The organism is Streptomyces sp. NRRL F-5123 (assembly GCF_000721495.1).
Classification (GTDB): domain Bacteria; phylum Actinomycetota; class Actinomycetes; order Streptomycetales; family Streptomycetaceae; genus Actinacidiphila.
Genome location: NZ_JOHY01000064.1, coordinates 1 through 49,210 on the forward strand (window position 1 = coordinate 1; position 49,210 = coordinate 49,210).

Consider the following 49,210-nt stretch of genomic DNA (forward strand, 5'->3'; position numbering starts at 1 on the left):
CCGCACCGGCCAACTCAGGCACGGACTCGTGCTCGATCGTCATCTCACTCACTTGGCGTCTCCATGATCAACAGATCCGCCGTTTATTAGACACTCCCCGACAAGCAGCGCTACGAGGGTTGACGACGGCGCCATTCCCTCCGGCACGACAGTCGTTCGCCCGTGAGATGGTGACCGTCATGACCGGTGGCGCGCTGGACGGCGAGGTTCGACTCGAGACGAGTCGGTTGCTGCTCAGACCTTGGCGGGTAGAGGAGGCTGTCGTCCAGCGTGAACTGTGGACTGAACGTGATCCACGAGTGCCGCCGCACCGCCGAATCGACGCGGACGGACACCCCACGGTCGCGGAGCTCGAGGATTCGATCCGCACCAGCAAGGTGTGGTCCACCGAGTTGCTGGCGGTCGAACGGAAGGCGTCTCGTGACGTCATCGGCTATTGCGGGCTGGTCGGCAGTGGGCGAGGAGCGGTAGGGGAACCGGAACTGGCCTTCGAGCTGCTACGCCGGGTTTGGCGTCAGGGCTACGCGACCGAGGCCGCGTCGGCGGTTGTGGAGTGGGCGCGATCGTCTGGATACGAACGTCTGTGGGCCACTGTCTGGGACTGGAACACCGCTTCTCGCAGAGTGCTGGCCAAGGTCGGGTTCACCGAGACCGATCGGAAGGAAGTGGACGCGGTGCACGGGACCACCTTGTTCGCCACGAGACGGCTCTGACACCCCCGACCTTCGACCTTGCGGACCGATCCGTGCAATGCCGCCTGGCGACGGGGGTTCCCATTCGCGTCCGGAGGCAGAAGCGAATGCGGCGCCGAGGAAGCCACCTGGTCGGTGCCCTCCGTCGGATGTCCCGCCGGCACCGTCATCGCGGTGCTCGCCAACAAGTGGGTCCTCTACGCGTTGGGAGCGCTGCGGCAGAACGCGGGTCCGATGCGTTTCAACCAGCTCAGCCGCAGCGTGCCGGGCGTCACGCAGAAGATGCTGACCCAGACCCTGCGCACGCTGGAGCGGGACGGGCTGGTCGTCCGGCGGGTCTTCCCCACCGTTCCGCCGCGCGTGGAGTACGACCTGACGCCGCTGGGCTGTCGGGCGGGGCTGCTGAGCGCGTCCATCGGGCAGTGGGCGGAGGCCCACGTCGGCCAGATCCTGGACGCCCGGGTGGCGTTCGACGCGCAGGCCGCCACCGCGCCGCGCCCGGTCGGCTGAACGGCGGGCACGTCGGGGCCTCAACCGGGCGGTCCTTCCCCGGCGTTCTGGGCGCGGGGGGTTTGGTGCAGGGCGGGGACGATGCGCCAGTCCCGCTGGAAGACGAGGTTGTGCAGGTCGGCGGACGCGATGGCGCGCAGGGTCGGGGCGAGTTCGGCGGCCTGCTGCGGAGTGGAGACGTTGAGCGGCCACTCGGCGACGGTCGCGCCGCGCAGGTGGGGGTGGTGGAAACCGGCGCCGTAGTGGGCGTGCAGGGTCAGGGGGGAGATACCGGCCCGCAGCTGTTCGGGCCAGCTCAGCGACCAGGCGGCGAAGCTTCCGCCGAGCGCGTCCTGACGGAGGCCGGTGGCGCTCAGGGTCCCGCTGCCGAGCAGCAGGTGGGTGTCGAACTCGGCGAGGACCTGGCGGGCGGGGGCGTCCATGAGCCGGACGGCGGCGCGGAAGGCGGCGTCCTTGCCGGTCCTGTCCCGGTGCCCGGCGTGGGTGCCCTCGCGCAGGTCGGTGAAGTGGCGCAGGAGTGCGTCCAGCGGAGCGGGGCACGCGGGAGGTTCGGCGGGGGAAACGGTCGAGGTCATCGGATGTCGTTCCCGTCGTCAGGGGTGCGGGGGTCGGGCGGCAGTTCGCGCACGGTGCGGGCGAGGAGCGGAAGCAGTTGCCCCGCGGGGCGCAGGAGGTCGGCGTGCCCGGTGCCGGGCGGGTGGTGGAGGTGGACGGGGACGCGGGAGTCGCGCAGGATCCGCGCGTAGCGGAGGGTGTCGCCGCTGACGGGATCGAGGCCGCCGGTCGCCAGGACGGCTTGGGCGAGCCCGTGGTGGTCTGCGGCGTCCAGGGGCGTGGAGTGCAGGACGGTGCCGTCGGCGGCGAGGGCGGTGGGAGCCGTCCCGCGGTGGGCGCTCCAGGCGCGGCGCAGCGCGGCCGCGGTCGGGAAGGCGCGGGAATCGCACCGGTGGCCCGGTGCACGGAAACCCGGGTCGAGCGGCGGGTAGGCCAGGACCTGGGCGTCGAGCCGGCCGCCGCGGTCGCGGACGGCGAGCGCGGCGCAGGCCGCGAGGGTGGCTCCTGAGCTGTCGCCGCCGACCGCCAGGAGCGAGCCGGAGGCGTCGCTGCGCAGGCGGGTCCACTCCAGGGCCGTCAGGAGGTCTTCGAGGGGGGCGGGGTGCCGGTGGCGGGGTGCGAGCCGGTAGTCGACGCTGACCACGGTCCAGCCGGACAGGGCGGCGATGCGCGCGGTGACGTCGTGCCACTGCGCGACCGATCCGTACTGCCAGCTGCCGCCGTGGGCCCACACCAGGAAGCCGGTGGGCGCCCCCCGCCCGGGGAGCGGGCGGAACACGCGGGCGCTGACGGCAGGGTCGCCGGGGATCACGGCATCGGACCAGGTCGCCCCGGCGGCGGGGACGGGCGGGCGGGCAGTGGCGGACATGGGGGGCTCCTTTCGTACGGGAAGCAGTCGGGGCGGTGGGGACGGAGGAGGACGGGAGAGGGGGCGGCGGTACTCACCGCCGCGGACAGGGCGGACCGCTGGGTGCGGTCCGCCCCGCCGGTCACCTCTCCTCCCCGGGACCGGTGCCTGACCGGAACTCAAGCCGCGGACCGCGGGGCGGGCTTGCGGGCGTGCAGGAAGCCCGCGGCGAGGACGACCCCGAGCAGGACGAGTGCGGCGTTGGCGGCGATGGCGACGGTGACGCCGTGGTGGATCGCCGAGGCAGTAGCGGCGCCACCGCCGGCCGCGGTGACGACGGCGGACATGATCGGCGTGCCCATGGTGATGCCGACCTGCTGGGACATGGAGGCGAGCCCGGTGGCCAGGCCCTGTTCGGCGTCCGGCAGTCCGCTGGTGGCGGTCACCATGAAGCCGACGATGACGAGCATGTTGCCGATGCCGCCGAGGAACGTGGCAGGCAGCAGCAGGGCCAGGGATGTGCCGGTGGAGGTGCCCAGGAAGAGCAGCGCGGCCGTGGAGACTGCCTGGAGCAGCCCTCCGGCGACGAGCGCGGTCGAGGTGGAGGTGCGGGCGATGACCTTCGGGGCGAGGAGCCCGCCGATGACCGTACCGGCGCCCAGCACGCCGAAGGTCACGCCGGCTTCGAGCGGGGAGAAGCCGAGGGTGTCCTGGAGGTAGAGGGTCAGCAGGTACACCAGCGACGTCTCGGTCACGAAGGCCAGCAGGCCGAACACGTTGCCCCAGGCCACGTTGCGGCGGCCGAGCACGGCGGGCGGCACCAGCGGCTGGGAGACCTTCCGTTCGATGAGGAAGAACGCGGCCAGCAGCACCAGGCCCGCGGCCAGTCCGGACAGTGCCGGGGTGCCGGTCCAGCCGTGCGCGCCGGCCTGGGTGAGCCCGTAGACGAGCGCGAGCAGACCGCCCGTCACGGTGAGGGCGCCCGGCAGGTCGAGCCGGGGCCGCTCGGCGGGCCTGGACTCCTTGATCACGGCGGGGGCGACGAGGACGACGGCGAGCGCGACCGGCACGTTGACGAAGAAGGCCCACCGCCACGACAGCAGGTCCGTCAGGGCGCCGCCGAGGATGGCCCCGGCGGTGAAGCCGGCCGACATCAGGGCGCCGCTGGCGCCCAGCGCCTTCTGCCGCAGCGGTCCTTCGGGGAAGGCCGTGGTCAGCAGCGACAGCCCGGCCGGGGTCGCGGCGGCGGTGGCCAGGCCCTGGGCGACGCGGGCGGCCAGGAGGACGCCGGGGCCGGTGGCGAGCCCGCCGGCCAGGGACGACAGCCCCAGCAGGGCGATGCTGCCGATGAACATCTTCTTACGGCCGATCAGGTCGCCGATGCGGCCGAAGAAGAGGGTGAACCCGGCGGCGGACAGGGCGAACGCGGTGGCGATCCACTGCAGGTTCGACAGGGAGAAGCCGAGCCCGTCCCCGATCGCCGGCAGCGCGACGTTCAGGATCGAGAAGTCGACGGCGAGCATGAACTGGGCGACCAGCAGGACACCGAGGACGAGTTTCAGCCGGCCGCTGAGCCGCTCGGGCACGGCACGCGCTGCCGGGTGCGCGGCCGCGGGCCGGACTCTGGTTGTGGACATGGCACATACCCCCTTGGACTCCGCCTCCGGACGGGGCGGAGCGTCGTAGCGGAACGGAACAGCCACCCCTCACTTAACGGGGCTGGCGTTCCGTTATGACAGTGAAGGTAGCACGCAGCCCACCCCTAAGGGAACCCGAGTTCCGATAACTTGGGTCTGCGGCAGCACTCACTGCCCGAGGGAGGCGGGCCGCTCATGTCCGCCGCGCCCGCCACCCCGGTCGCTCCCGGTGCCCCTTGCCGCCGACCTGGCCGAGCAGCCGCTGCCCCGCCCCGCCCCGCCCCGCCCCGCCCCGCCCCTGCGTGGGACTCCCCGATCACCCGTGGGCCAACACCCGCTCGGCCGTGAAGACCCTCACCGACCACCAACAGGGCGGCTGTTCAAGGCGCTCATCACCGCTGAGTCGGCGACCACTACGGATGGGATGGAAATCGTGGTGCCGCTGTGCACGCCTTTGCCGCCTGCGGGGGACCGGACCGGCTCAGTTACCATCGGCAAACCACTCGCCCGAGGGAAGAAAGACCATGGACACCGGCGTGATCGTCAGGGTTTTCGAGCAGGAGGACTGGGCCGAGGTCTGGCCCATCGTCCGTGAGGTGGTCCGTGCCGCCGACACCTTCACCTACGATCCGGCGATGAGTGAAACCGAGGCCCGGCACGGCTGGATCGAGCCTGGCGACGCCAGCGGGTTGACCGTGGTCGCCGTGACGGAACACGGGCGGGTTGTCGGCACTGCCAAGATGGGGCGCAACCGGCCCGGACCCGGCGCCCACGTGGCCACCGCCAGCTTCATGGTCGCAGCCGACACCCGCGGCCGTGGGGTGGGGCGGCACTTGTGCGGCTACGCCCTGGACTGGGCGCGCCGCAACGGCTACGCAGGAGTGCAGTTCAACGCAGTGGCCGCCTCGAACCTCTCCGCGGTCCACCTCTACGAGTCCCTCGGCTTCACCGTCGTCGGAACAGTCCCCGGTGCGTTCGAACATCCGACGCTCGGCCGTGTCGGACTCCACGTGATGTACTGCGACTTCGCCTCGGCCTGACCCCCTCCTGACCCGGGACGGAGGAGGCCGGCGCCCCTCTCGCAGAACCTTCTGGCGCCGCGGGCAGCGGGGTGGAACGCGTCCCGCCGGAGCTGCAGGCTGCTTCACGAGCTGCCGCGTCCGCGGCCGACGGCATCCGCATGAACGTCGTCGCGGGGGGGGGAGCGATCAGCACCGCGGTCAACGACGCCGGGCCCTCCGGCGAGTGGGTCCCGGAGATTCCGGCGGGCCGCTACGGCACCTCCGAGGAGATGGCCGAGGCGGCCGTCTGTCCGGGGCCGAACGCGGCACGCTACATCACCGGCCAGCAGATCGTCCTGGACGGAGGAGTCTCCGTCTGCGGCCCGTTCCCCGAACAGCCTGCCGGACCGGGTACACCCGAATGTGCGCCGGTCGGTACGACTGAACGTGCGCAACGGTCCCGGCTCTTCTCAATGGCGGGCTCTCAACGGGCTTCCAGGGCAGACCGGGTGACGTTCCTGAGGAAGAGCACTGGCGTTGCCGCTGTGGCCACTGCGAACACCGCGAAGGCCAGCCGCATGCCGCCCAGTTCGGCCAGCAGGCCTACCAGGCCCGCGCCCAGCGGCATGGCGCCGAAGCTGAAGAGCCGGGCAGCTGCGCCGTAGCGGCCGAGCATCTCGTCGGGGACCATACGCTGGGCGAGGGTACGGGAGTTGACCGACCAGAGCGTGCCGCCCATACCGCCGAGGAACGCGCCGGCCGCCACTGCCCATATGTTGGTGGTCAGCGCGGGCAGCGCCACCATCGCTGTTGTGCCGATCAGATCGGCGAACATCGCCCAGCGTGCGCTCAGCAGCCGGTTCACCCAGGTCACAGCTACCACGCCGGCCAGTCCGCCGATCCCGAGGGCACTGAGCACGATGCCGTACTGCTGCGGCCCGAGCTCCATGGCTTGCTTGGCGTAGAGCGGCATGAGCGCCAGCCAGGCCCCCCAGACGGCGGCGAGCACGGCGACGACCAGCGACAGCGTGCGCAGCACCTCATCCCGCCACAGGAAGCGCATCCCTTCGGCGATCCGGCTGTTGACGGAGACGGGAGTTGCGTCCGGGTCGGGCCTGTCGGCCCGGAAGCGGCCCACCAGTAGGAGCAGGGCGAGGGCGGCGAGCGCGTAGGAGGCGCTTATCAGCCCCAGCGCCAGGCCCGTCCCGGAGGCCAGTAGCAGCCCGCCGATGAATGGGCCGGCGAATTCCTGTCCTACGGTCTCGGCGCCTACCATCCAGGTGTTGGCGCGCTCTCGTCCCGCCGCCGGTACCGCGGCCGGGACCAGAGCGGAGGCGGAGGTGGAGGCCAGTACGTCGGCGACGCCGAGGATCACCCCGGCGCAGAAGAGCCGGCCGAGCGTGACGGCGCCGGTCACGGCGGAGGCGGTGAGCCAGCCCATCGCAGCCAGCCGCATCCCGTTCGCACCCCAGAGCAGCCGCCGCCGGTCGAAGCGGTCGACGAGCACGCCGATATGCAAGGCGACGAGCAGCCAGGGCAGCGTGAGGGTCAGCGATACCGCGGTGACCTGGGCGGGTGAGCCGGTGAGCTGGGTGGCGAGCACCGGGAGGGCCATCTTCATCACGCCGTCGGCGAGGTTGGTCGTGGCCGTGAAGCCGACAAGGAGAGCGGTGTTGCGGCGACCAGGGTCTGCCGGGGAGCGATCTCTCGGCGTCGGAGCGCCGAAGCTCCTGCCGGTTTGCGTCCGCTCACGTACCGCCGTGGTCATGACCGTCCCCTAACTGTCTAACGCTTTAGCCGGTGGGGTCACTGTGGCAGGTGCCCCGCCCTTCCGCAACCGGCAAAACGCTTAGGCGGTAAGATGGTGGAAACCTGCAGGAGGTGACCGCAATGCTGGAGCCGCCGGCCTCAGCCGTCCTCGTGGAGGCATTCGCCAACACGATCGACGTGGAGGAGGCGAGCGACGAGATCGCCACCCCGGTTGCGCTGGCCGGCTGGCTGAAGAGCCGCGGCCTACTGGACGAGCCCGGCGAGATCCCCGCCGAGGTCCACGAGAGCTATATGGCCCTTCGCGCAGGCATCCGCGAGGAGTTGGGCGCCCACGTCGGGGACACCCCCGACCCGGAGCGTCGGGCCGCGGCAGACCGGATGCTGGCCGAACACCCCGTGCTCATCACGGCACGCGGCTCCCTGACCCCTGCGCCGGGGCTTCCCGCCGAGCGGAGGCCGCTGGCCATGCTGGCGATCGCGTGGAGCGAACTGGTCACGACCGGGGACGCGACTCGGCTCAAGCGCTGTGCGGAGCACACCTGCGGTTGGGTGTTCTGGGACGTGTCGAAGAACCACAGCCGCCGCTGGTGCTCGATGAAAGTGTGCGGGAACCGCAGCAAGGCCCGGTCCTACGCGTCCCGTCAGCGGCAGGCAACCTAGTGCTGTGACCGGGAGGGTTCACCGGCTTGCGACGCCCGGCACGGCACCTCGCTGCGTTGCCGCATCGACCGAGTAGGGCCCACTACGAGGCCGTTCCGCGGTCCGGGGGAAAGATCACCGACCGCATCGTACGGCGCTGCCGGCCCGTGTTTCGGTGCGGCCGGGACCATCCCGCGAGGTCGGCGAGAAGGCGGAGGGCCGCCCTCGGCCGGCTGGCCTCCTGGCCTCGTCGCGCCCAGGAGGCCGGGGCCGTGCCCAGGCGGCCGGTTCCGGCTAGTGCAGGAGGAACGCCTCGGTCCACAGCGCGGTCAGTGGGACGAGGAGTACCAGCAGGTGGGGTCTGAGGAGGGTCTGTGTGCGGGTAGGGGTTTTCGCCGTTGCGGTGGAGGCGTGGTGGGCGTGGTCGAGGATCTGGTGGCGCACGGACCGTGCTCCGCGGTTTCCGGTCGCGGCCCCGGCGACGGAGGCGCGGAAGGTGGGGGGTTTCGCCGTACGTCCGTCGGCGGTCCTGATGACCAGGTCGCCGCGCTCGACGCGGACGTCGACGATGGTGGCGGCGGGGATCCTGCGGACCATGCCCGGGTAGTGGACGGCGACGACGCCCGGCTCCAGGACTATGCGGGGTGCGAGGGCGAGGTTCCACAGCAGCCAGATCGTGGCCGACATGGCACTTCCTGCGACCAGCCGTCCTTTCAGGCTCGCGTCCGCCCCGGGGTGGGCCACCACGACGAGGCCGATCACGGAGAAGGCGGCGATGCCCAGGATGCCGAGGTTCCGCAGGCCGCGGGGGGCGATCACGTGCGTCGTCGTGGGGCTCCTCCCACCGTGCCGTCCGGCTCGCTCCGCGGAGTGGGCCGGACGACGGGGTCCGACACGCTTTCCGGTTCGTCCAACTGCACCACGCGGGAGCGAACCCCGTCGAGCACATGCCCTGGTTGTCGACGGCCTGGACGAACCAGCCGGAGGTGGACGGCACCGGGCCCGATCCGTGGCATGGCGGGCCTGCGGTGTGTCGCGGCAGGTGGTCGCGGAGCGGAAGTACCCGGGTGACGAGCTTGGCGCCGTTCTGGGTGACGAAGCCGTCCTTTCTCGACGGCGTCGGTGAACGCCTTGCCGGCGAACGCCTACGGGCAGTGGATCACCACGCGTGGCGTTCGAGACCGTCGCCGGCTGCCCGGCGACCGCGACGGCGACGGATGCCACTGAACGTCCATGCGACCTGATTCCGCCGGGGCCGTGGGGTGAGCGCGGGCGGTCCCGGGGCTCGCGGAGTGCGGCGGAACGCGGTCGCTCACCCCGCTCCGGCGCATGCCTCCGCCTCTGCCAGATACCGCGCCACCGGGCCCAGGGTCAGCATTCCGCTGGCGCCGCCGGCGTGTTCTGCGCAGGCATCACGCAGGGCAGCCCCAGCTTGCGCGGCGATTCCGCGCTCGCCGAGGCGTACGGCGGCGCGGGCGGTCAGGCACCACATGGCCTCCTGCATGTGGTCGTGCGGTGGTTCGGGCACCGCGGCGAGGGCGGCACGGGCCTGCTCGCCCCGGTCCTGGGCGAGCAGCACGAGGGGCCTCGCCCAGGGCTTGTACGGGCCCCAGTCGAGGTGCGGGTCGGTGGGCGCGGGCCGGTCGTGCAGCAGGCGCAGTCCCAGTAGGGCGAGCGGGAACAGGCCGCGGTGCAGCCCCGGCATTCCGGCCGTCCGGAGGGCGTCCTCGGCGGCGCGGTAGTGCGCTGCTGCCGTGGCGGCGGTCGGTCCGCCGGGTTCGGTGCTGCGGGCGGCCGTGGCCCGGGCCCTGAACCACCCGGTGAGGACGGGGACGAGGGGCGCCTCGGTGGTGGTGGCGAGCTCGTCGGCTGCGTGGGCGTGCGAGGCCGCGGCGTCGAGGTCGCCGAGGGCCGAGGCGGATTGCAGGCGGACGAGCCGGCCGAGTACGGCGAAGTTCGGCAGCCCGTTCCGGGTGGACAGGTCGAGGATCTCGGCGCCGGTCCTGTCCCGTGCCGCCGCGAGCCCGGGGCTGCTGAAGGACTGCAGGAACACCCCGTTGAGGGCGAAGGCCAGCAGGGCGGGATCGGCCAGGTCCCGTGCCAGCTCCTCGGCCTGGCGCGCCGCCTGCTGCGCGTGCTTCAGCTCGGTCCCGGACAGATCGGCGCTGCGGCTCTCGACGGCGACCGTGGCCAGGAGGCGGGCGCGCAGGTCGGCGGGGCCGTCCGGGCCGAGCCCGGTGAGCGTGCGCTCGGCAGCCGCGACGACGGCACGGGACTGCTCGGGGTCGTCGGCCCGGCTCCAGATGGCGGGCACGTCGTAGGCGCCGATGATCCGGGCGGTCAGGAAGAGGTCTCCCGTGCGTTCCGCCGCCTGGATGGCGGCGAGGCGGTCGCTCCGCGAGCGGACGAGGGCGTCGCCACCCGCCAGTGCGAGGGTGCGGGCCAGATCAACGGTGGTGCGCGGGCCGAACCGGACACCGGTGCCGGTCCACGCGGTACGTGCTCCTTCGGGGGGCGCGGAGCCGTTGAGGATGTCCGTCTCCAGGCGCTGAAGGCCGCCACCGGGGTCGAGTCCGAGTTGGTCGACGAGCATCGCGCGGGCTCGGCGGAGGGTGGCGAGCGCGTCGGCCTGGCGGCCCCCGCGGTACAGCGCGCGGGCAAGCAGCTCCCAGGCCGGCTCGCGCCACGGGTGTTCGGCGACATGGGCACCCAGTTCGGCGACGAGGTCGGCCCCTTCCCCGGAGTCGAGGAGGATACGGGCGCGCAGTTCCACCCCCTCCAGCCTCAGTTCCTCCAGCCGGGTCCGCTCGCGCTGCGCCCATGCGGAGCCGGTCACATCGGCGTAGGCGGGTCCGCGCCAGGCCGCGAGTGCCGCGCCGAGGTCGGTCACGGCGGCGGGGTCGCGGCGGGCTCGGGCCAGGGTGTCCTGGAACCGATGGCTGTCCACGTCCTCGCGCGGCAGCCGCAGCGCGTAGCCGGGACCTTCGGTGACGATGACGCGCGGCGGATCGCGGGGCGGTCGGTCGGGTTCGAGGGCGCGGCGCAGCGCGGCGACGAACGTACGCAAAGCGCCGACGGCGCGGGTCGGCGGATCGGTCCACAGGTCGTTGACAAGGGTGTCGGTGGTGACCATCCGTCCCTCGGCGGCGACGAGCCGGGCGAGTACCTCACGATGGCGGGGTCCGCCCAGGTCAACCGGGCTGCCGTCGTCGCGGAGGGCCCGCACCGCACCGAGCACGTCGATTCGCATGCCCCCATCCTCCGTGCCAGGGGCCGGCAGCGCCCCACCGTACTGATCGGCTGCTGATCGCCGTCGCCCAAGCTGATCCGGTCAAGCCCCCGACCCGAAAGGGTGGTCCTCATGACGCTCACCGTTCCCGGCTTCGATCACATCCGCCTGCCCGGTGCGGCCGGTGTGGAGCTGGCTGCAGCTGTCGGCGGCAGCGGCAGTCCGGTCGTGCTGTTGCACGGTTTTCCCCAGACCCACCTGATGTGGCGACACGTCGCCGAGCGGCTCGCCGACGAGCACACGGTGATCTGTCCTGACCTGCGGGGCTACGGCGCCAGCGACAAGCCGGCGGCCGTCGACCCCGATGTGTACGCCAAGCGCACCATGGCTGCCGACGTCGTGGCCCTGGCGGCGGCGCTCGGCCACGAGCGCTTTGCCCTCGTCGGCCACGACCGAGGCGCCCTGGTCGCCTTCCGGGCAGGGTTGGACCACCCTGAGACCGTCACGCACCTGGGCATCCTCGACATCGTGCCGACGCTCGACATGTGGAACGTCCTGCACGGCGTCTCGGGGGCGGTCGGCTACCACCTCTTCCTGATGGCGCAGCCGCCGGGCCTGCCGGAGGCGATGATCGCAGGCAGTTCGGACGCGTTCTTCGGCTCGTTCCTCGACGCCTGGGCCAACGACCCGACCGCTGTGCCCGAGGACGTACGTGCCGAATACCTGCGCGCGAGCGCCGCGGCGGTGACGTCGATCGTCGCGGACTACCGGGCCTCGGCGGGCGTCGACGTCGTGCACGACCAGGCGGACCTGGACGCCGGGTCGCAGCTGGCCATGCCCGTGACGGTCGTCCAGCAGGACTGGGGCGCGCAGCTCGGCTACGACGCTGCCGGGGTGTGGAAGGCGTGGGCGCCGGATCTGGACCACCGCCTGACCCGCGCCGGGCACTTCATGGCCGAAGAGGCACCCGACGAGATCGCAGCCGCGATCCGGGGCCTGCTGGCCCGCTGAGCCTCCTGCTCCCGACTCGTCGGGTGGGTCGTCCCCGGCCGCCGGGTCACGGAAGGGGGCAGGCCCTGGCCCGGGGCCGCCGGCCGACATGGTGAGCGGGTGGCGAACGCAGGCCGCGGGACCGCCGCCGCGTGAGGGGAACACGTCCGCTGTGGCTTCAGCCTGCCGCGGGCGCTGTGGTGGCCGAGGTGTGTTTGTAGTAGCTGAGGAAGATGTCGGCGGCCCAGTTGCCGTAGTCGAGGTCGTTGACCTGGACGACGGCGATGTCGCCCGTGGTGCGGTTGCGCAGGCAGAAGCTGCTGCCGGGCGGGACGGCGGGGAAGCGGACGGTGCGGGTGGGGCGGTGGGCCAGACCGGTGGCGCACTGCTCGACGGTGGGCACGGTGCGGCCGGCGAGGTAGGCGTCGGTCAGGGGCTGGAGTTCGAATGCGCCGTGGCTGTCGCCGTCGGGGTCGGCGTTGGTGCTCAGCGACCAGGCTCCTTCGTCGGTGACGACCTTGCCGGTGAGCAGGTCGAAGTAGTCGTTGTAGTCGTGTGAGGACAGGTTCCGGTGGGTGTACACGGGCGTGTAGGCGGGCGACGGCGCCGGGGTGCGCGGCGAGGCCGCCGAAACCGCCGGGGTACGCGGCGCCTTCTCCCCCGCCCCGGACCCGTGGGCGGTGGCCAGGTAGATGCCGGCGCCGGCCAGGGCGAGCAGGGTGATCGACGCGCCGGTGACCGCCGCGGCCCGTGAGCGCCACCAGGGGGGCTTCTGCTCGGGGGGCGAGGCGACGGGCGGCGGGAGGGATGCCTCGGCCTTCGACGGTGCGGGTCGCACCGCGGCCGGGGCCGGCATGTCCGGAAGCTCCCAGCCCCTCACTGCCGAGCGGGCCCTGCGCCATCTGGTGCGGCAGTCCTCGACAGCGGCCTTGGAACCGGTCATCGCCCACACCATCGCCACCGCGTGATCGAGCGACGGCAGCCGCCTCGCGTCGAGGGCGTCCTGGATGGTGCTGCGGGCCACCCTCGGCCCCACCGCCTGGGTGCGTCGTTCCAGCTCGCGTAACGACAGATCGCCGCCCAGCAGCTTCATCTGGCGAAGCCAGGCAGCGAACTCCTCGACCGCGTTCACCTCACCGCCGCTCATGGACCTCGCCCCCCAGGGTGTCCGGAACTGTCCGGAGGTTACCGCCGCAGGTCCGAGGCCGTCCGAAGGTTCACCGAAAGTGTCCGGTCCGCTCACGGCACAGGCCGGATCCCGGCCCGAATGGAGTCATCTCCGCTTCTTCCCCGCTGCTTCGAGGAGGCACCCGTGACACCGTCTGCATGCGCCTGCCGGACCTGTGAGATCCTCGCCGAGACCGCCGACTGCCCGTGGCTTTCCCACGTCCGCTTCAGCGACGTCATCCGTGTCATCGTCGCCTGGGACCGCCTGACGCAGTGCGTACCGGACGGCCGGCACCCGGTGGACTACCTCGACCGCCACACCCACGGCCTGTCGCGCCGGCTCCTCGACGACCTGCGCCTTACCCGGCACGCCTGCGCGCACCCTCACACCCGCCCCCGCTCCCAGCAGGACCTGGACCGCGCGCTTGTCACCGCCTTCCACGCCATCGCCCAACTCCGCGAGTGACCGGGGCCGGTCGGGGCACTCGCCGGCCGCACCTGAACGTTCAGGTGCGGCCGGGGCGGATGCCGAACGGAGAAGGCGGGAGATCCGTCAGGACTTCAGTCGGTGGCGCGGCGATCGGCGGGTGCTGGTGGACGGCACGTGGGAGGCCGATGGCCGGGCGGGTCGCCGCGGACGTGTCGTCTAGGGTTCGGACATGACCTCGCATAGCTATGTCTCCGAACTGTTCTCGCTGGAAGGCCGGGTGGCCGTGGTGACGGGCGGCAGTTCCGGCATCGGTCGCGCCATCGCCGGGGCACTTGCGCGGGCAGGGGCGAGCGTGGTGGTCGTGGCACGCAAGGAGTCGGAACTGGCCGCCACGGTCGCCGAGTTGGCAGCCGACGGCTGCCGGACGGCCTGGGTGAGCGCCGACCTGAGCACCCGCGACGGGGTGCGTGCGGCTGCGCAGCAGGCAGCCGAGGTGTTCGGCGAGCCCGACATTCTCGTCAACAGCGCCGGAATCAACCTCCGGCCGCCGATGGGTGAGCTGGGCGAGGACGTGTGGGACGCCACGATGGCGGTGAACCTGGAGGCGCCCTACCTGCTGGGCCAGCGGTTCGGGCCCGGCATGGCCGAGCGGGGCTTCGGGCGGATCATCCACATCACCTCCCAGCAGGCGCACCGTGCGTTCGTCCAGAGCGGCGCCTACGGAGTCTCCAAGGGCGCGCTGGAGTCGCTGGCCCGCTCCCAGGCCGAGGCGTGGTCGCCGTACGGCGTCACCTGCAACACACTCGTGCCCGGCTTCGTCATGACCCCGCTCAACGCACGGCTGTCCGCCGACCCCGAGAAGGTGGCGGCGCTGGCCGCGCGCACGATGGTCGGTCGCAACGGCCTGGCCGAGGACTTCGCCGGGGCGGCGGTCTTCCTGGCCGGCCGCGCTTCCGGCTACGTCACCGGGCAGGCGATCTTCGTCGACGGCGGGTTGTCCGTCCACTGAGCTTCTTCGACGCGGCCACCGAAGGGTCGGCGGCATCCGTTCTCCTGCCCGCCGGGATCCGGCGGGTTCGGGCCGTCCGGGCCCGGCGGGCGAGGGGTCCTCGGTCGGCCTGGTGCGGGGCTTCCCGCGGCCGGGTGAGGGGGCGACCGCCGCTGCCGGGGTTACAGGATGTCGGCGATGCGGTCGACCTGGGTCGGGTCGAGGCCGTAGCAGTAGAGCATCACCTCGTCGGCGCCGAGGTTCGCGAAGTCGGCGATCGCCGCGCGGATTTCTGCGGGGGTGGTGAGGAGCCCGGCGGTCATGCGGTCGGGCATGCCGGTGAAGGTGTAGTACGCGTGCATGCGGGCCCGGGCGTCGTCGATCACCGCTCGGGGGCCGAGGGCGACGTTGGCCTGGGCGACGAGGCGGGGGGCGCCGTCACGGCCGTACTGCTTCCAGAACGTGCGGACGGTGTCGAACAGGCCGCCCGCCCAGGAGGGCGCCGCGGCACCGAGGAATCCGTCGCCCCAGCGGGCGACGCGTTCGAGCGCGGCGGGCTTGAAGCCGCCGAAGAGCACCTCGGGGCCGCCGGGCCGGGCGGGGGCGGGGCCGATCGGGCCGACGCCGTCGCCGTACGGCTCGCCGGACCACAGGCGGCGCATGACCGTCATCTGCTCGTCGAGGCGCCGGCCCCGGGTGCGCTTGTCGATGCCGGTGGCCTCGTGGTCGTCGTCCCGGCCGCCGACACCCACGCCGAGGACGAGGCGGCCACCGGTCATCCGGTCGAGGGTGGCGGCCTGCTTGGCCAGGAGGGCGGTGTCCCGCAGCGGGGCGAGCAGCACCTCGGTCTGGACGCGGATGCGGGAGGTGGCTCCCGCGAGGACGGCGAGGGCGACGAGGGGTTCGGGGTTGTCGTAGACGATCCGGTCGAGCAGACCGAGCGTGGTGAAGGGCCCGGCGTCCGCGCGCCGGGCCCAGGTCAGCAGGGTGGCCGGGTCGCCGATGGGCAGGCCGATACCGACGTTCATGAAAAGAGCCTCCGGAAGGAAGGGTCGACAAGGACGACTGCCGCCCCTCCGGCACCTCGGCGAGGTGGGACGCTCCCGCCCTGCGGCGTGCTTCCGGGGAACGTCTCGTCGGAGTGATCCGACTGTAGGTCGAGCCGGGTGCGCGGGACAAGGCGATTTGGCCGCCCCCGCCTCCCTGCCCCCGAGGGGGTGGCGACCGGCGACCGTCCGGGCCGGCGGCAGGCGGTGGCGGGAGCCGCGGACGGTGCACCGCGCACTCGTCGAGGCCCCGCGGTTCCATCCCTCGCGGGCAGCCGCGCCGCTCGGGCCGGATTCCGTGCGCCTCCACGGAAGACGGGGCATTGCCACGGCCCGGGGGCGGAGGAGATCATCGCGGCCATGGCCGATACCGCGTCCCTCCTGCTCCAGCGTCTGCACGCCGCCGGTGTGCGGGACACCGTCCGCGTCGAGCCGGTCACGGGCGGGCTCGCCGCGCTCGCCGGGCTCGCCGGGCGGCGGGACGGGACGCGGGTGTTCGTCAAGGCCTTCGCGGAGGCGGCGGACGAGGACGCCTTCGCGGCGGAGGCGGAAGGGCTGGGGGTGCTGCGCGAGAACGGCGTGGCCACGCCGGACGTGCTGCTCGCGGGGCGGGATCTGCTCGTGCTGTCGGTGCTGCGGCCCCGGCCGGACAGCGCGGCCTTCTGGGAGCGGTTCGCGCACGGGCTCGCCCGTCTGCACACGAGCACGCGGCAGTCGCGGTTCGGGTGGCACCGGGACAACTGGCTGGGACGGCGGCGGCAGGTCAACACGTGGGAGGACGACGGTTTCGCGTTCTTCGCGCGGCACCGGCTGCTGCGGTGGCTGGACGAGCCGCGGGTACGGGAGGTGCTGGACGCCGGGGACCGGGCGGCGCTGGAGCGGCTGTGCGAGCGACTGCCCGACCTGCTGCCGGGCGGGCCCGCGTGCCTGACGCACGGGGACCTGTGGGCGCAGAACGTCATGGCCGCCCCTGACGGCAGCCCCGCGCTGATCGACCCCGCCGTGTCGTACACATGGGCCGAGGTGGACCTCGCCCACCTGTGGACGACCGCGCCGCCGCCCGAGGCGGGAGCGTTCTTCGACCTGTACGCCGAGCTCACCGGGCTGGACCGGGACTGGCGCGAGCGCATGCCCATCCTCCAGCTGCGCCAACACCTCGCCGTCATCGCACAGTTCGAGCCCGACTGGGGCGCCGCCGACCTCGTACGCGCCACGCTCGCGCCCTTCCGGCGGCGGGCCCCCCGGTAGATCCGTCGCGGCTCAGGCCTGGTGGGGTGCGAGCGCGCGCGGCTGCGCGGCGCTCACCGCCTGTCACTCGCGGAACCTCGTCGGCCCCGGGCCGCGGCCTGCCGGACGGGGTCGAGCGGGACGGCCCGCTCCCACCGCGTCCGGGGATGCCCTTCCGGACCACCATCCGCAGCCGTACGGCGTGGGTGACGGTCAGCAGCCCGAGCACCCCGGCGAGGAGGGCCCAGCGCGGTCTGGGTGCCCAGCAGCAGGCGGCGCTTGTCCGCGCGGTCGGCGAGCGGCCCGCCGTACGGGCTGCCCAGGAGGACCGGCAGGAACTGCGCGGCCGCCCCCGGCCCGAGGACCGTACCGGAGCCGGTCAGCTCCACCGCCGGCCAGGACTGGGCCACGGCCTGCATCCACGTCCCGACCGGGCTGACGCACTGCCCCGCCGCGTACAGCCGGAAGTCCGGCTCCTGCAGGGCGGCGAACGGGCCGTTGCCGTCGTGCCCGCGCGCCGGGGCCGTCACGTGGCGGGGCCGTCATCGTGGCGGGACACCTGTCGCGTCGGGGGCGCGGTCGCGGGATACGGTGCGTGACCGACGCTGACGGGGTGCCCCGCCCGGGAGAATTCTCCACGCGGGGCCGCTCAGGAGTGCAGTCCCAGCTCGGTGGAGATCCGGCCGAGCGCGTCCAGGCGGCGCTGGAGGCTCGGGTGGGTGGAGAGGACGGCGGCGAGCGGGGAGTCCTCGCGGAGCGCGGGGGTGAAGAAGAAGGCGTTGAAGGAGCGGGCGGTGCGCAGGTCCTCCGTCGGGATGCGGGCGATGTCGCCGCTGACCTTGACCAGCGCGGACGCCAGCTCCGAGGGGCGGCCGGTGAGCAGCGCGGCGGAGCGGTCGGCGGCCAGCTCACGGTAGCGGGACAGCGCGCGGGTCAGCAGGAAGCCGAGCAGGTACGCGACCGCGGAGACGGCCATGACGAGGGCGAGCAGCGCGGCGGTGTTCTGGTCCTGGCGGCGGCCGCCGAACAGCTCGGAGTAGAAGGCGAACCGCACCAGCAGGCCCGCCAGCACGCCGATGAAGGAGGCGATCGTGATGACGGCGACGTCCTTGTGCGCGACGTGGGACAGCTCGTGGGCCAGCACTCCCTCCAGCTCGCCCGCGTCGAGCCGCCGCAGCAGGCCCCTGGTCACGCACAGCACCGCGTGATCGGCGTTGCGCCCGGTGGCGAAGGCGTTGGGCAGGTCGGTGCCGGACACCGCGACCACCGGTTTGGGCATGTCGGCCAGCGCGCAGAGCCGGTCGACGGCCCCGTGCAGCGCGGGCTCCTCCTCGGGTGTGACCGCGCGGGCGTGCATGGCGAACAGCGCGATCTTGTCGGAGAACCAGTACTGCGCCGCGAGCAGCGCCGCGACGACCAGCACCACGACCACGACGGACTTCAGCAGCGCGACCAGCGCGGCGACGAAGGCCACGTAGACCAGCCCGATCAGGACGAGGACAACCGCCATCCGCACGGACAGTTGCCGGTCGGGTGCGAAGCGGGAACGCATGGCCGCTCACCCCTTCCCGCCGGTCCGCCGCGAGCCTGCGGCGGACCGGTACGCGCTTCTTCCGCTCCTTCCAGCATGCCGCCTCCCGGCCCCGCACGCGCGTCCCGCCGACCGGGGGAACCACGGAATCCGCAGGCGGGGAGCCGCTCGGGCGGTGCAGCACGGTGGAGTCGGCGCGGGTGGCGGCAGGTCGCGCCGCGCACCCGGGGAGTTGCGGACGCGCGCGGGCGGGCGGGCCCGGCGGTTGACTTCGCCGGGCGGATGCCCTTCGATGCTGCTCGGCCCCGCTTCCGGGGCCGGTGAACGGATCACAGGACTTCTGCCCGGTGACGGAGTCGGTGCGGGGCGCGTGTCCCCACTCCGCGCCGCAACTGGACGGTTCCAGGCGGTCGTCCACGGGTCGGTACGCATGGGCACCGGCGACCCGGGGCCCGCCCCGCCGGGCAGCGAGAGGGAATCGCCGTGTCGACGGCGAACTACCGTGCCCTGCTGCGTACCCCCGGGGCCGCGGCGTTCTTCCTGCCCGCGCTGCTGGGACGTACCGGCGGCGCGATGACCGGACTCGGCATCGTCTGGCTCGTGCACGACCGGACCGGGTCCTTCGCCGCCGCCGGGGTGGTGAGCGGCGGCTTCGCGGTGGCCGAGGCGGTCGGGGCGCCCCGACTGGCCCGGCTCGCGGACCGGTTCGGCCAGACGCGGGTGCTGCCGCCCGCGCTGCTCGGGCACGCCGCCGCGGTGGCCGCGCTCGTGGGCCTGACGACCGCGGGCGCCCCGCGCCCGCTGCTCGCACTGGGCGGCGCGGCGGTCGGGGCAAGCGTGCCGCAGCTCCCGGCGATGTCCGCGGCGCGCTGGGCGGCGCTGCTGCGCGACGGCCGGGCGGCGGAGCTGCCCGCGGCCTTCGCGCTGGAGTCGGTCGGCAACGCGGTGTCCTACCTCGTGGGGCCCGCCCTGGTCAGCGCCCTCGCGGCGGCCGGGCACCCGGCGGCGGGCAGCGTGCTGGCCACCGCCTTGACGGTCGGCGGCGGGCTGCTGCTCGCCGCCCGGCGCGGCAGCGCGCCCCCGCACGCGGCGGACGGCGCCGCGCACGCCCGTGCGGGCCGGACGCTGCTGGGCGGCGCCCTGCGCGTCCTGCTCGGCCTCAACCTCGGCATCGGCGTCTACTTCGGTGCGATGCAGGTGTCGCTGACAGCCTTCGCCGTCGAGCACGGCGCGCCTGGAGCGGCGGCCCCGCTCTTCGCGGTGTCCGGCTGCAGCGGCCTGCTGGCCGGGTGGCTGTACGGGCTGCGCCGGTGGCGGGCCGCACCGCCCGTACAACTGCTCGCGGCCACGGCCGTGTTGACGTTCGGCACCTTGCTGCTGCTCGCCGCCGGCTCGCCCGTCGCGCTCGGGCCGGCCGTGGTGGTGACCGGCGCCGCCGTCCCGCCGCTGCTGGCGCTCTTCACGCTGCTGACGGAGTCCGCGGTGGACCCGCTCGTCCTGACCCAGGCCTTCTCCTGGCTCGGCTCCGCGAGCGCCGCGGGCTCGGCGGCCGCGGCGGCGGCCACCGGCTGGGCGGTCGACTCCCTCGGCGCCCGCGGTGGCTTCGCCGTCGCAGCGGCGTCCGCGGCGGCGATGGCAGCGGGGGCGCTGCGCTTGCCGAGGGTCGCGGGAGCGCGCTGAGGAGCGCGGTACGGGACGTCGCAGCGGCGTCCGCGGCGGCGATGGCAGCGGGGGCGCTGCACTTGCCGAGGGGCGCGGGAGCGCGCTGAGGGGCGCGGTACGGGACGCACCGTGGGCGCGGCACCCGTGCGGGCCACGGCCGTCCGCGGGTGGCCGGTCGCGCGCCCCGCGGCCGGGGGGCCTGCGCCCCACCCGCCGCGGGAGCCGAGCGCACGGCCCCCCAGCAACGCCCCGCGCTGTATTCGCACACCGCCCCTGGGGCGCGGGGAGCCGACCCGCGGCTCCCAGGGACGCCCTGTGCCTGCCGTACCCGCACACCGCGCCTGGGGCGCCGAGCTGACCCGCAGCTCCCCGCACCCCAGGGGCTGCCCCTGCCGTACCCGCACGCTGCACGCGCCGCACGCCGCGGCTCCCCCGCGCGCCCGGTCCGGCTCCCCTACCCCGGGGGGTGGCGCCGGCCGCGGAGGCGGAGCCAGACGTCGCGGGCGTGGCGGCCCGCCGCCGTGCGGCTGTGGGCGACGAGGCGGTGGGCCTGGCCGGGCGTCTCGACCATGGCGCGGGAGCCGGCCAGCGGCTTGCCCGCGGTCTCGCGCAGGTAGAGCGTCGACACGCAGCCGACGGCGCCCGCGACCATGAGGTAGTACGCGGGGACCATCGCGTCGCCCGTCACCTCCACGAGCGCCGACGCGACCAGCGGGGTGGTGCCGCCGAAGAGCGAGACGGAGATGTTGAAGGCGATCGACAGGGCCCCGTAGCGGATGCGGGTCGGGAAGAGGGCGGGCAGTGTGGCCGCCGAGGTGCCCGCGAAGGAGGCGAGCAGCAGGCCCAGGATCGCGCAGCCGACCGCCGGGAGCACGATGCCGCCCTGCCGGATCAGGACGAACGCGGGCGCGGAGAGGGCGATGAGCGCGATGCTGCCGGTCATGAACACCGGCCGCCGCCCCCACCGGTCGGAGGTGCGGCCCACCGCGGTGATCGTCAGCACCACGAGCAGCATGGTGCCGAGCACGAGCAGTTGCGCGGTGGTGTCGCCGAAGTCGAGCGTGGACGTCATGTACGTCGGCAGGTAGGACGTCACCATGTAGTTGGTGACGTTGTAGAGCAGCACCAGGCCGATGCAGATCATGATGGCCTGCCAGTGGCCGGTGAAGATGTCCTTCAGCCGCCCGCGCCCGGACTGCCGGGCCTCCTCGACGGGGCTGCCGCCGCCCGGCGCGGCGTGGGACGCCTGCTCGACCTCCGCCTTGAAGGCCGGGGTGTCCTCCAGCTTGAGGCGCATGTAGAGGCCGGTCACGCCGAGCGGCCCGGCCACCAGGAAGGGGATGCGCCAGGCCCAGTCCTGGAGACTCTGCGACCCGAGGGTGACGGTCAGCACGGTGACCAGGCCGGAGCCCAGCGAATAGCCGATGAAGGTGCCGAAGTCGAGCCAGCTGCCGAGGAAGCCGCGCCGCCGGTCGGGTGCGTACTCCGCGATGTACGTGGTCGCGCCCGCGTACTCGCCGCCGGTGGAGAAGCCCTGCACGAGCCGGCACGCCAGCAGCAGCATCGGCGCGAGCAGGCCCACGGACCCGTACGTCGGGAGCAGGCCGACCGCGAGGGTGCTCGCGGCCATCATGATCATGGTGATCGCCAGCACCCGCTGCCGGCCGATCCGGTCGCCGAGCGGCCCGAAGACGAGGCCGCCGAGCGGGCGTACGAGGAATGCGGCGGCGAAGGTCGCGAAGGTCGAGATGACCTGGGTGCCGGGCGAACTGGACGGGAAGAAGACCTTGCCGAGGGTGTCGGCGAGGTAGGCGTAGACGCCGAAGTCGAACCACTCCATGGTGTTGCCGAGCGCGGCGGCGCCCACCGCGAGCCGCACCTTGGGCAGGTCGGCGACGGCGACGTCCTCGGGGCCCAGCGACCGTTTCCGGCGCCGCAGCAGGGTGCGGTAGAGCCGGTCCACCCGCTCGCCCGAGCGCCGCGGTCCGGCTCCCGTCCGGCCGGGTCCTCTGCGCGCGTCCACTGCCTGCCCTCCTCGAGCCGGTACCGCCGGTACACGACCGCGCACGGCGGCCGTACGGGGACGTACGGCCGCCGTGCGCGACGGTCACTCGGTGCCCTCGGACGGGGTCAGCACCAGGGCACGGTGCCGAGGTTGGCGACGTAGCGGGCAGCCAGCCAGCCGGTGCGGTCGTAGAGCTTGTACCAGCGCGGGTTGCCGTCCACGGTCTGGCCGTTGACCTTGCAGGAGAGGTGGACGATGGCGCCGGGCGGGTAGCTGCCCAGCGCCGCCGAGTTCGTGGTCGCCGCCGCGCGGATGGTGAGCGGCAGGCTGGAGACGACCCGCCCGTCGACGTATCCGCTGCGCACGGTGGCGGGCGCGGCCTGGCCCGACGCTCCGGTGGCGGCCGCGCCCGCGGGTGCGACGGCGCCGAACAGGCTCAGGGCGGCGGCCCCGGCGGTGAGGGCGAGCGTGGTCAGGGGCTTGTGCGTGGCGAGCGGCAGCATGACGGCCTTCCTGCTGTGGGACACCGCCGGGCGGACCCGGCGGTTCGCGGAACGGTTCCCCGCCCGCCGAGCCTCCTCCCCCGGCCGCTCCGCCCGCCCGAGCCGTGCCGCGAAACCCCTCCGTCGGCGCACACGCGGCAACCCGATCGGCGGGCGGGGCGTCGGCGCGGCGCCCACGGCCCGAGGGACGTTGACCCGGTGTGCACACTCAGTGTATACACCGAGTGTGAACGTACCGATGACGCTTCTCGGGCTCCTGGAACGGCAGTCGAGCCACGGATACGACCTCAAGCGGGATTACGACACGTACTTCAGCCCCGGCAAGCCGCTGCTGCTGGGACAGGTGTACTCGACGCTCGGGCGGCTGGCCCGGGACGGGAAGGTGGTGGTGGGGCCCGCGGAGCCGGGGGCGGGGCCGGACCGGAAGCGGTACGTGATCACCGACCAGGGGGCCACGGAGGTCGAGACGTGGCTCACCGAGCCGGTCGAGACCGAACAGCACCTGCAGACGGAGCTGTTCACCAAGGTCGTGCTCGCGCTGATGCTGGAGCGCGACGCGTCGGCGTACCTGGATCTCCAGCGGGCCGCGCATGTGCGGAGGATGCGCCGGCTCACGGAGATCAAGCGGACCGGGCCGCTGGTCGACAAGCTGCTCGCCGACCACAGCATGTTCCGGCTGGAGGCCGACCTGCGGTGGATCGACGTCACACAGGCCCGGCTGTCCGCGCTCGCGCAGGAGGTGCTGGGATGAGCGGCAGCAACGGGGACGCGGGGACGCGCAGGCTCGACGAGGCCGCGGGGACGGGCGGGGGTGGCGGGGGCGCGGGCTTCGTCGAGGCTCGCGGCGTCGAGCTGGCCTTCGGGCGGACGCCCGCGCTGCGCGGCGCGGACCTGGCCGTGGGGCGCGGCGAGATCGTGGCCATCATGGGCCCGAGCGGCTCGGGCAAGTCGACGCTGCTGCACTGCCTGGCCGGGATCCTCGTCCCGGACGGCGGCGAGGTGCTCTTCGACGGCCGCCGGGTGGACCGGATGCGCGAGCCCGAGCGCAGCGAACTGCGCCGCGACCGCTTCGGCTTCCTCTTCCAGTTCGGCCAGCTCGTGCCGGAGCTGACAGCGGAGGAGAACGTCGCGATGCCGCTGCTGCTGAGCGGTACGCGGCGCGGGCCCGCGCTCGCCGAGGCGCGCGGCTGGTTCGCCCGGCTCGGTCTGGACGGGCTGGAGCGGCGCCGCTCCGGGGAGCTGTCGGGCGGTCAGGCGCAGCGGGTCGCGCTGGCCCGCGCGATGGCGGGCAGCCCTGACGTGCTGTTCGCCGACGAGCCGACCGGCGCGCTGGACTCGCTCACCGGCGAGCAGGTCATGGAGCTGCTGGTCGGCACCGTCCGGGAGAACGGCACCACGGCGGTCATCGTCACGCACGAGGCCCGCGTCGCCGCGTGCGCCGACCGCGAGGTCATGGTGCGCGACGGCCGTGTCACCTCCCCGGCGCTCGGCGGGAGCCGCACGTGATACGCCTCGGTCTGCGGATGGCGCTCGGTACGGGCCGGGACGCCCTGCTGCGGCTGGCCGTGATCGCGGCCGCGGTCGCACTCGGCGTCGGCATGCTGCTGGCCACGCTCGCCGCGCTCAACGCCACCGGTACGCAGAACGCCCGCAACGGCTGGCTCAACACCGGCCGGGTACCGGCCCAGGCGCAACCGGGCGCCGACCCGCTGTGGTGGCAGATCGCCGCGGACGGCTTCCAGGGCAGGCTGGTGGGCCGGATCGACGTGGCCGCGACCGGCCCGCACTCCCCCGTACCGCCGGGCATGCCGCGGCTGCCGGGCCCGGGCGAGTTCTACGCCTCCCCCGCGATGGCCGAGCTGCTGCGCGACACCCCGGCTGCCCAGCTCGCCGACCGCTACCCGGGCAGGCTCGCCGGGACCATCGGCAAGGCGGCGCTGCCCGGTCCTGACTCACTGGTCATCGTGATCGGCCACCGCCCGGACGAACTGGCCGGGCAGCGCAACGCGACCGAGGTGAAGGCCATCGCCTCGTCCTCGCCCAGCAGTTGCAGCGGGCCGAGCTGCACGGTGGGCACCAACAGCAACGGGATGAAGCTGATCCTCTCGGTCGTCGCCGCGGCAATGATCTTCCCGGTGCTGGTGCTCATCGGCACCGCCACCCGGCTGTCGGCCGCCGCGCGCGAGCAGCGGTTCGCGGCGATGCGGCTGGTCGGGGCGACGCCCCGGCAGATCGCGGTGGTCTCGACGGTCGAGTCGACGGTGGCGGCGGCCGCGGGCGTCGCGGCGGGCTTCGGCCTCTACGAGGCGCTGCGCCCGCTGCTGGTGAAGGTCGACTTCACCCGCACGCCGTTCTTCCTCTCCGACCTGTCGCTGTCCGTGGCCGATGTCGCGGTGGTCGCGCTGGGGGTGCCGCTCGCGGCGGCGCTGTCGGCGCGGCTCGCGCTGCGCCGGGTGCGGATCTCGCCGCTCGGCGTCACCCGCCGGACCACGCCGCGCCCGCCGCGCGCCTACCGGCTGATCCCGCTGGTGGCCGGGCTGGTGGAGCTGGCGTGCTTCATCGGGCACCGCCCACCGACCAGCACCGGGCAGGTGCGGGCCTTCCTGCCCGGCATCCTGGTGGTGCTGGGCGGGCTGGTGGTGGCCGGGCCGTGGCTGACGATGGCGGGCGCGCGGCTGATGGCCGCGCGTGCCCGGCGCGCCGCCGGGCTGGTCGCCGGACGGCGGCTGTCGGACGACCCAAAGGCCGGTTTCCGAGCGGTCAGCGGGCTGGTGCTCGCGCTGTGCGTGACGACCGCCGCGGTCGGAATCATCGACGCGATGGTGCACGAGCGGGGGCTGCCGGGCACGAGCAAGGCGGTACGGGACACGGTGGCGAGCGACCACCGGGACTTCACCTACCACCGCATCGTCGGCACCGGCGTCACCCCGCCGGACAGCCTGCTCGCTGCGCTGCGCGCGGTGCCCGGCGTCGGAGGCGTCCTCGTCGTCCACGCCGATCCCGGCGGTGACCGCAACGCTCCCTACAGCGGCGGGCTGGTGGACTGCGCGCAGCTGGCCACCGTACCGGTGTACGGGGCCTGTGCGCAGGGCGCGCGGACGGCGTCCTTCAACACCGGAGTGGACTCGTACGGCCTGGACCACGACCATTCGTGGCCGACGCGCTGGCCGGCCGCAGCGACGACGCCGGAGGAGCTGCGGGGGCTGCCGGTCGTGCAGGTCGCCGTGACCACGGACGGCTCGCGGTCCGCCGTGGAGACCGTGCGGACGCTGCTGGCGCGGGCGTACCCGGCGGACGACCCGCCGTACACCGTCGCCGAACAACGCGCCGCGGATGCGCAGGAGCTGGACAGCTACCGGCGGCTGGCCGATGTCGTCATAGCCGTGAGCTTCCCCGTGGCCGGGTGCAGCCTCGCGGTCGCGGTGGCGGGCGGCATCGGCGACCGCAAGCGGCCCTTCAGCCTGCTGCGGCTGACCGGGGTGCGGCTGCGGACGCTGCGTCAGGTCGTGCTGCTGGAGAGCGCGGTGCCGATGCTGGCGGTCGCGGTGGTGGCGGTCGGCACCGGGTTCCTGGCCGCCCAGCTCTTCCTGAAGGCGCAGCTGGGCTACTCGCTGCAGCCGCCGGGCCCGGAGTACTACGTCATGGTCGGCGGCGGGATCGTTGCGGCGCTCGCCGTGATCGGGGCGACGCTGCCGCTGCTGACGCGCGTCACAGGACCGGAGAACGCGCGCAACGAGTGACGGGGGCGCCGCGCGGGATCCGGATCGCGCCATCCGCCGGCCGGCGGGTGGCGCGATCGCGTCCCCGGGCCCTCGCCGTCCTTGCGGGGGTCCGCGGGCGGCCTCGCGGGCAGACCAATCCGCCGGGTGGCCGACGTTGTCAGGGTGCCGTCCTGGGGCGTTGCGGAATCTTGTGGTGTAGACCAATTTACCCCAGCGAGGCCGGGGTTGAGTCGTTGAACAGGGCCACAACCAGGCATGACACGTAAAGGTCCAGACCTGATTGGTCCAGACCCTTGCGCGAGCTGACGGTGAGTGCCACCGTACTGGGCAACCCCGCTCGGGTGTCGTGCGGAGGTACGGCCGGCCGCCGCCGGCAGCCTCCGCGCCCGAAACGACGCCCGAGCGCCGTACGCGTCGACGAGGTAACAGCGGCCGGTGCAGCGCACCGCGCCGCCGCGCCCCCACCGGCCCGCGGTGCCCGCCGCGGGCTGCACGCCTGCTCGTTCGCGATCGAAGGGATCGTCACCACCATGCGCGGACTCACCATGCGCGAGAAGTCCACCGGGTTCGGCATCGCCGCCGGCCTCGGCACCGTCGCCCTGCTCGCCGGGCTCGCCACCTTCGCCGGTGGCGGTACGGCCTCGGCCGACCCGAACACCACCACCGCCGTCAGCTCCGGCCCGTCCAGCTGGACGCAGGCCACCGCGACCGGCCAGCCCTCGCAGTACAGCTCCCCCCTGGAGCGCTGCGCCAACGGCGTCGACCACCCGATCAGCGGCGCCAACCCCATCCTCGGCGAGCCGCTGAACACGAAGTTCAGCAGCAACGTCGGGCTGTCGGAGCAGGTCACCTTCTCCGGCAACCAGTGGTACGGCGACTGGAACTTCGTCTTCACCAACACCTCCTCGCAGACGCTCTCCACCGACTGCGCGGTGCTGGTCTTCCGGGCGCCGTCCAGCTCCGACGACCACAGCTACACCTCCACCCAGGCCTACGGGCACCCGCAGCAGGACTACCTGGAGGTGCCGCGCGGCGACGGGACGTCGTTCTACATCGCCCGGCTCGGCTTCCACGACGTGACGCTCGCGGAGCGCCAGGTCGCGCCCGGGCAGTCCTTCACGTACACCTTCGGCGGCGTCCCGTCGGCGGCGATCAGCAACGACCAGATCCGCGACTCGCTGAAGTTCACGGCCGACCTGGACCTCAAGGCCAACGAGTCGCTGATCGAGCACTACGGCACCGACCGCCTCACCAACTGACGGTCGGCTGACGGCTGTTCCGCCCGCCGGCCGGGCGGACCCGGCCGTCTCCCGAACCCGGGGGCGGGCGCCCGGTGCGTGTGGCGCCCGCTCCCGGCCGCGTCCACGGCCGCATCCACGGCCGCTGACGGTCTGACGGTCCGCTGACGAAGGAGGGGTGCGCGGTGGTGCGCGTACCGAAGCGATGGGTGGCCCTCGGTACGGCCGCCGCGGCGGTCACCGCGGCGGCGGCCCTGCGGTCCGGCGGGGCCGCGCACGGCGGGAGCGGCGCGGACGCCGCCGCCGGGCAGCAGGCCCTCGCCGTCGCCCGCCAGGAGTTCGGCCGGCTGTCCGGCGGGGACTGGGCGGGCGCCTGGCAGTTGTGGACGGCCGACGCCCGACAGGCCGTCCCTCAGGACGAGTTCGTCCGCGCCAACACGGAGTGCCGGCCCGCGCTGGGCGTCCCTTACGTCCTCGGTCCCGGCTCCCGCACCGGCCCCGGCACCTTCCGCGTCAGCTGGACCCACGCCGGCACGACCGGCAGCAGCACCCTGCAACTCGCCTCCGGCCACTGGTACTTCTCCCCCGGCCCGCAGACCCTCGCCGACTTCCGCCTCGGCGCCGACCACGTCGTCCGGCAGCGGCGCGCGAGCGGGTCGTGCCGCTGAGGGGCGGGCGGGCGCCGCTGCACACCCTGCTGCGGCGACTGGCGGCGGGCGCGGCGCTCGCGGTCGCCGCGGTGCTCGCGCCGCCCGGTACGGCCGGGGCGCACGCCGACCTCGTCCGGTCCTCGCCCGCCGACGGGGCGGTGCTCTCCGCCGAGCCGCGGCAGGTGACGCTGGTGTTCTCGGAAGAGGTCGCGCTCCGGCTCAGTTCCGTGCGCGTCATCGGCCCCGCCGGGCGCCGCGTCGACGAGGGCCCGCCGACCGCCACCGGGCCGGGCGGCGACGGGATGAGCGTCCGGCTCGCGCCCGAGGCGCGGCCCGGCACGTACGTCCTGAGCTGGCGCACCACCGCGACCGACGACGGCCACACCACCACCGGCGCCCTCGCCTTCTCCGTCGGCGCCCCCTCCGCGACCCCCGCGGCCGCCCCGGGGAGCACGGACCGCCTCACCGGCGCGGCCCTCGACGCCGCGGTCTGGCTCGGCTTCGCGGGCCTCGCCGCGATGGTCGGCTTCACGGCCGTCCGCGCGTCCTGCCTGCCCCGTCCGCCGGAGGCGGAACCGGCAGTATCCGCGGAAGAGGACGGGCTCCCCGGCGCGGGAGGGACGGGCGGCACGGCCACCGCGGCGGCGGTCGCGGAGGGCCCCGTCACAGCGGCGCCCGGCGCCACCGGCACGGCCTCGCGCGCCGCCGCGGCCGCCGCCGGGGACCCTGCCGGCAGCGCCGCCGCCGGATTGCACCGCGGGGAACTGCCCGCAGGCACGTCCCCACGGGTCACCGCGGCCGTCGCGGAAGACCCCGGCGCGGGCCGCGCCAGGAGCGCGACGGGTCGCCTCGTCGGGGCCGACGTCGTGCACGCCGCGCCCGGCGGGGCGGGGACCGGGCCCGCGTGGGCGGGGCTGCGGTGGCCGGCGGCCGTGGGGTGGGGGGCGGTGCTGGCCGGCGCCGTCGCCCAGCTCCTCGTCCACGGGCCGGCCGCGCAGGGCCTGTCCCTCGCGCACGTCAGGGACCGCTCGCTGCTGTCGGCGACACTGAGCACGCACGAGGGGCACACGCTCGTCGCCCGGCTGATGCTGCTCGCGCTGACCGCGGTGGTCGGTGAGCAGATCCTGCGGCACCGGCGGGCGGGCGCGGCCGGGGCGGTGCCCCTGGCGCTGCTGCTCGCGCTGACGTGGAGCGAGACCAGCCACGCCCCGGGCGAGCCGCTCGCGCCGCTCGCCATGCTCGTCACCGCCCTGCACGTCACGGCGATGGCGGTGTGGGCGGGCGGCGTGGCGACGCTGGCCGTCCTGCTGGTCCGCCACCGCGGGCCCGAACTGGCCACCGCCGCCCGCCGCTTCACACGCCTGGCGCTGGCCGCCGTGGGCGTGCTGATCGCCACCGGCACTTACCAGGCCTGGCGCCTGCTCGGCAGCTTCGGCGCCCTGACCGGCACGCACTACGGCCGCCTGCTGCTCCTGAAGAGCGCCCTGGTCCTTGCCGTCCTTGCGGTGGCGGCCCTCCGCCACGCCCACGGCCGCCCCTCCCCCGCGGCCCCCGCACGTACCGTCCTGGCCGAACTCGCGGGCCTCACCGCCGTCCTGGTCGTCACCGTCCTGCTGACCTCCACCGCCCCGGCCGCGCACACCGCCGGGGCGGCCGGCACCGCACGCCCCGCGGGGACGTCGGCGCCGCGCTGAAGCTCCGGGAGCGAGGCCCGTCCGGCATACTGGTGACCGTGCGTGTGGCCATCATGACGGCGGGTTCGCGAGGGGACGTGGCCCCGTACACCGGGCTGGGGCACGGGCTCGCCTCGGGCGGGCACGATGTGACGGTCGTGACGCACGAGCGGTTCGCGGGACTCGTGGCGGACGCCGGGGTGGGCTTCCGCGGGCTGCCGGTGGACCCTCGGGCCGCGCTGGCGTCGCACGCCGGGCAGGACCTGCACGCGTCGCGGAACGCCGCCGTGAAGCTGTGGCGGCTGTTCGGGATGGCCCGCGAGCTGGTCGGGGAGATGGCCGGGGCGCTGCTCGCGGCGGCCGAGGGCGCGGAGGTGCTGCTGCTGGGCGGGGCGGTCGCGCCGCTCGGGCAGGTGATCGGGGAGGGCCTCGGGGTGCCGACCCTCGGGGCCTATCTGCAACCGCTGGCGCCCACACGGGAGTTCGCACCGCCGGTGATCGGCACGGGCTCGTGGGGCGGGCCGGTGAACCGGGCGGCGGCGCGGGCCGTCAACGCGGGGCTCGACACCGTCTTCCGGGACGCCGCCCGGGACCTGCGCCTCCGGCTGGGGCTGGAGCCGCGCGGCGTGGGCGCGGCCCGGCGGGCGCGGGATCGCGCGGACTGGCCGGTCTTCCACGGCTTCAGCCGCCATGTGCTGCCACGCCCCGCCGACTGGCGCTCCGGGCTCACCGTCACCGGCTACTGGTGGCCCCGGGGTGCGCCGGACGCCCGGCTCCCGGACGAGGTCGAGGACTTCCTCGCGGCCGGCCCGCCGCCCGTCTACGTCGGGCTCGGCAGCGCCACCGTGCCGGACCCGGCGGGGCTGAGCGCGGCGGTGGTACGGGCGCTGCGCGCGGCCGGGGTGCGCGGGGTGGTCCAGCGCGGCTGGAGCGGGCTGGACGCGGGGGAGGCGGCGGGCGGCGACATGCTCACCGTCGGGGACCTCCCGCACGAGCTGCTCTTCCCGCGCACGGCGGCGGTCGTCCACCACGCGGGTGCGGGCACGACCGCGGCGGCCCTGCGCGCGGGGGTGCCCGCGGTGCCGGTGCCGGTGCAGTTCGACGCGGCCTTCTGGTCCCGCCGGCTCACCGCACTCGGCGTCACGCCGGGCCCCGTCCCGCTGCGCACCCTCACCGCCGGAGCCCTCGGCGCGGCCGTCCGCCGGGCCGTGACGGACCCCGCGTACGCCGCACGGGCCGCCGAACTCGCCCGCCGCATCGGCACGGAGGACGCCGTCGCCCCGGTCCGCACGGCCCTGGCCCGGCTGGCGTAGACGGGCGGCGGGAACGCGTCCCGGGCCGACCCCACGACCCCGCGGCCACCTGCCACCTGCCACCTGCCACCTGCCACCTGCCAGGCGTAACCGGCTCAGCCCGCCAGCGGCAGGAATCCGCCCCGCGCCGACCCCGCGGCCATCAGCCCCGCGAGGTCCAGCTCCGCGGGCAGATGCGGCAGCGACAGCACCAGGACGCCCCCGGCGGCCTCGGCGTCGGCGCACCAGTCGCCCATGCCGGCCTCCTCGTCCGCGTCCTCGGCGGCTCCGCCGTCCAGCGCGGGCAGGACGGGCGCGGCCAGCGCGGGGATCACGACCCCGTGCTCGCCGGGACCGTCGACGACGCACATCGTCAGCCGCGGCAGCACGCTCCACCCCGCGGGCCGCTGCACCTCCTGCCCCACCGCCGGCAGGGCGTCGTGGACGGGCGCACCGGCCAGGAGCAGCACGGGGGTCCTCCCGCGCACGAAGAGGGTGTTCTCAGGCGTCAGCAGCACTCCCGCATCATGGCATCCCGCACCGACAGCCGCCCCGCGGGGCTCCCGGGGTCCGGGCCCGGAAAGGGGACGGCCCCCGCCCGGCGCACGGTGCGCCGGGCGGGGGCCGCCTGCCGTCAGCGGGGCGTCAGTCGTCGTTCTCCGTGGAGGGGATGAACGCGCCGGGGACGTCGTCCGGGGCGAAGATCCTGCTCTCGCCCGGGTACGGCTTCTTCCAGTCGTGCGTCTGGTACCACGTGAAGTGGTTCATCTGCGCGGGGTTGGCGTAGTCCGGGACGGCGGACGGGCCGGTCAGCCGCTGCTTGGACTTCCAGCTGTCCCACTTCGCGGCCGTGGCCTTCTCGGCGGCCGGGACGACGGCGGACGGCGCGGGCGCCGCGGCCGGGTCCTGGGCAGCCGGGGTGTCCACACCGCAGGAGGGCGGGGTGGCGAGACCGGCGGTCAGCGAGGTGCGGTTGGCCAGCGCGGTGAACGGCGTGTAGTCCGGCTCCGAGGTGAAGGCGGCGGTCATCGGGGTGGCCGCGGTGTCCTTCTGGTTCATCGGCTGGACGCCGAGGATCTGCTCGATCGTGCGGATCATGGTGATCTGCGAGTAGTAGTGGCTGTCGACCGCGCCGTGCTGCGCCCACGGGCTGATGATCTGGATCGGGGCGCGGTGGCCGTCGACGTGGTCGAGACCGGCCTGGGAGTCGTCCTCGACGACGAAGATCGCCGAGTTCTTCCAGTACTTGCTGTGCGAGATGGTGTCGACCATCCGGCCGACCGCCAGGTCGTTGTCCGCGACCTGCGCGGCGGCGTTCGCCGGACCGCCGGTGTGGTCGCTGGACAGCCAGAACATGTTCAGGTTCGCCGGGCCGTTCTTGGCGAAGTCCTGCTCCCACAGCTGCTCGCGGTAGATGTCCGGCACCGAGGTGTCGAACTTCGGGAAGCCGTGCACCGACACGTCGTTGAGCGACGGGATCGGCGACGACGAGTCCAGCGGGTACTGCGTGGGCGCGCCCGTGGCGTCCATCGACTTGGCGTCGCAGTACAGGTTCTGCCAGGTGGCCGCGGCCGGCTTGGTCAGGAACTGCTGGAACTCGCCGAAATCGCGGACGGTGTTGCCGGCGGCCTGCGCCCCGGTCCACAGGAAACCGCTCTTCTGGTGGCCGAGGGCGTCGTCCTCGGTGTCGTAGCTGCGCAGGTACTCGCCGGCGGAGGACTCGGTGTACTCCGGGTTGTCGGCCTGCATCAGCCAGTTGTGGCCCTCGGCGGAGTTCGTGCCGATGTCGTAGGTGTTGTCGTACAGGCCGAACTGCTGGGTGAGGGCGTGCTGGTTGGGCGTGACGTTCTCGCCGAACTCCGCGAGCGCCGGGTCGCCGTTGCCCTCCGGGATGTCACCGAAGAGCTGGTCGTACGTCCGGTTCTCCTTGACGATCAGGAAGACGTGCTGGATCGTCGACGGGTCGCCGAGGCGGGCCGGGACGGGCACGGCCTTCTTGCCCTTGTGGTTGCCCGGGGCGTCCTTGACGTTGTCCCCGGTCCAGCCGTTCTGCCGGAAGACCTTGGACGTCTCGGACCGGATCACCTTGTCGGCGGGGAGCGTGAAGGTGGTCAGGCTGGAGGTGGTGTCGTGGGTGGCGTGGCCGGCCGCGGTGGTGGGGCGGCGGGCGTCGATGCCACGGGTGTTGGACACCACGATCTTGTTGCCGACGGTCGCGATCTCGGCCGGGAAGTAGTCCGTCGGCAGCAGGCCGACGTAGCTGACCGGCTCCTGCGCGGAGCTGAAGCGGTAGACGGCGACCGCGTTCGCGCGGCCCAGCGTCACCAGCAGGTGGCCGTCGTCCGTCAGCGTCACCGCGTCCGGCTCGTAGCCTACGGTGGCCTGCGGCCACGGCTGGGTGGCGATGGTCTGCACGACCTTGCCGCGCCCGGTGTCGATGACCGACACGCTGTTGGTCGCGGTGTTGGTGACGAACAGCGTCCGGCCGTGGGCGTAGAGCGCCGTCGGGTGCAGGCCGACGTCGATGCTGCCGACGGCGGCGGCCGGGTCCGCCACGTCGATGACGCTGACGGTGCCGGTCGTGGTGGCGCCGGTCACCGGGTTCGCCGGGACCTGCGTGCCGTACGAGTTGATGGTGCTCTCGCCGGGCTCGGCGGTGCGGCCGCCCTCGTTGCTCACGTAGAGCTTGCCGCCGACGAGGGCCAGGCCGCGCGGCGCGTTGCCGGTGGCCCAGCTCCGGGTGATCGCGCCGGTCGCGGCGTCGATGGCGACGACGCGGTTCTGGCCGTTGACCGCCGAGTAGACGGTGGAGCCGTCCGCGGAGAAGACCGCGGCCGCGGCCAGCGCGTGCTTGCTGCCGTCCGCCGGGATCGCGACGGTGACCGGGTTCGCCAGCGTGCCGTCGGCGTTCACCGTGAACCTGGTGTAGCCGTCGGTCTGGCCGAGCCACAGCTGCTTGCCGTCGGGCGAGTACGCCGGGCCCTCCTGCCCGATGTCGTTGCCCTTGATCCGCAGGTTCGCGGACGCGGAGTTGCCGACGATCTGCTGGACCTTGTTGCCCTTGAGGTCCACGATCGCGAGCGCCGCGCCGCCGTCGGTGACCGACGCGGCCATGTGGGTGCCGTCCGGGCTGACCGTGGACGACATGATCTTGCCGTTGTTGATGACGAGGCGGTCGCCGTAGGGGGCCAGGTACTGGTCACTGGAGATGACCGTGCCGTCCTTGGTGTCCTGCCCGACCTGCTGGGTGCCGAACCCGTTGGTCGTGGCGAACGCCGTTCCCGTGGCCGCCACTGCGAGTGCGGTGACTCCCGCCGTTACCAGGGGCACGCGGTGGCCGACGCGTTTCGAGAGGAATCCCGCCCTCTCGGCACGCCGACGATTGCGTGTTACCTGCATGGTTTTCCCTTTCAGGAGGTGTGGAGCAGCTCGACGTTGCCGTCGAACTGCCAGAGCGGGTTCGGTGCGTCCCCTTGCGGGGTGCGCACCAGGAAGTAGCCGTTCACTTCCTTCGGTCCGTCGCCGTCGGCGACGTACCGCCCGTCCGCGGTGACGTCGAGCTGGTAGATGGCCTGACCAGGTGCTTCGACGCCAGGGAGGTGCCAGGTCACGACGCAGCGCCAGTCGTTGCCCGGGCCGTTGGCCGAGACCTGCCCGCCGCCGCGGTTGCAGGCCGCGGAGACCCGCAGCTGCGCTTCCGTGACGGCGGGCCGGTTCAGCTCGGAGGTCTGGATGCGGTAGAGGTGGGCGAAGGCGGTCGCGACCGAGCGCTGGATCTTGTGCTGGTCGATGCCCGAGCCCGTGGCGGGGGTGGCCGCGGCGACGGCCCCGACCGTGACGCCGCACAGCACCGCGAGCGGGACGAGCCCGCCGGTGACGGTGCGCCGCCCGGAGGCGTCGTCGGTGGAGTTGGTGAAGTCGCGGCGCAGGAAGAGCCGGTAGGCCAGCAGGGTGCCGGCGACCGCCCAGGCCAGCGACACCGCGACGCCGACGAGCAGCGGGGTGAGCTGGCCCGGACTGGTGAACAGGCCGTTCCAGGAGATGAACGCGTAGCCGGGCAGTGCGAGGCGCACCGCGACCGGCAGCGGCAGCATCTGCGCGAGCTGCATCGCGAGCGCGACCAGCGCGGGCAGCAGCAAGCCCATCGGGGAGCGGCCGAGCCCGATCGAGCCGAGCAGGCCGATCGCGGCGAGCGCCAGGGTCGGGGCGAGCACGCACGCCCAGGCGAGCAGGACGTGCCCGGCCGCGTCGGAGGGCGCGAGCAGATGCCCGTCGAGGCCGACGAGGGCGTGGTTGCCCTCGGCGATCAGGCCGCCGGCGACGCTGGAGGCGCACAGCCCGGCGAGCATCAGCACGATGACGGTCAGGCTGCCGAGCACCTTGGCGACGAAGATCCGCCGCGGCGAGCGCACCGCGACCAGCAGGTGCCGCCAGGTGCCGAGCCGGTCCTCGGACGCGAAGACGTCACCGGCGACGACCGAGGTGAGCAGCGGCAGCGCCCAGGTGCCGGAGAAGCCGAGGACGACGAGCGACCCGGCCCAGCCGGTGGCGTGCATCCAGCGGCCGAACAGGGTGTCGGTGGGCAGCGTGCTCTGTCGGCCCACCGCGACGACGAAGAGCGCGGGAGCGATCCAGCAGGCCAGCACCAGCAGCCGGACGCGCCACTGGGAGACCAGCTTGACCAGCTCGAAGCGGTAGCCGCGGGCGACCGGGACGCGGGCGCCGGCGGACGGCTGCTGCTCCCGGACGGGGGCGGTCGCGGTCATCGGGCGGCCTCCTTCTCCTGCTGGGTGCCCCGCGGGTCCTCCGGCGACTCGGTGAGCGCCAGGAAGGCCGCCTCCAGGGGCGAGACGACGGGGGCGAGCTCGCGTACGGCGATGCCCGCGGACACCACCTGGGCGACCAGCTCGTCCAGGGCCGGGACCGGCGCGCGGACGACCAGCGCCTCGGCGCCCCGCCACTCCACCGACTCCTCGACGACGCGGATCCCGGCGACGGCCGCGGCGGCCTCCCGGGCGGCCGCGGCGTCGGAGGTGAGCAGCCGGTAGTCCAGCTCGCGGTTCTCGGCGGCGAGCTTGCTCATCGGGCCGGTGAAGACGACCCGGCCGGTGGCGAGGATGGTGACCTCGGAGCACAGCGCCTCCAGGTCGTCCATCCGGTGGCTGGAGACGACGACGCTGGTGCCGGTCTCCGCGAGCCGGGTCAGGACGCCGTGCACGTGCTTCTTGCCCGCCGGGTCGAGGCCGTTGGACGGCTCGTCGAGGACCAGCAGCCGGGGCTGGGTGAGCAGGGCGGCGGCGAGCCCGAGGCGCTGCCGCATGCCGAGGGAGAAGCCGCGCACCCGGTCGTCGGCGACGTCGGTGAGGCCGACCTGGGCGAGCGCGTCGCCGATCGCAGAGCCGCCGGTACCGGTGCCGCGCAGCGCGGCGAGGGCAGCGAGGTTCTGCCGGGCGGTGAGCGAGGGGTAGAGGCCGGGGCCGTCGACGAATCCGGCGACGCCGTCGGGGGCGGCCGACCCCCGCCCGACGGGGGTGCGCAGGATCTCCAGCCGGCCGCTGTCGGCGACGGACAGCCCCAGCAGGAGGCCGAGCAGCGTCGTCTTGCCGGCTCCGTTCGGTCCCACCAGGCCGTGGATCTGCCCCTGCGCCACGTCCAGGTCGACGCCGTCGAGCGCGACGACCTCCCCGAAGCACTTGGTGATCCCGCGGGCCCGGACTGCGGTTGCGTCCATGAGTCCCTTCCTTCCGAAGCCTCAAGGGACCCTAGGGAGGCAAGAAGAACACCTGCACCGGCCGGAAGCTGAACGCTTGTGGAACGCGGGGTGACGTTGTGCCATTGCACTCACACCCGGGTCCAATTCCGTTGCAGGTCAGGGACTTGACGTGACGTACCCGGAATATGGCGCTCCGGTGCGGGCGTGCGCGGCTCCTGGGCAGCTCGCGCCCGGGGCCGTACGGCTCACGCCCGGGGCGCGGCCGTTACGGCGCCACGCGCGGGATCAGCCGCGCGGCTGCGGCGGGGCGGCGGGCAGCAGGGCGCGGCGGCGCTTGGCGCGCGTGGCGTTGAGGGCGAGGCCGACGAGGCCCGCCACGCCCGCCGCCAGGCCCGCGAGCGCGATGGCGCCGTGCCGCCGCGGGTGCGAGGCCCCCTTGACGGCGACCCCCTCGACGCGCGAGCCGGCGACCAGCCCGCGGAAGCGGGAGTCGGCGGAGTCGTTGCGGTTGTCGCCCATCACGAACAGCTTGCCGGCCGGGACGTCGAGGTCCGCCGCGCGGCCGGGGGCGAGGGGGTCAGGGCCCAGGTAAGGCTCCTCCAGGGCCTTGCCGTTGAGCGTCACCGTGCCGTCCGCCGAGACGGCGAGGTGGTCGCCGCCGCGGGCGATCAGCCGCGCCATGTGCGGTACGCCGGGGGAACCCCAGTCCGCGCCGTCGAAGAGGATGACGTCGCCGTCGCGCACCGTCGAGCCGTCTGCCCGGTCGAACTCCACCGTGCTGCCCGCCGGGTAGGTCGGGGCCATCGACACGCCGCTCTGCCGCAGCACGCGGTGGCCGGAGTCCTGCGTCCCGAACAGGGCGAAGCCCACCGCCGAGGTACCCGCCCCGGCGATCAGCAGCGCGACCCACACCGCGAGCATGCGCCGACTGCCGCGGGTGCGCACGAGGCGCGCGGGGTACGGCTGCCAGGTGCCGCCCTGCCCCTGGTACGGGGCGGCGGGCCGCGGCCCGGTCGGCGTCGGCCCGGTCCCGGTCATGGCTCGTACCTCTCCTCGAAGACGTGGGGCGTCGCGGTGTGCGGCGAAGAACACGCACGCAGCGGTGCTCCCCCCGGGCCGGGGCGAGCACCGCTGCGGCGGTGGTGCTGGTGCGCGGAAGCGCGGGCGGTTCAGTGCCGGCGGCCGGCCTGGCGGCGGAAGAGCACCGCGGCGCCGACGGCCAGCAGGACCGCGGCGAGGGCCGACAGGCCGATGACGGACGCGCCGGTCTCGGCGAGGCTGCCGGAGTCGCTCTTGGTGTCGCTGGTCGGCGAGGCGGTCGCGCCGGGCGTGCCGGTGGTCGCACCGGTCGTCGTCTCGCCGGTGGTGCCGCCGGTGGTGGTCGCACCGGTGGTGCCACCGGTGGTGGTCTGGCCGGTGGTGCCGCCGTTGGTGGTCTGGCCGGTGGTGGTCTCGCCGGTGGTGCCGCCGGTGGTCGTCGCACCGGTCGTACCGCCGGTCGTCGAGCCGGAGTCGTTCTTGCACTCGACCCAGAAGACCTTCTGCTTGGCCTGACCGTGCTCGCCGTCGAAGTTCCAGAGCAGCTTGTAGTGGCCGTCCGGCAGGGTCATGTCGTCGGTGCGGCCGTGGCCGGACGCGTCGGCGGTCAGGGTGCCGGTCGCCTCGACCTTGTCCTTGCCGGTCGGCGGCTGGTCGACGATCTGCCAGGACGCCTTCTGGCCGCCGTCGAACTTGAAGGCGTCCAGGTAGAACGTGCAGACGTGCGGGTTGTTGCTCATGACCTCGTCGCCGGTCTTGGCGTCGTGGATCTTGACGGTGCCGTTGTCCCCGGGCGCCGCGAGAGCGGCGGGGGCGAACACCACGGTCGCCGCGGCGGCGGCAACCGCGACAGCGACCGAAGGGAGGGCGCGCATAGGGCCTACCAACCTGAAGGGATCGAAACAGGATTGCGGGGGGAGAGCACACACATTCGGGTCAACGTTGCCCGCGCGTCAAGTCGCCGTACATATCGGTCGCGCATCTCCCCCGGGCACATTCCGCCCGTACCCGGATCAGGCCACGGGCACCCCCTGCGTCACACGGACCGGGAAGGTGCCGTGGCCGCGCAGCACGACGCGGTCGCGGCGGGTCGGCGGGGTGTCGGCCGGGGCGAGGTGCGGGAAGCGGGCCAGCAGGAGGGGGAAGGCGACGGCGGCCTCCAGCCGGGCCAGGCCGTTGCCGATGCAGACGTGCGCACCGGCGCCGAAGCTCAGCGGGCGGCTCGCGGTGCGGGTCGGGTCGAAGCGCTCGGGGTCGGGGTAGCGGGCGGGGTCGCGGTTGGCGGCGCCGACCAGCAGCACGAGCTGGGCGCCGCGCGGCAGCGGCACGCCCGCCAGCTCCTGGCCGTCCGCGTGCACGATGCGGCTGGTGAGCTGGACGGGCGACTCGTAGCGCAGCACCTCCTCGACGAAGGGCCCGACCTCGATCCGCCCGGCGCGCAGGCCGGCGGCGGCCTCGGGGTGGTCGAACAGCAGCCGCAGGCCGTTGCCGAGCAGGTCGGTGGTCGTCTCGAAGCCGGCGACGAGCAGCAGGGTGAGGTTGGCCAGCAGCTCGCCCTCGGACAGCCGTCCGTCACCGGCGTCGCGCGCGGCGAGCAGTGCGCCGACCAGGTCCTCCGACTCCCGCGGGTGCGCCCGGCGTTCGGCGACCAGGTCGCCGAAGTAGCCGGCGAGCCGGACGGCCGCGGCGTCTGCGGGGAGCAGCATCGCGGGGTCGGCGACGAACTCCAGCGCGATCGTCAGGTCGGCGGCGAGGGTACGGAAGAGGTGCCGGTCGGCCGCGGGCACGCCGAGCATCTCGCAGATGACGGTGAGCGGCAGCGGCGAGGCGAACGCGGTCATGAAGTCGACCGGCGCGCCGTCCGCGCCCGACTCGGCGAGGGAGTCGAGGAGTTCGCCGACGACCTCCGCGACCATCGGCTCGTAGGCGGCGATGCGGCGCGGGGTGAAGACGGAGTTCATGAGCGCGCGCATGCGGGTGTGCTCGGGCGGGTCGTTCTCCAGCACCGAGCGGGCCAGCAGGCCGATCGCATCGTGCGCGTCGCGGTCCTCGGGGGAGGCCTGCGCGCCGGTGACGCCGAAGGCGGGATTGCGCAACGCCCGGTTGACGGCGTCGTAGCCGGTGACGAGGTAGAGGCCGCCGCCGACGTCGAGGACCGGGCCCATCTCCAGAGCACGGGCGTAGAGCGGGTAGGGGTCCTCCCGGCCGCCGGGGGCGAGCATCTCCAGGGCGAGGGCCGCCGGGTCGGGGGTCTGCGCCTGCTGCGGGGCGGCGGTCATCGGCGGTCGCTCCTCGACATCCGTACGGCATACGGGACATGACACGAAAGAACCTGCGGGGACGAGTATCCCGAACGAGAGGTGTACCGCACAACCGTGACGGCGGAATCCACGTGCGAGACATTGTGTCGCCCTTAAAACATTCCGACCCTCTCCGCCCCGCCCCCCTGCCCGCAACCCACCGCCGGTCAAGTAAGGGTAAATTCCGGCGAGTTGGTCTAGTCCTCTGCGGCGCGATGACCCGCGCGAAGCCGTCACCCGGCAGTCAATTGGTCCAGTCCAATTTTCGTCCGGCGCATTGCCGTAGCCGCTGATCTCGGCTGTCCTGGTGAGGCCGCCCTCGCGCCCCCACATCCCGAGGAGAGCCGTGTCCACCGGACCGCGATTCCCCAGACGTCCACGTTCGCTCAGCGCTCCCCCGCCCCGCCGCCCGCTCGCGCGGCTGCGCCGCCGGCTGGCCGCACTCGTCGCGACCACCGGCCTCGCCGTCGCCGGGCTCGCCGGCATCTCCGCGCCCCCCGCGCACGCCGCGGGCGCGGTCACCGCGGAGTTCAGCAGCACCGGCAGCGGCTCGTCCTGGACGGGCACGTACACCGTCAAGAACGGCACGTCCGCCGCGATCAGCACCTGGTCGCTGGAGTTCGACCTGCCGACCGGCGTGAAGATCACCGGCGAGACCTACGGCACCTCCACCGTCACCGGCCAGCACGTCGTGGCCTCCCCCGCGTACTACAACGCGAGCGTCCCGGCGAGCGGTTCGACGTACCCGTACAGCTACACCTTCACCGCCTCGGGCCCGCTGTCGACGCCGACCGGCTGCCTGGTCAACGGCGCCAAGTGCGACGGCAGCCCCGCCACGCCGCCGCACGCGCCCACCGGCGTGACGGTCTCCGACGCCACCGCCCACACGGTGACGCTCGGCTGGACGGCGGCCGCGATCGGCGACTTCCCCGTCGCCTCCTACGACGTGCTCCAGGGCAGCACGGTGGTGGCCTCCAGCGGCACCACCAGCGCGACCGTGCAGGGCCTCTCGCCCGCCACGTCCTACCAGTTCACGGTGCGCGCCAAGGACAGCCGCGGCAACGTCGGCGCGGCCAGTGCCCCGGTCACGGCGACCACGTTCGACCCGTCCACCGACACCGTCCCGCCGACCGCGCCCGGCAGCCTCAAGTCGGGCGGGGTCACCGACAGCACCGTGGCGCTGTCGTGGGGCGCCGCGACCGACAACAACCGCGTCGCCGCCTACGACGTCTACCAGGACGGCAAGCTGGTGACGTCCACCCCGGCCGCCACCCGCACCGCCACCCTGACCGGCCTCGCGCCCTCCACCGCCTACACCTTCACCGTCAAGGCCCGCGACCTGGCCGACAACTCCTCGCCCGCGAGCAACGCGGTCTCCGTGACCACGCTGGAGGCGGTCGGCAACGGCGGCTACGCCAAGGTCGGCTACTTCGTGCAGTGGGGCATCTACGGGCGCCAGTACTTCGTCAAGAACCTCGACACCTCGGGCGCCGCGGCCAAGCTGGACGTCATCAACTACGCCTTCGGCAACGTCGATCCGGCCAACCTGACCTGCCTCCAGGGCGTCACCAAGGGCACCACCGCCGACCCGGAGGACCCGAGCCAGGGCGACGGCGCCGGTGACGCGGAGGCCGACTACGGGCGGGCCTTCCCTGCCTCCCAGTCCGTCAACGGCCAGGCGGACGACGGCTGGGGCAAGCTGCGCGGCAACTTCAACCAGCTCAAGGAACTCAAGGCGAAGTACCCGCACCTGAAGGTCGTGATGTCGCTCGGCGGGTGGACCTACTCCAAGTACTTCTCGGACGTGGCCGCGACCGACGCCTCCCGCAAGAAGTTCGTGAAGTCCTGCATCGACACCTACATCAAGGGCAACCTGCCGTCGTACGAGGGCGCGGGCGGCGCCGGTGTCGCGGCCGGCATCTTCGACGGCTTCGACATCGACTGGGAGTGGCCCGGCTCGCCCGACGGCCACCCGGGCAACCACTACTCGGCCGCCGACAAGGCCGACCTGACCGCGCTGCTCGCCGAGTTCCGCACCGAACTCGACGCGCTCGGCGGCAGCCACCTGCTGCTCACCGCCTTCACCCCGGCCGACCCCGACAAGATCGCGCTGGGCTGGGACCTGCCGCAGGTGTCGAAGTCGCTGGACATCGAGAACGTCCAGGGCTACGACTTCCACGGCTCCGGCAGCGACAACTCCTGGGAGCCGAAGCGCACCGGCCACCAGGCCAACCTGTACGCCGACCCGGCCTCGCCCGTCCCGAACGACTTCAGCGCCGACAAGGCGATCCAGACCTACCTCGCCGCCGGGGTCAGCCCGCGCAAGCTCACACTGGGCCTGCCCTTCTACGGGCGCGGCTGGCAGCAGGTGGCCGACGGCGGCGTGCACGGCGTGTGGCAGGCCGCGAACGGCGCGGCGCCGGGGCAGTTCGCCGAGGAGGCGGGCACCCGCGGCTACAGCAACCTGGTCGCCGGTGTGCCGGGGCTGACCGTCTACCACGACGAGCAGGCGGTCGCCACGTACGGCTACACCGGCAGCGGCGGCCAGTGGTGGTCCTTCGACGACGCCTGGTCGATCGGCAAGAAGGCGCAGTACATCACCTCGCACCATCTGCTGGGCGCGATGATCTGGGAGATGTCGGGCGACACGTCCAACGGCTCCCTGCTCGGCGCCCTCACGACCGGCCTGGGCGGCTGACACCCGGGCCCGCCGGGTCCGGGCGGTCGGCGCCCGGACCCACCGCGGCCCGCCCGGCGTGACCCGCCGCCGGGCCGCACGGCAGGACGGTACGGCTCTGTGCCGCCTGCCGCGGGGCGGTACGGCTCTGTGCCGCCCCGCCGCCGGCCCGGCGGCCGACCCCCGCCGGGCCGTACGGGTGTCGTGCCGCGCTGGGCTCAGGGGGCCCAGGGGGAGGCGACGGCCCAGCTCGCGTCGTCGGCGAAGGACGTGCTGGAGTCCCACGCGTTGGAGCCGCCGTTCACGGCGAGGTAGACGTTGTAGTTGTAGTGGCGCAGGTAGTGGTCGGGGTAGTTGACGGACGGGAACGACAGGCCCTGCCCGTTCAGGCCGCTCTGGGCGCAGAAGGTGGCGTCCTGCTTGAACAGGTCACTGCCGTCGCTCGTGGCAATTCCCAGCTTGAAGTTCTGGTGCCGCAGGTACTGGCCGGACTTGTTGGCGGACTCGAAGGACACGCACCCGCTGTTGGCCAGGCCCGCGCGGACGATCCAGGTCGCGTCGCCCTTGTCGGTCGCCGAACTCGACGACGTGACGCCCGCGATGACGACGTTGGCGTCGCTGTCGTCGTGCTTGAGGTAGTCGCCGGTGCAGCACGAGGTGGTGGCGCGCAGTGACGTCTTGCTGCCGACCGTCAGACCCCCGGTGCCGCCCGTGGAGCCCGCGGTGTAGCCGACCGAGGTGATGTTGGACTGCACGGCGTTCTCGGTGGCGTCCGAGGGGTAGCCGGACGTCATCACGCCCTCGTAGAAGGTGCCCTGGGCGCCGACGCTGTTGTCACCGCCGATGCCGAGGATGATCGCGCCCTGCTTCTTCATCGGGTTGTAGCCCGAGACGTTGGGGCGTACCCCGCTGTAGAAGGTGGACAGGCTGCCGGACTGGGCGTTGCCGCCGCGGATCGCCCACTGGTTGGCGCCGCCCTTGATCAGGGCGGTGGTGAAGCGGTAGTTGATCGTCGGGTCACCGGAGTTGAGGTGCTGGTTGACGCCGGAGAACAGGCCGTTCTCCAGGTCGGCCATGATCCAGGGGCCGTTGCCCGAGGGCGCTCGCGAGGTTGTCGTAGCCGCCGGAGGCCGGGCCGTTGAAGCCGCCGGGGGGTGCCTGGGTGAGGTTGTTGCCGCGGCCGGACTGGTCGTAGATGACGGTGATGACGCACGAGGTGCCGGAGCAGAACGAATCCTGGGCGGCGGCGTTGGCGTAACCGCCCGCGCTCAGCACACCGATGTTCTGCGTGGCGTTGTCCGACGCGCGCCGGACCTGGTACAGCGAGCCGTTGTACGAGCCGTACAGGGCCCGGGTGGTGCTGTGCGCCGCGACGCACGGGGTGCCGCCGGACTGGTAGATGTCGCAGGGCAGCGAGCCCGCCGCCTGCGAGGCCGGCGAGGTGCCGGCCAGCACGCCGGCGACCAGCGCGGCGGTCGCGCCGAAGGCGAGCGCGAGGCTGCGCAGCCGTCTGCGGACGCGGATCTTCGCGAGTACGGACACGGGGTCCTCCTCTGTGTGGGGGGTGGTGGGGTGGTGCGGGCCGGGCGGCCGCCCGGCGGGGTCCGCCGGGGTGCGTGCGGGCAGCCCGGAGGACCGGTCCGGCGCCGGTGGGTCCGGCGCCGGACCGGCTCTGCGCCGCGGCATGGGGGTCCGCGGCGTCACTCAGCCGCGGCGCGCCACGCTTCTGGCGCGCAGCCGGTCGGCGGTGATCGCCAGCCCGAGAACGCAACCGAGCACGATGTTGGTGTAGTTGGAGTTGATCTGAAGGGTCGTCAGGCCGTTGTTGATGAGCTCCAGCAGCACCGTTCCGGCGACGATGCCGAGGATCCGGCCCTGCCCGCCGACCAGGCTCACCCCGCCGATCACGGCCGCGGCGATCGCCGACAGCTCCCAGCCGACGCCCACCCCGCTCGCCGACCCGACGCCCATCCGGCCCAGCACCAGGATCCCGGCGAAGGCGGACAGCAGCGAGCTGGTCACGTACATCGAGATGATGCGCCGGTCGCCGCGGATGCCGGCCAGCCGCGCGGCCTCGGGGTTGCCGCCGACCGCGTAGACCTGCCGCCCGGCGTAGGTGCGTTCCAGGAAGAACCAGGCCACCAGGGCGACGACGACGAACAGGATGAGCGGCAGAGGCACCTGGGCCACGTACGTCTGCCCGAGATCGCTGAAGGTGCCGCCGATGCCGATGATCGAGGTGCCCGAGGTGATCGCGAGCGTGACGCCCTGCGCGACGGTGTACGTCACCAGGGTCACCACGAAGGGCGCCATCTTCAGCCGGGTCACGGCCAGTCCGTGGATCAGCCCGACCGTGCCGCATATCAGCAGGGTGACCAGGATCGCGAGCACGGGCGGCAGCCCCGCCCGCACGTTGAACCAGGACATCAGGATCACGCTGGTGCCCAGCAGCGCGCCCACCGACAGGTCGATGCCGCCGGTGAGGATGACGAGCGACTCGCCGATCGCGATGAGCCCGTACTGCGCCAGGTCGAAGCCCATGCCCTGGAGGTTGACCGCGCCCGCGAACGTCGACTTGTCGAGGGCGAGGAACACGAAGACCACCACGCAGGCCGCGACCACGCCGACCTCCGGTGTCTCCAGCAGGCGCCTGCCGAGCGACGTGCGCGGCTCCGCGGCGTCGGGGGCTGCCGCGCCCGAACCCCGTGTCGCGGGCGCGGTGCCGGCAGCCGGACCCGCGCTCTCCCTCCCGCGCGTGCCGTCCTTCATCGGCGTGCCGTCCTTCATGCGCGTGCCTTCCCTCCGCCGGCCGCGCCGGCTCCCGTACCGCCGCCCGCGGGTCCGGAGCCCGAGCCGGCCGCAGCGGTCATGATCACTTCCTTGCCGAACCGGTCGCGCGGCAGGTCGGCGACGATCCGGCCGTGCGCCATCACCACGATGCGGTGGCAGATCCACAGCAGCTCCTCCAGCTCGGAGGACGCCACGAGCACCGCGAGGCCGTCCTGCGCGGCGGTGTCGATGAGGCTGTAGATCTCCGCCTTGGCCCCGACGTCCACCCCGCGCGTCGGCTCGTCGAGCAGCAGCAGCCGCGGGTCGGCCGCGAGCCAGCGGCCGAACACCGCCTTCTGCTGGTTGCCGCCGGACAGCGAGCCGATCGGCTGCTCCTGGGTGTGCAGCCGCACCCCGAGGTCCTTGACGATCCTTGCCGCGTGCGTCTTGTCGACGCGCGGCCGCAGCAGCCCGCGGCGGCTGATCCGGCGCAGCGTCGCGAGCGTGACGTTCCAGCGCACGGAGTGCGCGGGCAGCAGCGCCTGCACCTTGCGGTCCTCCGGCACCAGGCCGATCCCGGCCGCCACGGAGTCGGCCGGGTGCCGGGGCCGGAAGTCGGCGCCCTCGAAGGCCACCGACCCGCCGGTACGCGGCTGCGCGCCCATCACCGTGTGCAGCAGCCGGCTGCGGCCCGAGCCCATGAGCCCCGCGACGCCGACGATCTCGCCCGCGTGCACGTCCAGGTCGACCGGGCCGAGGCCGTCCGCGGTCAGCCCGCGCACGCTGAGCGTCGCCACGCGCTCCACCGACGGCGGCGGGGCGAGGTCGGCTCGGGCCAGTTCGGCGCCGACCATCTCGCGGATCATCCGCTCCTCGGTGGCCTCGGCCGGTGTCAGGTCCGCCACCAGCTTGCCGCTGCGCAGCACCACCACCCGGTCGGCGACCGCCCGCACCTCGTCGAGGCGGTGCCCGATGAAGAGCACCGCTCCCCCGGCCGCCGCGTGCTGCCGGGCGAGCGCGAGCACCCGCTCGGCCTCGACCGGGCCGAGCGAGGACGTCGGCTCGTCGAGGATCAGGACGACGGGGCGGTGGCCCCACGCCTTGGCGATCTCGATCATCTGCCGCACGGGCACCGGGTAGCGGCCCACCGGCCGGTCGACGTCCACCCCGCCGACACCGACCTCGGCGAGCAGCGCCCGCGCCTCCGCGCGGGTACCGGCCCGGTCGACGACGAGCGTGCCGAGCGGGCGGCTGTCCGCGCGCTGCGGGCGGCGGCCCAGCAGCAGGTTCTCCGCCACGCTCAGCTGGCCCACGAGCGGGAACTCCTGGGCGACCAGGGCCACGCCCATGTCCCGCGCGTGGTCGGGGCGGCCGGGCTGGAGCGGCCGCCCCGCGATCTCGATCGCGCCGGTCGTCGGGGTGACCGTGCCGGACAGCACGCCCATCAGCGTCGACTTGCCCGCGCCGTTCTCGCCGACGACGGCGACGATCTGGCCGCGCGCCAGGTCGAGCCGCGGGATGTCCAGGACCTTCACCGGGCCGTACGTCTTGCTGACGTCGCGCAACGAGACGGCGGTGTCGGCGCCCGGGGCGTCTGCCGGGGCCGACGCCATCAGCCGATGCCGAGTTCGGTGAGCTTGGCCTGGTAGGCGCTCAGGTTGGCCTGGGTGACCAGGCCGACGCCGGAGCTCAGCGTCGTACCGTCGGACTCCAGGTAGGGCTTGACGAGTTTCAGCGTCGCGTCGACGCCCAGCACCTTGAAGGCCGCCAGCAGGTACGCGCCGGTGTAGCCCTGCTGGTAGGGCTGCTGGAGGACGGTCGCCTGGATGACGCCGGACTTGACGAAGTTCAGCGTCTGCGGGTCGCTGTCGTCCGAGATGATCTTCACCTTGCCGGACTTGCCCGCGGCCTGGACGGCCTGCCCGGCGGACGGGCCGTCGTAGGAGTAGACGCCGTACAGGCCGTTGACGTTCGGGTTGGTCTGGATCGCGGTCTGCGCGTTGGTCAGGGCCTTGGAGGCGTCCATGCCGTCGCTGAGCTTCTGCACGACCTTGATGTCGGTGCCCTTGAGAGCGTCCTCGAAGCCCTTGATGCGCTCGACGGCGTTGGACGTGGTCAGCGAGCCGACCAGGACGACGACCTGGCCCTTCCCGCCGAGCGCCTGCTTCATCGCCTCGCCCGCCTTCTGGCCCGCGGTGTAGTTGGGGGTGCCGAGGTAGAGCGCGGCGCCGTCCTCCTTGGGCAGCGGCGAGTCGATGGCCAGCACCGGGATGCCGGCCTTGTTCGCCGAGCTGATCGGGGCCTTGATCGCGGTGGGGTCGATCGCGGACACGCTCAGGCCGGTGATGCCCTGGCCGCGCAGCGTCTGGATGATGCTGAGCTGCTGGTCCAGCCGGCCGTTCGCCGGGGCCTGGTAGACGCCCTTGACACCGATGTCCTTGACGCCCTTGTTGAAGCCGATCTTGCCGGCGTTCCAGTAGTCGACGGCGACGTTCACGACCATCGCCTCGTTCACCTTCGACAGGTCCTTGCCCGCCAGGGCCTGCTTCAGGGCGGCGTCCAGCTTGGCGAGGTTCGTGTCGTTGAAGGTGATGTCGCCCTGGATCGTCACGGCGGGCGCGTCCTTGCCCGTCCCGCCCGCCGAACCGCCGCTGCTGCCCGAACCCGAGTCGCCCGCACCGCTCTTGCTGCACGCTGCCGCACCGGCCAGCACCGCCAGCACGACGGCGGCGGCGCCGCAGCGCCGTACGATCGCGCGCCGCTGCCCGCTGCTGCGGGCTGCCGCGCGGCCTGCAGCGCTGCCTGCCGTGTCTGCCGCGCCCCCTGTGTCCGCTGCGTCCGCCGTGCCTGTTGCGTCCGCCCCGTACGCCGTCCGACCTGCCCGACCACACCGCACTGCACCCATGACAACATCCCGTCCGGAAAGGCCTCGTAGCCCGTTTGCTGTTTGTTAGCGCTCACAACCTGATCGTGTCGTACGTGTCGTGCACCGGCCCGACCGACCCCGTCCCAGGGGTCGGCGCACCCCGTACTCCCACCGGCGAACCCGGCGTCGCACCGATCGAGAGGCGGTACGGCATGCCCCTCGTACCTCATGGGCACGCAAGTGCCCCGCAGGACCCGCCCGCCTCCGCGTCTGACGTGGCGTCCGGCGCGCGGGTGATCCCGTCACCCTTCGAATGTTAGCGTTCACTGATTGGGCGTCAAGAGAGCGTGCAGAAAGTTTTCGACGCTCCGTCCGGGGCCGCGCCCGGCGCACGCGGCGGGGCCGAGTGGGCGCGGCGCGCGGGGTCAGCGGGTCAGCGGGTCAGCGGGTCAGCGGCGGTGTCGTCGGCCGCGGACGCGTCGCTCAGGCCGAGCCGCAGGTGGTCGAAGTGGTAGACGGCCTGGTCGAGGAGCTCGGCCACGTGGCTGTCGTACAGCCCGTAGACGACCGACCGCCCCTCGCGGCGCCCGACGACGAGGCCGAGGTTGCGCAGCAGCCGCAGCTGGTGCGAGCAGGCGGACTGCTCCATGCCGACGGCGCGCGCCAGCTCGGCGGCCCCGCAGGGGCCTTCCCGCAGCAGGGCGAGGGCCCGCCGCCCCTCGCGGGTGCGGCGGGCCCGAGGGGGTTGGGTCAGAGGCCGCGTGCGAGTCGGTAGTAGGCCTGGTTCCAGCGGATCTCCTGGGTGAAGCGGCGCAGGGTGGTGTCGTTGTCGATGAGGAGGAG

40 protein-coding genes and 2 pseudogenes are annotated in these 49,210 nt (G+C 73.6%); 18 read left to right on the forward strand and 24 right to left on the reverse strand.

Going from position 1 to position 49,210, the window contains the following annotated elements; genetic code table 11:
- The first annotated feature begins 167 nt into the window (after positions 1–167).
- Both IH54_RS0133175 and IH54_RS0133180 read left to right on the forward strand, forming a co-directional pair.
- The gene (locus tag IH54_RS0133175) at positions 168–713 is read left to right on the forward strand and encodes a GNAT family N-acetyltransferase (RefSeq protein WP_078862722.1); all 546 of its coding nucleotides are present in this window, start codon (positions 168–170) and stop codon (positions 711–713) included.
- Positions 714–827: 114 nt separating this feature from the next.
- Positions 828–1,202 (forward strand): winged helix-turn-helix transcriptional regulator, encoded by a 375-nt coding sequence (locus IH54_RS0133180; protein WP_031524138.1) that lies wholly within the window; start codon positions 828–830, stop codon positions 1,200–1,202.
- Between the two features lie 20 nt (positions 1,203–1,222).
- Here the strand turns inward: IH54_RS0133180 and IH54_RS0133185 are convergent, their stop codons facing one another.
- From IH54_RS0133185 to IH54_RS0133195, 3 genes are all read right to left on the reverse strand, one after another.
- Positions 1,223–1,777: a hypothetical protein gene (locus IH54_RS0133185; RefSeq protein ID WP_031524140.1), complete on the reverse strand. Its 555-nt coding sequence runs from the start codon at positions 1,775–1,777 to the stop codon at positions 1,223–1,225.
- Positions 1,774–2,625, reverse strand: coding sequence for an alpha/beta hydrolase (locus tag IH54_RS0133190; RefSeq protein ID WP_052398143.1), 852 nt, complete (start codon positions 2,623–2,625; stop codon positions 1,774–1,776). Before IH54_RS0133190 ends, IH54_RS0133185 begins: the two co-directional genes overlap by 4 nt.
- A gap of 158 nt (positions 2,626–2,783) precedes the next feature.
- Positions 2,784–4,241, reverse strand: a complete 1,458-nt coding sequence (locus IH54_RS0133195) for an MFS transporter (protein ID WP_031524144.1) — start codon at positions 4,239–4,241, stop codon at positions 2,784–2,786.
- 524 nt (positions 4,242–4,765) lie between these two features.
- On the opposite strand from IH54_RS0133195, the gene IH54_RS0133200 reads away from it, so the two are divergent.
- Together IH54_RS0133200 and IH54_RS47805 are read left to right on the forward strand one after the other, a co-directional pair.
- Positions 4,766–5,281 (forward strand): GNAT family N-acetyltransferase, encoded by a 516-nt coding sequence (locus tag IH54_RS0133200; RefSeq protein WP_199923502.1) that lies wholly within the window; start codon positions 4,766–4,768, stop codon positions 5,279–5,281.
- Between the two features lie 71 nt (positions 5,282–5,352).
- Positions 5,353–5,604 (forward strand): annotated as a pseudogene (locus tag IH54_RS47805) (SDR family oxidoreductase); the annotation flags it as partial.
- A gap of 122 nt (positions 5,605–5,726) precedes the next feature.
- Here the strand turns inward: IH54_RS47805 and IH54_RS0133205 are convergent.
- A complete protein-coding gene (locus IH54_RS0133205) occupies positions 5,727–7,010 on the reverse strand; it encodes an MFS transporter (RefSeq protein ID WP_052398144.1) in 1,284 nt (427 codons plus the stop codon).
- Between the two features lie 122 nt (positions 7,011–7,132).
- Here IH54_RS0133205 and IH54_RS0133210 point away from each other — a divergent pair, with 122 nt between their 5' ends.
- Entirely contained in the window at positions 7,133–7,672 is a 540-nt protein-coding gene (locus tag IH54_RS0133210) for a CGNR zinc finger domain-containing protein (RefSeq protein WP_031524150.1), read from the forward strand.
- 273 nt (positions 7,673–7,945) lie between these two features.
- On the opposite strand, the gene IH54_RS0133215 is transcribed toward IH54_RS0133210, so the two are convergent.
- Complete coding sequence (locus tag IH54_RS0133215; RefSeq protein WP_031524153.1) at positions 7,946–8,470, reverse strand: hypothetical protein; 525 nt, start codon at positions 8,468–8,470, stop codon at positions 7,946–7,948.
- Between the two features lie 493 nt (positions 8,471–8,963).
- Positions 8,964–10,901: a BTAD domain-containing putative transcriptional regulator gene (locus IH54_RS0133220; protein ID WP_031524155.1), complete on the reverse strand. Its 1,938-nt coding sequence runs from the start codon at positions 10,899–10,901 to the stop codon at positions 8,964–8,966.
- 111 nt (positions 10,902–11,012) lie between these two features.
- On the opposite strand from IH54_RS0133220, the gene IH54_RS0133225 reads away from it, so the two are divergent.
- The gene (locus tag IH54_RS0133225; RefSeq protein WP_031524157.1) at positions 11,013–11,891 is read left to right on the forward strand and encodes an alpha/beta fold hydrolase; all 879 of its coding nucleotides are present in this window, start codon (positions 11,013–11,015) and stop codon (positions 11,889–11,891) included.
- Between the two features lie 157 nt (positions 11,892–12,048).
- On the opposite strand, the gene IH54_RS0133230 is transcribed toward IH54_RS0133225, so the two are convergent.
- Complete coding sequence (locus tag IH54_RS0133230) at positions 12,049–13,017, reverse strand: hypothetical protein (protein WP_031524160.1); 969 nt, start codon at positions 13,015–13,017, stop codon at positions 12,049–12,051.
- Positions 13,018–13,182: 165 nt separating this feature from the next.
- Between IH54_RS0133230 and IH54_RS0133235 the strand changes: the two genes are divergently transcribed.
- Positions 13,183–13,503, forward strand: a complete 321-nt coding sequence (locus IH54_RS0133235; protein WP_031524162.1) for a hypothetical protein — start codon at positions 13,183–13,185, stop codon at positions 13,501–13,503.
- 193 nt (positions 13,504–13,696) lie between these two features.
- On the forward strand, positions 13,697–14,476 hold the full coding sequence (locus IH54_RS0133240; RefSeq protein ID WP_031524164.1) for an SDR family NAD(P)-dependent oxidoreductase: 780 nt from the start codon (positions 13,697–13,699) through the stop codon (positions 14,474–14,476).
- A gap of 161 nt (positions 14,477–14,637) precedes the next feature.
- Here IH54_RS0133240 and IH54_RS0133245 read toward each other — a convergent pair whose 3' ends face one another.
- Complete coding sequence (locus IH54_RS0133245; RefSeq protein WP_031524166.1) at positions 14,638–15,483, reverse strand: LLM class flavin-dependent oxidoreductase; 846 nt, start codon at positions 15,481–15,483, stop codon at positions 14,638–14,640.
- Between the two features lie 378 nt (positions 15,484–15,861).
- On the opposite strand from IH54_RS0133245, the gene IH54_RS0133250 reads away from it, so the two are divergent.
- Positions 15,862–16,749 (forward strand): fructosamine kinase family protein, encoded by an 888-nt coding sequence (locus IH54_RS0133250; protein WP_031524167.1) that lies wholly within the window; start codon positions 15,862–15,864, stop codon positions 16,747–16,749.
- A gap of 53 nt (positions 16,750–16,802) precedes the next feature.
- On the opposite strand, the gene IH54_RS0133255 is transcribed toward IH54_RS0133250, so the two are convergent.
- Entirely contained in the window at positions 16,803–17,258 is a 456-nt protein-coding gene (locus IH54_RS0133255) for an MFS transporter (RefSeq protein ID WP_031524168.1), read from the reverse strand.
- 119 nt (positions 17,259–17,377) lie between these two features.
- The gene (htpX, locus tag IH54_RS0133260) at positions 17,378–18,280 is read right to left on the reverse strand and encodes a zinc metalloprotease HtpX (RefSeq protein WP_031524169.1); all 903 of its coding nucleotides are present in this window, start codon (positions 18,278–18,280) and stop codon (positions 17,378–17,380) included.
- Positions 18,281–18,742: 462 nt separating this feature from the next.
- On the opposite strand from htpX, the gene IH54_RS0133265 reads away from it, so the two are divergent.
- Entirely contained in the window at positions 18,743–19,939 is a 1,197-nt protein-coding gene (locus tag IH54_RS0133265) for an MFS transporter (protein WP_043183020.1), read from the forward strand.
- Between the two features lie 436 nt (positions 19,940–20,375).
- Here IH54_RS0133265 and IH54_RS0133270 read toward each other — a convergent pair whose 3' ends face one another.
- Both IH54_RS0133270 and IH54_RS44930 read right to left on the reverse strand, forming a co-directional pair.
- Positions 20,376–21,884, reverse strand: coding sequence for an MFS transporter (locus IH54_RS0133270; protein WP_031524172.1), 1,509 nt, complete (start codon positions 21,882–21,884; stop codon positions 20,376–20,378).
- Between the two features lie 167 nt (positions 21,885–22,051).
- Complete coding sequence (locus IH54_RS44930) at positions 22,052–22,453, reverse strand: SH3 domain-containing protein (RefSeq protein ID WP_234344145.1); 402 nt, start codon at positions 22,451–22,453, stop codon at positions 22,052–22,054.
- A gap of 202 nt (positions 22,454–22,655) precedes the next feature.
- Here IH54_RS44930 and IH54_RS0133280 point away from each other — a divergent pair, with 202 nt between their 5' ends.
- The 7 genes from IH54_RS0133280 to IH54_RS0133310 all read left to right on the forward strand — a co-directional run bounded on the left by IH54_RS0133280 (position 22,656) and on the right by IH54_RS0133310 (position 31,025).
- On the forward strand, positions 22,656–23,180 hold the full coding sequence (locus tag IH54_RS0133280) for a PadR family transcriptional regulator (RefSeq protein ID WP_031524176.1): 525 nt from the start codon (positions 22,656–22,658) through the stop codon (positions 23,178–23,180).
- Positions 23,177–23,935: an ABC transporter ATP-binding protein gene (locus IH54_RS0133285; RefSeq protein WP_078862723.1), complete on the forward strand. Its 759-nt coding sequence runs from the start codon at positions 23,177–23,179 to the stop codon at positions 23,933–23,935. The genes IH54_RS0133280 and IH54_RS0133285 overlap by 4 nt, the downstream gene beginning before the upstream one ends.
- Positions 23,932–26,169, forward strand: a complete 2,238-nt coding sequence (locus tag IH54_RS0133290) for an ABC transporter permease (protein WP_031524181.1) — start codon at positions 23,932–23,934, stop codon at positions 26,167–26,169. The genes IH54_RS0133285 and IH54_RS0133290 overlap by 4 nt, the downstream gene beginning before the upstream one ends.
- A gap of 512 nt (positions 26,170–26,681) precedes the next feature.
- On the forward strand, positions 26,682–27,410 hold the full coding sequence (locus IH54_RS0133295; protein ID WP_031524186.1) for a hypothetical protein: 729 nt from the start codon (positions 26,682–26,684) through the stop codon (positions 27,408–27,410).
- Between the two features lie 164 nt (positions 27,411–27,574).
- Positions 27,575–28,057: a hypothetical protein gene (locus IH54_RS45885; RefSeq protein ID WP_031524188.1), complete on the forward strand. Its 483-nt coding sequence runs from the start codon at positions 27,575–27,577 to the stop codon at positions 28,055–28,057.
- Positions 28,048–29,733 (forward strand): copper resistance CopC/CopD family protein, encoded by a 1,686-nt coding sequence (locus IH54_RS42110; RefSeq protein WP_031524191.1) that lies wholly within the window; start codon positions 28,048–28,050, stop codon positions 29,731–29,733. Before IH54_RS45885 ends, IH54_RS42110 begins: the two co-directional genes overlap by 10 nt.
- A 53-nt stretch (positions 29,734–29,786) precedes the next feature.
- Complete coding sequence (locus IH54_RS0133310) at positions 29,787–31,025, forward strand: glycosyltransferase (RefSeq protein ID WP_031524194.1); 1,239 nt, start codon at positions 29,787–29,789, stop codon at positions 31,023–31,025.
- Between the two features lie 95 nt (positions 31,026–31,120).
- Here IH54_RS0133310 and IH54_RS0133315 read toward each other — a convergent pair whose 3' ends face one another.
- The 7 genes from IH54_RS0133315 to IH54_RS0133345 all read right to left on the reverse strand — a co-directional run bounded on the left by IH54_RS0133315 (position 31,121) and on the right by IH54_RS0133345 (position 40,034).
- Positions 31,121–31,522, reverse strand: a complete 402-nt coding sequence (locus IH54_RS0133315; protein ID WP_031524196.1) for a hypothetical protein — start codon at positions 31,520–31,522, stop codon at positions 31,121–31,123.
- Positions 31,523–31,649: 127 nt separating this feature from the next.
- Positions 31,650–34,403 carry an alkaline phosphatase family protein gene (locus IH54_RS0133320; protein WP_031524198.1) on the reverse strand — a complete coding sequence of 918 codons (2,754 nt, stop codon included), beginning with the start codon at positions 34,401–34,403 and terminating at the stop codon, positions 31,650–31,652.
- 11 nt (positions 34,404–34,414) lie between these two features.
- Positions 34,415–35,770 carry an ABC transporter permease gene (locus tag IH54_RS0133325; RefSeq protein ID WP_031524200.1) on the reverse strand — a complete coding sequence of 452 codons (1,356 nt, stop codon included), beginning with the start codon at positions 35,768–35,770 and terminating at the stop codon, positions 34,415–34,417.
- Positions 35,767–36,735 carry an ABC transporter ATP-binding protein gene (locus tag IH54_RS0133330; protein WP_031524202.1) on the reverse strand — a complete coding sequence of 323 codons (969 nt, stop codon included), beginning with the start codon at positions 36,733–36,735 and terminating at the stop codon, positions 35,767–35,769. Before IH54_RS0133330 ends, IH54_RS0133325 begins: the two co-directional genes overlap by 4 nt.
- Before the next feature lie 267 nt (positions 36,736–37,002).
- Positions 37,003–37,755, reverse strand: a complete 753-nt coding sequence (gene lepB / locus IH54_RS0133335) for a signal peptidase I (RefSeq protein WP_052398145.1) — start codon at positions 37,753–37,755, stop codon at positions 37,003–37,005.
- 131 nt (positions 37,756–37,886) lie between these two features.
- Positions 37,887–38,630: a hypothetical protein gene (locus tag IH54_RS0133340; RefSeq protein ID WP_031524206.1), complete on the reverse strand. Its 744-nt coding sequence runs from the start codon at positions 38,628–38,630 to the stop codon at positions 37,887–37,889.
- 138 nt (positions 38,631–38,768) lie between these two features.
- Positions 38,769–40,034, reverse strand: a complete 1,266-nt coding sequence (locus IH54_RS0133345; RefSeq protein ID WP_234344146.1) for a cytochrome P450 — start codon at positions 40,032–40,034, stop codon at positions 38,769–38,771.
- A gap of 442 nt (positions 40,035–40,476) precedes the next feature.
- Here IH54_RS0133345 and IH54_RS0133350 point away from each other — a divergent pair, with 442 nt between their 5' ends.
- Entirely contained in the window at positions 40,477–42,753 is a 2,277-nt protein-coding gene (locus IH54_RS0133350) for a glycosyl hydrolase family 18 protein (protein WP_031524210.1), read from the forward strand.
- Between the two features lie 197 nt (positions 42,754–42,950).
- Here the strand turns inward: IH54_RS0133350 and IH54_RS40560 are convergent.
- From IH54_RS40560 to IH54_RS0133375, 5 genes and pseudogenes are all read right to left on the reverse strand, one after another.
- A pseudogene (locus tag IH54_RS40560) lies at positions 42,951–44,274 on the reverse strand (alpha-L-arabinofuranosidase B).
- 162 nt (positions 44,275–44,436) lie between these two features.
- Positions 44,437–45,519, reverse strand: coding sequence for an ABC transporter permease (locus IH54_RS0133360; RefSeq protein WP_234344147.1), 1,083 nt, complete (start codon positions 45,517–45,519; stop codon positions 44,437–44,439).
- Positions 45,516–47,114, reverse strand: coding sequence for a sugar ABC transporter ATP-binding protein (locus IH54_RS0133365; RefSeq protein WP_031524214.1), 1,599 nt, complete (start codon positions 47,112–47,114; stop codon positions 45,516–45,518). The genes IH54_RS0133360 and IH54_RS0133365 overlap by 4 nt, the downstream gene beginning before the upstream one ends.
- Complete coding sequence (locus IH54_RS0133370; RefSeq protein WP_234344148.1) at positions 47,114–48,223, reverse strand: substrate-binding domain-containing protein; 1,110 nt, start codon at positions 48,221–48,223, stop codon at positions 47,114–47,116. Before IH54_RS0133370 ends, IH54_RS0133365 begins: the two co-directional genes overlap by 1 nt.
- Before the next feature lie 577 nt (positions 48,224–48,800).
- Complete coding sequence (locus IH54_RS0133375) at positions 48,801–49,121, reverse strand: ArsR/SmtB family transcription factor (RefSeq protein ID WP_052398146.1); 321 nt, start codon at positions 49,119–49,121, stop codon at positions 48,801–48,803.
- Positions 49,122–49,210 lie beyond the last annotated feature (89 nt).

Excerpts from the sequence above, each read along its gene's own strand:
- lepB (WP_052398145.1), bottom strand. The coding sequence starts at position 37,755 with ATGACCGGGACCGGGCCGACGCCGACCGGGCCGCGGCCCGCCGCCCCG.
- IH54_RS0133295 (WP_031524186.1), top strand. The coding sequence starts at position 26,682 with ATGCGCGGACTCACCATGCGCGAGAAGTCCACCGGGTTCGGCATCGCC.
- IH54_RS0133360 (WP_234344147.1), bottom strand. The coding sequence starts at position 45,519 with ATGAAGGACGGCACGCCGATGAAGGACGGCACGCGCGGGAGGGAGAGC.
- IH54_RS0133245 (WP_031524166.1), bottom strand. The coding sequence starts at position 15,483 with ATGAACGTCGGTATCGGCCTGCCCATCGGCGACCCGGCCACCCTGCTG.
- IH54_RS0133210 (WP_031524150.1), top strand. The coding sequence starts at position 7,133 with ATGCTGGAGCCGCCGGCCTCAGCCGTCCTCGTGGAGGCATTCGCCAAC.
- IH54_RS0133175 (WP_078862722.1), top strand. The coding sequence starts at position 168 with ATGGTGACCGTCATGACCGGTGGCGCGCTGGACGGCGAGGTTCGACTC.
- IH54_RS0133345 (WP_234344146.1), bottom strand. The coding sequence starts at position 40,034 with ATGACCGCCGCCCCGCAGCAGGCGCAGACCCCCGACCCGGCGGCCCTC.
- IH54_RS0133220 (WP_031524155.1), bottom strand. The coding sequence starts at position 10,901 with ATGCGAATCGACGTGCTCGGTGCGGTGCGGGCCCTCCGCGACGACGGC.
- IH54_RS0133240 (WP_031524164.1), top strand. The coding sequence starts at position 13,697 with ATGACCTCGCATAGCTATGTCTCCGAACTGTTCTCGCTGGAAGGCCGG.
- IH54_RS0133200 (WP_199923502.1), top strand. The coding sequence starts at position 4,766 with ATGGACACCGGCGTGATCGTCAGGGTTTTCGAGCAGGAGGACTGGGCC.
- IH54_RS0133190 (WP_052398143.1), bottom strand. The coding sequence starts at position 2,625 with ATGTCCGCCACTGCCCGCCCGCCCGTCCCCGCCGCCGGGGCGACCTGG.
- htpX (WP_031524169.1), bottom strand. The coding sequence starts at position 18,280 with ATGCGTTCCCGCTTCGCACCCGACCGGCAACTGTCCGTGCGGATGGCG.
- IH54_RS0133195 (WP_031524144.1), bottom strand. The coding sequence starts at position 4,241 with ATGTCCACAACCAGAGTCCGGCCCGCGGCCGCGCACCCGGCAGCGCGT.
- IH54_RS0133205 (WP_052398144.1), bottom strand. The coding sequence starts at position 7,010 with ATGACCACGGCGGTACGTGAGCGGACGCAAACCGGCAGGAGCTTCGGC.
- IH54_RS0133340 (WP_031524206.1), bottom strand. The coding sequence starts at position 38,630 with ATGCGCGCCCTCCCTTCGGTCGCTGTCGCGGTTGCCGCCGCCGCGGCG.
- IH54_RS0133285 (WP_078862723.1), top strand. The coding sequence starts at position 23,177 with ATGAGCGGCAGCAACGGGGACGCGGGGACGCGCAGGCTCGACGAGGCC.
- IH54_RS0133225 (WP_031524157.1), top strand. The coding sequence starts at position 11,013 with ATGACGCTCACCGTTCCCGGCTTCGATCACATCCGCCTGCCCGGTGCG.
- IH54_RS0133330 (WP_031524202.1), bottom strand. The coding sequence starts at position 36,735 with ATGGACGCAACCGCAGTCCGGGCCCGCGGGATCACCAAGTGCTTCGGG.
- IH54_RS0133185 (WP_031524140.1), bottom strand. The coding sequence starts at position 1,777 with ATGACCTCGACCGTTTCCCCCGCCGAACCTCCCGCGTGCCCCGCTCCG.
- IH54_RS0133230 (WP_031524160.1), bottom strand. The coding sequence starts at position 13,017 with ATGAGCGGCGGTGAGGTGAACGCGGTCGAGGAGTTCGCTGCCTGGCTT.
- IH54_RS0133310 (WP_031524194.1), top strand. The coding sequence starts at position 29,787 with ATGACGGCGGGTTCGCGAGGGGACGTGGCCCCGTACACCGGGCTGGGG.
- IH54_RS0133325 (WP_031524200.1), bottom strand. The coding sequence starts at position 35,770 with ATGACCGCGACCGCCCCCGTCCGGGAGCAGCAGCCGTCCGCCGGCGCC.
- IH54_RS0133365 (WP_031524214.1), bottom strand. The coding sequence starts at position 47,114 with ATGGCGTCGGCCCCGGCAGACGCCCCGGGCGCCGACACCGCCGTCTCG.
- IH54_RS0133320 (WP_031524198.1), bottom strand. The coding sequence starts at position 34,403 with ATGCAGGTAACACGCAATCGTCGGCGTGCCGAGAGGGCGGGATTCCTC.
- IH54_RS0133250 (WP_031524167.1), top strand. The coding sequence starts at position 15,862 with ATGGCCGATACCGCGTCCCTCCTGCTCCAGCGTCTGCACGCCGCCGGT.